General features: G+C 66.5%; 33 protein-coding genes. 22 read left to right on the forward strand and 11 right to left on the reverse strand.

Features of this window, described 5'->3' with window-relative positions; genetic code table 11:
• Nucleotides 1–79 precede the first annotated feature (79 nt).
• Genes ggt through CHU93_RS04190 form a run of 3 tightly spaced genes read left to right on the forward strand, consistent with a single transcriptional unit; the run spans nucleotide 80 to nucleotide 4,619 of the window.
• Entirely contained in the window at nucleotides 80–1,813 is a 1,734-nt protein-coding gene (gene ggt / locus CHU93_RS04180) for a gamma-glutamyltransferase (protein WP_094472900.1), read from the forward strand.
• Nucleotides 1,814–1,870: 57 nt separating this feature from the next.
• Nucleotides 1,871–3,724 (forward strand): AMP-dependent synthetase/ligase, encoded by a 1,854-nt coding sequence (locus tag CHU93_RS04185; protein ID WP_094472926.1) that lies wholly within the window; start codon nucleotides 1,871–1,873, stop codon nucleotides 3,722–3,724.
• A 46-nt stretch (nucleotides 3,725–3,770) separates the two neighbouring features.
• Complete coding sequence (locus CHU93_RS04190) at nucleotides 3,771–4,619, forward strand: septation protein IspZ (protein ID WP_165768596.1); 849 nt, start codon at nucleotides 3,771–3,773, stop codon at nucleotides 4,617–4,619.
• Here CHU93_RS04190 and CHU93_RS04195 read toward each other — a convergent pair.
• Both CHU93_RS04195 and CHU93_RS04200 read right to left on the reverse strand, forming a co-directional pair.
• Entirely contained in the window at nucleotides 4,616–6,571 is a 1,956-nt protein-coding gene (locus CHU93_RS04195) for a transglycosylase domain-containing protein (RefSeq protein WP_094472902.1), read from the reverse strand. The genes CHU93_RS04190 and CHU93_RS04195 overlap by 4 nt on opposite strands.
• Nucleotides 6,571–8,163, reverse strand: coding sequence for a peptide chain release factor 3 (locus CHU93_RS04200; protein WP_086115555.1), 1,593 nt, complete (start codon nucleotides 8,161–8,163; stop codon nucleotides 6,571–6,573). The genes CHU93_RS04195 and CHU93_RS04200 overlap by 1 nt, the downstream gene beginning before the upstream one ends.
• A gap of 277 nt (nucleotides 8,164–8,440) precedes the next feature.
• On the opposite strand from CHU93_RS04200, the gene CHU93_RS04205 reads away from it, so the two are divergent.
• Nucleotides 8,441–9,493, forward strand: a complete 1,053-nt coding sequence (locus CHU93_RS04205; protein WP_243375214.1) for a D-alanyl-D-alanine carboxypeptidase family protein — start codon at nucleotides 8,441–8,443, stop codon at nucleotides 9,491–9,493.
• Between the two features lie 3 nt (nucleotides 9,494–9,496).
• Nucleotides 9,497–9,880: a RidA family protein gene (locus CHU93_RS04210; RefSeq protein WP_094472903.1), complete on the forward strand. Its 384-nt coding sequence runs from the start codon at nucleotides 9,497–9,499 to the stop codon at nucleotides 9,878–9,880.
• Between the two features lie 152 nt (nucleotides 9,881–10,032).
• Here CHU93_RS04210 and CHU93_RS04215 read toward each other — a convergent pair whose 3' ends face one another.
• A complete protein-coding gene (locus tag CHU93_RS04215; protein WP_094472904.1) occupies nucleotides 10,033–10,788 on the reverse strand; it encodes an SH3 domain-containing protein in 756 nt (251 codons plus the stop codon).
• Complete coding sequence (locus tag CHU93_RS04220; protein WP_094472905.1) at nucleotides 10,789–11,520, reverse strand: class I SAM-dependent methyltransferase; 732 nt, start codon at nucleotides 11,518–11,520, stop codon at nucleotides 10,789–10,791.
• An 82-nt stretch (nucleotides 11,521–11,602) separates the two neighbouring features.
• Between CHU93_RS04220 and CHU93_RS04225 the strand changes: the two genes are divergently transcribed.
• From CHU93_RS04225 to CHU93_RS04255, 7 genes are read left to right on the forward strand one after another with little or no spacing between them, the layout of a single operon-like run.
• Nucleotides 11,603–12,022, forward strand: coding sequence for an ABA4-like family protein (locus CHU93_RS04225; RefSeq protein WP_094472906.1), 420 nt, complete (start codon nucleotides 11,603–11,605; stop codon nucleotides 12,020–12,022).
• Nucleotides 12,019–12,216, forward strand: a complete 198-nt coding sequence (locus tag CHU93_RS04230) for a DUF1289 domain-containing protein (protein ID WP_094472907.1) — start codon at nucleotides 12,019–12,021, stop codon at nucleotides 12,214–12,216. The genes CHU93_RS04225 and CHU93_RS04230 overlap by 4 nt, the downstream gene beginning before the upstream one ends.
• Nucleotides 12,213–13,232: an LLM class flavin-dependent oxidoreductase gene (locus CHU93_RS04235; RefSeq protein ID WP_207759212.1), complete on the forward strand. Its 1,020-nt coding sequence runs from the start codon at nucleotides 12,213–12,215 to the stop codon at nucleotides 13,230–13,232. Before CHU93_RS04230 ends, CHU93_RS04235 begins: the two co-directional genes overlap by 4 nt.
• Before the next feature lie 48 nt (nucleotides 13,233–13,280).
• Entirely contained in the window at nucleotides 13,281–13,727 is a 447-nt protein-coding gene (locus tag CHU93_RS04240; RefSeq protein WP_094472909.1) for a hypothetical protein, read from the forward strand.
• Nucleotides 13,724–14,224 carry a glycosyltransferase gene (locus CHU93_RS04245; protein WP_094472910.1) on the forward strand — a complete coding sequence of 167 codons (501 nt, stop codon included), beginning with the start codon at nucleotides 13,724–13,726 and terminating at the stop codon, nucleotides 14,222–14,224. Before CHU93_RS04240 ends, CHU93_RS04245 begins: the two co-directional genes overlap by 4 nt.
• A gap of 3 nt (nucleotides 14,225–14,227) precedes the next feature.
• Nucleotides 14,228–15,052, forward strand: coding sequence for an acyl-CoA thioesterase (locus CHU93_RS04250; protein ID WP_243375216.1), 825 nt, complete (start codon nucleotides 14,228–14,230; stop codon nucleotides 15,050–15,052).
• Between the two features lie 31 nt (nucleotides 15,053–15,083).
• Nucleotides 15,084–17,015, forward strand: coding sequence for an alkyl/aryl-sulfatase (locus CHU93_RS04255; RefSeq protein WP_094472911.1), 1,932 nt, complete (start codon nucleotides 15,084–15,086; stop codon nucleotides 17,013–17,015).
• Nucleotides 17,016–17,169: 154 nt separating this feature from the next.
• Here CHU93_RS04255 and CHU93_RS04260 read toward each other — a convergent pair whose 3' ends face one another.
• The 4 genes from CHU93_RS04260 to CHU93_RS04275 are packed head-to-tail and all read right to left on the reverse strand — an operon-like array spanning nucleotide 17,170 to nucleotide 26,540.
• Entirely contained in the window at nucleotides 17,170–21,342 is a 4,173-nt protein-coding gene (locus tag CHU93_RS04260; RefSeq protein WP_207759213.1) for an LVIVD repeat-containing protein, read from the reverse strand.
• Between the two features lie 2 nt (nucleotides 21,343–21,344).
• Nucleotides 21,345–23,213 carry a hypothetical protein gene (locus tag CHU93_RS04265; RefSeq protein WP_094472912.1) on the reverse strand — a complete coding sequence of 623 codons (1,869 nt, stop codon included), beginning with the start codon at nucleotides 23,211–23,213 and terminating at the stop codon, nucleotides 21,345–21,347.
• Complete coding sequence (locus CHU93_RS04270) at nucleotides 23,194–25,149, reverse strand: heme-binding protein (RefSeq protein WP_094472913.1); 1,956 nt, start codon at nucleotides 25,147–25,149, stop codon at nucleotides 23,194–23,196. The genes CHU93_RS04265 and CHU93_RS04270 overlap by 20 nt, the downstream gene beginning before the upstream one ends.
• Nucleotides 25,146–26,540: a multiheme c-type cytochrome gene (locus tag CHU93_RS04275; RefSeq protein WP_243375217.1), complete on the reverse strand. Its 1,395-nt coding sequence runs from the start codon at nucleotides 26,538–26,540 to the stop codon at nucleotides 25,146–25,148. The genes CHU93_RS04270 and CHU93_RS04275 overlap by 4 nt, the downstream gene beginning before the upstream one ends.
• Before the next feature lie 211 nt (nucleotides 26,541–26,751).
• On the opposite strand from CHU93_RS04275, the gene CHU93_RS04280 reads away from it, so the two are divergent.
• The 8 genes from CHU93_RS04280 (at nucleotide 26,752) to gyrB (ending at nucleotide 36,875) form a co-directional block, all read left to right on the forward strand.
• Nucleotides 26,752–27,522 carry a helix-turn-helix transcriptional regulator gene (locus CHU93_RS04280; protein WP_086115543.1) on the forward strand — a complete coding sequence of 257 codons (771 nt, stop codon included), beginning with the start codon at nucleotides 26,752–26,754 and terminating at the stop codon, nucleotides 27,520–27,522.
• Between the two features lie 45 nt (nucleotides 27,523–27,567).
• Entirely contained in the window at nucleotides 27,568–28,149 is a 582-nt protein-coding gene (locus tag CHU93_RS04285; protein ID WP_094472914.1) for an outer membrane lipoprotein carrier protein LolA, read from the forward strand.
• A 137-nt stretch (nucleotides 28,150–28,286) separates the two neighbouring features.
• Nucleotides 28,287–28,952, forward strand: coding sequence for an NYN domain-containing protein (locus CHU93_RS04290; RefSeq protein ID WP_094472915.1), 666 nt, complete (start codon nucleotides 28,287–28,289; stop codon nucleotides 28,950–28,952).
• A 238-nt stretch (nucleotides 28,953–29,190) separates the two neighbouring features.
• A complete protein-coding gene (locus CHU93_RS04295) occupies nucleotides 29,191–30,294 on the forward strand; it encodes an NADH:flavin oxidoreductase (protein WP_094472916.1) in 1,104 nt (367 codons plus the stop codon).
• 27 nt (nucleotides 30,295–30,321) lie between these two features.
• Complete coding sequence (locus CHU93_RS04300; protein ID WP_094472917.1) at nucleotides 30,322–31,011, forward strand: NUDIX hydrolase; 690 nt, start codon at nucleotides 30,322–30,324, stop codon at nucleotides 31,009–31,011.
• Entirely contained in the window at nucleotides 31,008–32,093 is a 1,086-nt protein-coding gene (gene recF / locus CHU93_RS04305; RefSeq protein WP_094472918.1) for a DNA replication/repair protein RecF, read from the forward strand. The genes CHU93_RS04300 and recF overlap by 4 nt, the downstream gene beginning before the upstream one ends.
• A 132-nt stretch (nucleotides 32,094–32,225) precedes the next feature.
• Complete coding sequence (locus CHU93_RS04310) at nucleotides 32,226–34,394, forward strand: sensor domain-containing protein (protein ID WP_165768597.1); 2,169 nt, start codon at nucleotides 32,226–32,228, stop codon at nucleotides 34,392–34,394.
• Nucleotides 34,395–34,475: 81 nt separating this feature from the next.
• Nucleotides 34,476–36,875, forward strand: a complete 2,400-nt coding sequence (gyrB, locus tag CHU93_RS04315) for a DNA topoisomerase (ATP-hydrolyzing) subunit B (RefSeq protein WP_094472920.1) — start codon at nucleotides 34,476–34,478, stop codon at nucleotides 36,873–36,875.
• A gap of 3 nt (nucleotides 36,876–36,878) precedes the next feature.
• Here the strand turns inward: gyrB and acs are convergent, their stop codons facing one another.
• Nucleotides 36,879–38,837: an acetate--CoA ligase gene (gene acs, locus CHU93_RS04320; protein ID WP_094472921.1), complete on the reverse strand. Its 1,959-nt coding sequence runs from the start codon at nucleotides 38,835–38,837 to the stop codon at nucleotides 36,879–36,881.
• Nucleotides 38,838–38,907: 70 nt separating this feature from the next.
• On the opposite strand from acs, the gene CHU93_RS04325 reads away from it, so the two are divergent.
• Both CHU93_RS04325 and CHU93_RS04330 read left to right on the forward strand, forming a co-directional pair.
• Nucleotides 38,908–39,342: a nucleoside deaminase gene (locus CHU93_RS04325; protein WP_094472922.1), complete on the forward strand. Its 435-nt coding sequence runs from the start codon at nucleotides 38,908–38,910 to the stop codon at nucleotides 39,340–39,342.
• Nucleotides 39,335–39,781: a vgr related protein gene (locus tag CHU93_RS04330; protein ID WP_094472923.1), complete on the forward strand. Its 447-nt coding sequence runs from the start codon at nucleotides 39,335–39,337 to the stop codon at nucleotides 39,779–39,781. Before CHU93_RS04325 ends, CHU93_RS04330 begins: the two co-directional genes overlap by 8 nt.
• On the opposite strand, the gene CHU93_RS04335 is transcribed toward CHU93_RS04330, so the two are convergent.
• Both CHU93_RS04335 and CHU93_RS04340 read right to left on the reverse strand, forming a co-directional pair.
• Entirely contained in the window at nucleotides 39,772–40,347 is a 576-nt protein-coding gene (locus tag CHU93_RS04335; protein WP_094472924.1) for a cytochrome b, read from the reverse strand. The genes CHU93_RS04330 and CHU93_RS04335 overlap by 10 nt on opposite strands.
• A complete protein-coding gene (locus CHU93_RS04340) occupies nucleotides 40,347–41,027 on the reverse strand; it encodes a TonB-dependent receptor domain-containing protein (protein WP_094472925.1) in 681 nt (226 codons plus the stop codon). Before CHU93_RS04340 ends, CHU93_RS04335 begins: the two co-directional genes overlap by 1 nt.
• Nucleotides 41,028–41,049 lie beyond the last annotated feature (22 nt).

The following is a 41,049-nucleotide window of genomic DNA, read 5'->3' on the forward strand; positions in this document are numbered from 1 at the left end:
ACGCCCTGACAGGAAGGCTCATGAATAAGGCGGGCTAGGCACTTTTCTTGGCCTCAAATCGGCCTAAGGTGCATGCCCCATGAAGACCATCCTCACCCTTGCCGCATCGCTTCTCGCCACGGCGGCCGTGGCCCAACCCATCCCGAAGGACGCTGACAGCGGACCGGTGCAGGCATCGGCCAGCGCCGGGGCCGGGCCGTTCAAGGCGGTGGTGTCCGCCGCCCATCCGCTGGCCAGCGAGGCGGGGCTGAGCATCCTTCGCCAAGGCGGCACCGCGGCTGATGCCGCCATTGCCACCATGCTGGCGCTGACGGTGGTGGAGCCGCAAAGCTCCGGCATCGGTGGTGGCGGCTTCATTGTCTATCAGCCGGCCAGGGGCAAATTGGGCACCATCGATGGCCGCGAGAAGGCGCCCGGCGTTGCCAGCCCCGGCCAGTTCCTGGTTGCCGATGGCAAGCCGATGCCGTTCATGAAGGCCGCCACCGGCGGGCGCAGCGTGGGCGTGCCCGGCAATATCGCGCTGGCCGCCGAAGCACACCGGAAATGGGGCAAGCTGCCCTGGGCCAAGCTGTTCGAACCGGCAATCAGGCTGGCCGAAGGCTTCCCGATCTCGCCGACCATGGCGCGCTTCATCGCCTTCGGGCAGGACAGTCTGAAGCAGGCCGGCCCGGAAGGCCGAGCGCTATATTTCGATCAGAATGGCGCGCCGCTGCCGGCTGGCATGGTCTTCCGCAACGAAAAGCTTGCCGCCACGCTGCGCAGCATTGCCGCCGGCGGCCCGGATGCCTTCTACAAGGGCGAGATTGCCGCCGGCATCGTCAAGACCGTTTCCACTGCCGATGCCAACCCGACCGCCATGACCATGGCCGATCTTGCCGCCTACAAGGCGGAGGTGCGCGAGCCGGTGTGCGGCACCTATCGCACCTACAAGATCTGCGGCATGGGCCCGCCGTCGTCGGGCGGGGTCGGTGTGCTTGCCATGCTGAAGCAGCTGGAACGCTTCGACATGAAGGGGCTGGGCAAGGACAATGTCGTGTCCTGGCACCTGTTCGGTGAAAGCCAGCGCCTCGCCTATGCCGACCGTGAAAAATGGATTGGCGATCCCGGCTTTGTCGCCGTGCCCACCAAGGGTCTGGCCGATCCGGCCTATATCGCTGCCCGCTCTGCCCTGATCAGTGCCGATGCGCGGCTGGCCAAGGCCGAAGCCGGCATGCCGGCCGGCGCCCCGGTGGCGCGGGTGAACGCCGCCGACAATGAAGTGGCCGGCACCACCAATTTCGCCGTGGCCGATGGCCAGGGCAACATCACCACCTGGACGAGCACGGTGGAAAAGACCTTCGGGTCCGGTCTGGTGTCAAACGGCTTCGTGCTCAACAACGAGCTGACCGATTTCAACTTCGCGCCGCAGGATCAGGGCAAGCTGACCGCCAATGCCGTGGCGCCCGGCAAGCGTCCGCGCTCCGCCATGTCGCCCACCATCGTCTATGATGCCAAGGGCACGCCGATCCTGGCGATTGGCGCGGCCGGCGGGCCGACCATCATTGCCCAGGTCGCCAAGGCGATCATGGGCGTGCTGGATTGGGGCCTGCCGGTGGAGGAAGCCATCGCCCTGCCGCAGCTGATCGCCATCGGCGACCGGTTTGCGGTGGAAAAGGGCACGTTCCTCGAACAGATGATCCCGGCTTTCACCGCCATGGGTCACAAACCGGTGGCAACGGCGCTGCCGCTGAAATTGAACGGGGTGCAACGGGTGGCAGGTGGCTGGCGCGGCGGGGCAGACGCGCGCGGCGAAGGCCGGCCAGCCGGATATTGATGGGAACGCGACAGGGGTGATCAACACCCCGTCACCAATGGTTCTGGGGAGAGGATGATGCTGCCGAAACTGCCGCCGATGCGGCCAGCCGAACTGGCTGCCCATATTGACCGGTCGCCCAACCTGGTCAGCCTGTTTCTGGACCGGGCGGAGGAACAGCCTGCCGCCCCGATGCTCACCGCCAAGGTGGGCGGGCAGTGGCGCACGATCAGCTGGGGCGAGGCGCGCGACATCGTGGCGGCACTGTCGGCTTCGCTGATCGGCATCGGCATCAACAAGGGCGACCGGGTCGTGCTGGTCTCCGAAAACCGGCCGGAATGGTGCTTGGGCGATCTGGCCATCATGGCCGCCGGTGGCATCACCGTGCCGGCCTACACCACCAACACCGAAGCCGATCACACCCATATCCTCACCAACAGCGGCGCCCGCGCCGTGATCGTCTCTGGCCCGAAACTGGCCAAGGCGGTGCTGCCGGCGGCGCTCGCCACCGAACATTGCCGCATCGTGGTAGGCATGGAGCCGATTGCCGATGTGCAGGGCCTCGTCATCCACGACTGGAGCCGGCTGATCGGCAGCCGCGCCCCGATGATGGACGAGGACCGCGCCGCCGTGCGCGCCCGCGCCACGATGAAGCGCGAGGATCTGGCCTGCCTCATCTACACCAGCGGCACCGGCGGTGCGCCGCGCGGCGTGCGCCAGCACCATGGCGCCATCCTGCGCAACATTGCCGGCGCCATCACCGTGATTGAACAGGATTTTCCCGATCCCCCGCCGGAGGCGAAGGGAGAGATTTTCCTGTCCTTCCTGCCGCTCTCTCACGCCTATGAGCACACCGCCGGCCAATATATGCCGATCGGGATGGGCGGGCAGATCTGGTATGCCGAAGGCCTGGAAAAGCTCGCCGCCAACATCGAGGAGGCGCGGCCGACCCTGATGGTGGTGGTGCCGCGCCTGTTCGAGGTGCTGCGCATGCGCATCGCCAAGCAGATCGAGAAGCAGGGCGGGCTGGCCATCACCCTGCTCAATCAGGCGCTGGGCATCGCCCGCAAGGAGGCCAAGGGCGAGAAGCTCAGCCTCGCCGAAAAGCTGGTCGATCAGGCGCTGGAACGCACCATCCGCAAATCCATCCGCGCCAAGTTCGGCGGCCGGCTGCGCGCCATGGTCGCCGGCGGCGCGCCGCTGAACCCGGAAGTCGGCATTTTCTTCACCGCCATCGGCATCCCGATCCTGCAGGGCTATGGCCAGACCGAGGCCGGCCCGGTGATCAGCTGCAACCGCCCGCGGGCGCGGCTGAAAATGCACACGGTTGGCCCGCCGCTCGACGGTGTCGAGGTCAAGATCGCGCCCGACGGCGAGATTCTTGTGCGCGGCGAGCTGGTGATGGACGGGTACTGGATGAACGATGCCGAGAGCCACAAGGCCCTGAGAGACGGCTGGCTCTACACGGGTGACATCGGCCATCTCGACAAGGATGGCCACCTCGTCATCACCGACCGCAAGAAGGATATCCTCGTCAACGACAAGGGCGACAATGTCGCGCCGCAGCGGGTGGAAGGCATGCTCACCCTGCAGGACGAGATTGCCCAGGCCATGGTCTATGGCGACCGCCGGCCCTATCTGGTTGGCGTTGTCGTGCCCGAAGCCGAATGGGCGCTGAGCTTCGCCCGCGACAAGGGCCTGCCGGCCGACATGGACAAGCTCAAGCAGGAGCCCGAGTTCGTCCGCGCCATGCAGGCGGCGGTTGACCGGGTGAACCAGAGGCTGAGCGTGATCGAGAAGGTGCGCCGGGTGATCATCGCCGACGCGCCGTTCAGCACCGACAACCAGCAATTGACCCCCAGCCTGAAGATCCGCCGCCATGTGCTGAAGCAAGTCTATGGCGAGCGGCTGGACAAGCTCTACAAAGATTGATGCGATACTGGCGCTATCGGCACCAGCCCGCCATTCCGGCCATGACGTGCGGCTGCAGATCGATGCCCATTTCACCGGCTGGGAAAGCCGGTTGCTGATCGATGGGGTGGCTGTGGCCCGGCAATGGACCGGGCTGGATGCCGCTGATCCCTTTGCCAACCATGGCCTGGCCGCCACCCTCTCCGATGGCCGTGAGCTGGTGGTGGAATGCGGCTTCAATTCCATGCTGGGCACGGGCGCTGCGGCCTATGTCGATGGCCGCCTGCTGTGGGAAAGCCACCCTGGCCGCCCGATTGCGTTGCCGGCCCGCATGCAGGCGCTGGCCAATCCGGAACGCCGCGCGCAAAGCCAGGCCCAGATGGCGCATCTGAAGCGCAACTGGCCGGCGATGGCCTGCGATATCGGCGTCGGTCTGCTCTTCTATGGCGTCGCCAGGCTCAGCGATCTGCCCACGGCCGCCATCACCTCCGCCGTTGCCGGCATCGCATTGGCCGTGGTGCAGCGCTTCGTGAAGGTTGATCTGCTCGGTGGCCTTGCCCGCTTTGGCATCATCATGGGCCTGGTGTCGGCCGGGCTTGCCATCGCCTTTCAGGACGATCGGGCGGTGATGCTGCGCTCCACCATCATGGGCACGCTCACCGCGCTGCTGTTCCTCGGCGATGCCGCGCTCGGCGGCCGCTGGCTGGGCAAGGGGCTGGCCAATTACATGCCGATGGCGATGAACCGGCGCCGGCTGGCCCTCGGCCTCGGCCTCGTCGGCCTGGCCTCGGCCGCCGCCGAACAGGGCGTGATCTGGTGGGGCGGCAAGGATGCCTGGCTCAACTGGACGACCTTCATCGAAATGCCGGTCAGCCTCGTGCTCATCATGCTGATGATGCGCTGGGCCCGCGCTTAGCGCGGTTCCGGCGGCACCGGCGGCTCGGTCACGCTTTCATCGGGAATATCGATCACCGGCGGCGGGTTGTTGGGCTCGCCATTGAGATCGATCGTCATCCCTTCCATGTCGGTGGCCAGCGCCTCCATGTCGACCTCGACCGGGGCGATTTCCTGCACCGCCTGCATCTTGCCTTCCATCTGCAGCGCCTGGGCCATGAAGCCCTTCCACAACCGCGCCGGCAGGCCGCCGCCAACGATGCTGGCTGCCATCGGGCTGTTGTCATCATTGCCCACCCACACGCCCACCACCAGATCGCCGGCAAAGCCGATGAACAGCGCATCGCGGTGGTTCTGGGTGGTGCCGGTCTTGCCCCAGGCCGGGATCGGCAGCCGCGCCGCGTTACCGGTGCCGTTGCGCACCACCGATTGCAGCAACTGCATCATGTCGGCCCTGACCGGCCAGCTGGCCTTCGTCGCTTCCGGCGGCGTCACTTCGGGCGGCGGATCATCGCGCCACAGGCCGGTGGCCTTCACCGGATATTTGCCACTGGCGACGGCGGCAAAGGCCCGCGTCATGTCGATCAGCGGGATCGGCGTGGTGCCCAGGGCCATCGCCGGATAGATGCTCACCCCGCCCTCGATGCCCAGCTTCTTCACCTGCTTGGCCACCGCCGAAATGCCCACTTCCTGCGCCAGCTTCACGGCGGCGATGTTGGAACTGGCGGCAAAGGCGGTGGCCAGGCTGATGGTGCCGCGGAACCTGAGATCATCATTCTTGGGCGCATAGCATTCGCCCGGCTGCTGCCCCGGCTCGCACAGCTCGATGGGTTCATCGACGATGGTGTCGCTGGGCTTCTTGCCGGCCTCCAGCGCCGCCAGATAGACGAACAGCTTGAACGAGGAGCCCGGCTGGCGCTGTGCCTGGGTGGCGCGGTTGAAACTGCTGGCCTTGTAATCGGTGCCGCCCACCATGGCCACCACCCGGCCATCCAGCCGCATCGCCACCAGCGCCGCCTGGTTGACGTTCAGCCCGCGCGCCCGCGCCAGACCATCCAGGATCATCTGTTCGGCCAGCTTCTGCAGGCGTGGGTCGAGCGTCGTCTTCACGACAATCTCGCCATAATCCGCCTCGGTCGCCTCGCGCGCCTGCGGCAGCACCCAATCGGCAAAATAGCTGCCGGTCGGCAGATTCTTGCGCCCCGGGCGATATTCGGCCGGCCGGGCGGCGGCGGCCTGCGCCTTGGTGATGGCGCCGGTGTCGACCATGGCGGCGATCACTTGCGCGGCACGTTCGCGGGCGTCTTCCAAGTGGCGCGACGGCGCCAGGCGGGACGGCGCCTGCACCAGCCCGGCCAGCATGGCGGCCTCGCCCAGGTCCAGCTCTTCCGGCGCCTTGTCGAAATAGGTGCGCGCGGCGGCACGGATGCCATAGGCGCCATCGCCGAAATAGACCGACGAGAGATAATTCTGCAGGATCTCGTCCTTCGACAGCCGCGCCTCCAGATAGAGGGCGATGATCACCTCCTGCAGCTTGCGCTTGATCGAGCGTTCGGAGGACAGGAAGCTCGTCTTGGCCAATTGCTGGGTCAGCGTCGAACCGCCCTGGCGCACGCCGCCGGCCTGCGCATTGGTCACCAGCGCGCGCAGGATGCCGATCGGATCAACGCCCCAATGTTCGCGGAAGCGGCGATCCTCGATGGCAATGAAGGCGGCCGGCACATGGGCTGGCAGCTGCGCGATCGTCACCGGCTCTTCCTTGTAATCGCCGCGCCGGGCGATGGCCTTGCCGTTCATGTCGGTGATGATCAGGCTGGGCTGCTTGGCCGGCTCGAGCGCGCGGTCAAGCGGCGCGGTCGCCACCAGCCAGGCCAGCAGCGCCACGAACAGCCCCACCACCGCCGCCACCGCCCACCAGCGATACGGGCGCACCACGGCCCACACACTGCCAATCCGGGCGGCGACGCCGGCCATCAGGCCCGCTCCCGCGTGGCGGAAAACTTGATGTCGGGGAAACGGCCGGTGATGAAGTTCAATTCCCAGCTGTCACGCGCCATGAACACCGGGGCTCCGTCGCGGTCTTCGGCCATGGCGCTGCGATGCTCGTCCATGAACGCCTTCATGGCCGCTGGCTCGCCAGAAATCCAGCGCGCCGTTTCATAGGGGCTGGGCTCGAAACTGGCGGCGACGCGATATTCCGCCTCCAGCCGGCTGATCAGCACCTCCAGCTGCAGCTGGCCAACCACGCCGACAATCCACTGGCTGCCCAGCGCCGGCTTGAACAATTGCGTCACGCCCTCTTCGGCCATGTCGGTCAGCGCGGTTTTCAGCTGCTTGGATTTGGTCGGATCGTCCAGCTTCACGCGCCGCAGGATTTCCGGCGCGAAATTGGGGATGCCGGTGAAGGTCAGATCATCCTTTTCCACCAGCGTGTCGCCCACGCGCAGCACGCCGTGGTTGGGAATGCCGATGATGTCGCCCGGAAACGCCTCGTCGGCGATCTCGCGATCCTGCGCGAAGAAGAAGATCGGCGAGTTGATGGCAATCTGCTTGCCGGTGGACATCTGCTTCAGCTTCATGCCGCGCCGGAAGCGCCCGCTCGCCAGGCGCAGAAAGGCGATGCGGTCGCGGTGCTGCGGGTTCATGTTGGCCTGCACCTTGAACACAAAGCCCGAAACCTGCGCCGCGTTGGGGTCCACCGCGGCCGGCAACGCCGGTTGCGCGCGCGGGGAGGGCGCCATCGCCGCCAGCGCATCGATCAGGTCGACAACGCCAAAATCCTTCAGCGCCGAACCAAAGATCACCGGCGTCAGCGACCCGGCGCGATATTGCGCCACGTCGAGTTCGGCATAGCCGCCCTCGGCCAGCTCCGCCTGTTCGCGCAGGCGTTCCGCCATCGGCCCGGCCAGCGCATCGATGCGCGGATCATCGAGCCCGTCCACCGCCTCGACATCGCCGGCGAGCCGGCTGTCGCTGCCATCGGGCTTGTGGAAACGCCGGCGCTTCAGATCATAAAGCCCGGTGAACTCGCCCCCCAGGCCGGCCGGCCAGTTCAGCGGCGCCACATCCAGCGCCAGCGTGTCGGCCACCTCGTCCAGCAGTTCGAACGGGTCCTTGCCCTCGCGGTCCACCTTGTTGATGAAGGTGATGATCGGCACATCGCGCAGCCGGCAGACTTCAAACAATTTCTTGGTCTGCGCCTCGATGCCCTTGGCGGCATCGATCACCATCACCGCGCTGTCGACGGCGGTCAGCGTGCGATATGTGTCTTCGGAAAAATCCTCGTGGCCCGGCGTGTCGAGCAGGTTGAAGGTGATGCCGTCGCGCTCGAAGGTCATCACGCTCGATGTCACCGAAATGCCGCGCGCCTGCTCGATCTTCATCCAGTCCGACCGGGCGCGCCGGTTGGCGCCACGGGCGCGCACCTCGCCGGCGGCATGGATGGCACCGCCAAACAGCAGCAATTTCTCGGTCAGCGTGGTCTTGCCGGCGTCCGGGTGGGAAATGATGGCGAAGGTGCGCCGGTTTTCCACCGGATTGGCCGAACGGGCAGGGGTGACGGTCATCGATCTCGGCAGTCAGCAAAGGGTCGGCGGCGCTTGGCAGGTTCCGGGCAAAAGCGCAATGACCCGCCATGATCCGCCCCCGCTCGATCCTCCCCCTCTGGGGGAGATGCCCACAGGGCGGAGGGGGCACCGGGCAAGTTCACATCGCACCCACACAACGCCCCGTCGCACCGGCGGCTGCGGCAGGCTGCTGCACCGTCATTCACCCCTTTCCAGCGACGTGCCAATATGGTTAAACTGTCACAAACGCTGGCAATGGGGGGAAAAGCGTTTGTTGATGAAGGCTCTGGCGCGGTTTCTTGTGGTGGTGATGGCACTGACGGCGCCATCGGCCTTTGCCGCCAGCCTTTATTCGGCCCCGCGCTATGCCGCGATCCTGATCGATAACGACACCGGCGAGGTGCTCTATGCCCGCCGCGCTGATGAAATCCGCTATCCCGCCTCCATCACCAAGGTGATGACCCTCTATGTCGCGTTCGAGGAATTGGCCGCCGGCCGCCTGTCGCTGGACGACGACATCCGTATTTCCCGCCGGGCCTTCAATCAGGCCCCCTCCAAGCTCGGCCTGCGCGTTGGCGCCACGATCAGCGTGCGCGATGCCTTCGGCGTGATCGCCACCAAGAGCGCCAACGACATTTCCGTCGCGCTGGCCGAACATATCAGCGGCAGCGAAGCCGCCTTCGCCGAACGCATGACCCAAACCGCCCGCCGGCTGGGCATGATGAACACCAGTTTCCACAACGCGTCGGGCCTGCCGCACCCGGATCACACCACCACCGCGCGTGACATCGCCATCCTGTCCCGCGCCATGCTGCGCGATTTCCCGGCGCACTATCCGGTGTTTTCGCAAACCCATTATCGCTATCGCGGTATGGCAGTCGCCAATCACAACCATCTGCTCAGCACCATGCCGGGCGTCGATGGCATCAAGACCGGCTTCACCAACGCCGCCGGCTTCACTCTTGCCGCCTCGGCCGTGCGCGACAACCGCCGCCTCGTCGCCGTGGTGCTCGGCGGCCCCAGCCGCATGGGCCGCGACGGCAATGTCCAGGATCTGCTCAACATCGGCTTCGATGTGCTGGGCGCCCGCCAGCGCGGCGAATATCTCACCGTCGCCGCCCGCTTCGCCGAACCCGATGATCTGCCCGATGCCGTGATGGAAACCCTGGGCGGCGAGGATGTCGCCCTCGACGGCACCGCCGATCGCCCCGCCCGCGCCGTGCAAACCGTGGATGTGAACAGCGCCATCAGCGCGCTCGGCGATCAGGGCCTTTCCGCCCCCACCCTCGCCGGGGTCGGCGGCGGCGGCCGCTCCACCCCCCGCCGCTAACCCGTGACCATCACCCGCATCAAGAGCGGCGCGCCGTGGGAAGCCCTCGTCGGCTATTGCCGCGCCGTCGTCGCCCCGCCCTTTGTCTTCGTCTCCGGCACCGTCGGCCGCAACCCGGACACCGGCGAAATGCCCGCCGACGTGGAAGGCCAATGCGCCAACGCGTTGACCATCATCGGCCGCGCCCTCGAAGCCGCCGGCACTGATTTCGCCCGTGTCGTGCGCGTGACCTATTATCTGCCCAACCGCGCCGATTTCGAACCCTGCTGGCCTCAACTGCGCGCCGCCTTCGGCGAACACCCGCCAGCCAGCACAGTGATCTTCGCCGACCTGCTCGATCCGGCGATGAAGATCGAAATCGAAGTGACGGCGGCGTTGAAGAGCTGAAAATTGCCTCCGGCGGGCAGGGGCGCGGCCCCTGCACCCGTTCGATTGCAATCCTGCAGGTTCATCATGGGGACGCCCATGAGGTCACTTGCGCTCACCCACCGCCTCGTCGAGTCGGACGAGATACCGGGCGGCAGCCCTTCTTCCTGCCCTCAACCCGGCCGGTCGCCGTCCACACCGTCGCAGGTGGTTTCCTGGATGTTGCAGATGCCGGTGGACCAGGCGCGCAGGGTGATGGGGGTGCGGGCGACGACGGCTTGCGGGCGATAGGCCAGCGGGTTGGCACCATAAGAGGGCTTGGCCTCGAACAACCAGTCCACCAGCACCCAGTTGCCGGCGCAGCCGACGATCGCCCGCTGCTGCACGCTGTCGAGGTGATTGTCGGGCCGGGCGTCCACCAGCCAGGGCGCATCGTGGGAGGGCGCGGCAAAGCCGAGCCGGGCCTGCACAACCACGCCCACGCCCTTGCCGGAAATCCAGCCCTCCCCGGCATAGGATGGCGGCACCTTGTCGCCGACAAGCGCAGTATCAAAGCCGGCATTGCGGATCTTCAGCCAGCCATTGCGGCTTTCGATGATTTCGAAGGTCGCCGGGAAGTCGAGCCTGCCCTGGGCCGGGATGATGCCGAGCACGCTGCCAGCAGGCGATGGCGCATCCCGCACATTGCGCCCGGCCGGATCAGGATCGTCCAGCCGGCCGGTGATATCGGTACAGGCGGTGCCATCCCGCGCCGCGGCGGCGAAGGGCGGCGCGTTGGACAGGCGGATCGGCGGTCTTGGTGCAGCGGGCTGCGGTGGCGGCGCGTCCGGAACGGCCGGTTCGGCCACCGCCATGGTCTCCTCGGCCTGTGGTGTCGGCGCCGGCCCGAATGCCGCCAATGCCAGCGCCAGCAGCGGTACCCAGCGCATTCAGGGCTTCACGAACCGATAGTAGAACCGGTTCGTCTTCCCCCTGAGCGACGGGTCGAACACCAGCTTGGTCGGATCATCGCCCGTCATTTCCAGAATCGGCACGCTGCCGGCAAAGCGGAAGCCGGCGCGGGCCATGTCGGCCTTGACCACGTCCGCATCGATGCGGTGGGTCTTGTCGGCCTGGGCGCGGCTGTCCATGCCGGGGACGCCATAATGATCGATGATGATCACGACACCGCCGGGTTTCAGCGCGGCGAACAGGCGGGCGTTGTAGGCATCGACATCGGTGCGGGGATATTTGAACTTTTCGCTCTGCCAATAAAGATCGTGGTAGGTCAGGTGATAGAAGGCGGCGTCCAGCTTGTCGGGCATGGCGGCTTCGCCCGGCGCGCCGACGATCAGTTCGACATTGGCGTTGCGCTTCTTCAGCGCGTCCCATGCGGCGGCGGTCTTGGGATCGTCCATATAGCTGACGGGTTCGACGGCGAAGACCTTGCCCTTCGGCCCCACCCAGCGCGCGAGGAGCTCGCTGTAATAGCCCTGGCCGGCCATCACATCCATCACCCGGGCGCCGGAGCCGATCAGGCTTTGGGCGAGCACAGCGGCAGGCTTGCGGCCTTCGTCCAGCTTCACCATCGCCTCGGGCCGACCGGGCGCAGACACCACATCAGGGGCCGCCGCCACCAGCAGCGTGGCAAGCCCGGCCAGCATCACGGCACGCATCGTCATCGCATTTCCTCCCCTGTTTTGCCGCATGCTGCCACAGCCCCCCGCGCTTGACCATCACCCCCGCCGTCGCCACTATTGGGCCATGATGCCCGACAGCCTGTTCAGCCTGGCCAGTGCCGCCGTGTTGCCCGGTTGGCTGGCGCTGGCCTGTGCGCCGCTGGCCCGGGCCCGGATGGTGCTGGTGGCGCGGGTGATCGCGGTGCTGCTCGCCGGCCTCTATGTCACCCTGTTGGTCACCGGCCTGGCGGGTGACGGCCCGCCCAAGGGGGCCAGTTTCAACAGCCTGGAGGGCGTGCGGCTGCTGCTGTCGTCCCCGCAGGCGCTGCTGGCCGGCTGGGTGCATTATCTGGTGTTCGATCTGTGGGTCGGCAGCTGGGAAGCCGAAGACAACAGCCTGCCGCACTGGCTGCTGCTGCCGTGCCTGGCCCTCACCTTTCTGGCCGGACCCACCGGCCTGTTGCTCTATCATCTGTTGAAGGCCGGGCGGATGCGCCGATCATGAGCCAAGCCAGCGACGTGCCCAGCCCGTGCATCAACGTGTGCCGGATCGACCAGCAGACCGGCTGGTGCGAAGGCTGTTTCCGCACCGTGCGGGAAATCACCCAGTGGCCGATCGCCAGCGATGCGGAGCGCCGCCGCATCCTGGCGGCCCTGCCCGGCCGGCGCGCGCCGAAGAAATGGTGGAAACCCTGGTGATCCCGCTTTCCGTTCTGGACCAGACACCGATTCCCGAGGGCTGCAGCCCGGCGCAGGCGCTGGCCAATTCGATCGATCTGGCCCGCCATGCCGAGGCTTTGGGCTATCAGCGCTTCTGGCTGGCCGAACATCATGCCAGCGCCGCCCTGGCCGGCAGCGCCCCGGAAATCCTGATCGGCGCGGTGGCCAATGCCACGTCGCGCATCCGCGTCGGGTCGGGCGGGGTGATGCTGCCGCATTATTCACCGCTGAAGGTGGCCGAACAGTTCAGCCTGCTCGCCGGCCTCCATCCCGGCCGCATCGATCTGGGGCTGGGCCGTGCGCCGGGCAGTGATCAGCGCACGGCGGTCGCCCTGCAGCAGGACCGCCGCCAATATGCGCCCAACCAGTTCCCGCAAGCCTTGGCGGAGCTGATCGGCTATCTGGAAAACAGCCTGCCCAGCGATCATCCCTTTGCCGCCTATGCCGCTACCCTGCCGGGCCTGCCGCATGCGCCGGAACCCTGGGTGCTGGGCTCCTCGCCCGACAGCGTGGCCTTTGCCGCCGATCTGGGCCTGCCCTATTGCCTGGCGGATTTCATCGCGCCGCGGCTCGGCGATCTGGCCGCCGCCTATCGTGACCAGTTCCAGCCCAGAAAGACTTTGGGCCACCTTGGGGACCGGCCGCACCTGATGGTGGCGGTGTGGACAGTGTGCGCTGAAAGCGATGCGGAGGCGCGGGCGCTGGCTGCGCCGGCCCGCATGATGTTCGCGCATCTGCTGATGGGCAAATCCATTGCCGTGCCGCCGCCCCAGGTGGCGCAGGCCTGGCTGGCCGACCGGCCCGATGTGGCGCGGGCCTTTGCCAGCCGGCGCGTGGTGGCCGGCAGCCCGGCCACGGTCCGCGCCGGGCTGAACCAGGTGATCGCCGAGTATCAGCCGGACGAGCTGATGCTGGTCAACATCCTGCACGGCCATGAGGACCGCAAGCGCAGTTACACGCTCGCCATGGAGGCCATGGCGACGGTGGACGCTTGACGGGCGGATTTCTTCCCCTAAGGCCATGGCCAGCAACGGGGAATCAACATGGGCAAGCGCGTGCTGGCCATCGCTTCGGGTGGCGGCCATTTCATCCAGCTGATGCGGTTGCAGCCCGCCTGGGCCGGCCATCAGGTGAGCGTGGCGACGGTGGATCCCAGCACCCGCACATTGGCCGGCGACGTGCCCTTCTACACCTTCCGTGATGTCTCCCGCGCCGATTGGTGGCGCATCCCGGCCGCCGCCCTGGATATCGCCCGCATCCTGCTGGCGGTGCGCCCGCAGGTGATCATCACCACCGGCGCCCTGCCCGGCCTGATCGCCGCCGCGCTGGCCCGGCCGTTTGGCACCAAAAGCCTGTGGGTGGACAGCATCGCCAACAGCGAGGTCCTCTCCGGCTCCGGCGCGCAGGCTGGGCTTGTGTGCAACCAGGTGGTGACGCAATGGCCGCATCTGGCCAGCGACCGGGTGGACAATTGGGGCAGCGTGCTGTGAGCGGGGTGTTCGTTTCGGTCGGATCGATGATGCCGTTTGACCGGCTGACCCGCGCCATGGACGAATGGGCAGCGGCCAACCCGCACATCCCGGTCGAAATCCAGATCGGCCGTGGTGATTATGAACCGCGCCATGCCCGCTGGGTGCGCAAGCTGCCGCTGTCGGACTATCAGGCCCGGGTCCAGGCATGCGCGCTGTTTGTTGCCCATTGCGGCATGGGATCGATCATCAGCGCCATCGAGGCCGGCAAGCCGATCCTGATGCTGCCGCGCCTCGCCACGCAGGGGGAGCACAACACCGATCATCAGCTCGCCACGGCCAGGCATGTCGGCACCCGCCCCGGCCTGCATGTCGCGGCCGATTCCGATGATCTGAAAGCCCGCGCCAGCGCGCTGCTGGCCGATGCCGCCCATGATGCGGCAGGGGCGCCGGCGCCGATCTCGCGCTTTGCCGATCCGGCCTTCACGGCCCGCATCCGCGCCTTCATCGAAAGCTGATCCGTGCACCCGTTCATCCCCGTCGAACCCACCGATCGGCCCGGCCATTACCGCATGGTGGTGCCGAAGAATCTCTGTGTCGGCCCGCCCGACCGGCTGTTCATGTTTGGCGGCGTGGGCCTGGCCAGTGCGCTGGCTGCGGTGGAGGCGCACACCGGCCGGCCAACCGTGTGGGCGGCGGCGCAATATCTGTCCTACGCCCGGCCGGGGACGTTGCTCGATCTGGAAGTGATCGTGCCGGTGACCGGCAAATACAACAGCCAGGCGCGGGTGATCACGCGCGCCAGGAATCCTGATGGTTCCGATCAGGAAATCATCACCGTCAACGCCGCGCTGGGCAGCCGGCCCGACAGCCCGCACCACCAATGGGCCGAGATGCCCGACGTGCCGCCGCCCGAAGCCTGCCCCGAAATGACCATCCGCTGGCAACGCGACCCCGACGACATGAACAGCCAGTGGGATCGCCGGGTGGCGAGTGGCAGTTTCGGCCGAGATCGTGGGCTCGCGCCACCGTCGCCCGATGGCATCGGCCGGCTGTGGGTGCGGCCGAACAACTCCGATCTGCCGATCGACCGGCTGGTGCTGGCGGTGATGGCGGATTTCCTGCCATCGGGCGTTGGCAATGCCATGGGCGCCAATGCCGGCGGCAACAGCCTGGACAACACCATCCGCTACATGAATTTCGTGCCCACCGATTGGGTGCTGGCCGATATCCGCATCCATGCCGTGCACGCCGGCTTTGCCCATGGCCGCGTGCATCTCTTTGCCCGCGATGGCACCCTGCTCGCCACCGCCAGCCAGAGCCTGATTGTGCGAATTCACAGTTGAGGCCGGTCGGCGTGCGGCCTAGCGTTGCGACATGACACCGCACCTCATCGCCCTTCTGCTCGCCTCTGCCGCCAGCGCCGCGCCGCCACCGCCCACGGCCAGCCCGCAAACCCAGGCCGACAACGCCGCGCTGGCCGCCACGCTGAACTGGGCCGACACCCAGGATTTCGATTTCGCCGGCCGCGGCTTTCTGGGCAGCATTGCCGACGGCAAGATCCGCGATGCCAAGGGCGCGGTGCTGCGCGATCTGAATGACGAGGCGCAGTTCAGCGGCCCGGCCCCGGCGACGGTGAACCCCAGCCTGTGGCGCAACGCCAGCCTGCTGGCCAGGCACGGCCTGTTCGAGGTGGCCGACGGCATCTGGCAGGTGCGCGGCTTTGATCTGGCCAACATGACGATCATCCGTGGGACAACAGGCTGGATCATCATCGATCCGCTGACCGGGGCGGAGGCGGCGACGGCGGCGATCAGCCTGGTCAATGAAAAGCTCGGCAAGCGGCCGGTGGTCGCCGTGATCTATACCCACAGCCATGTCGATCATTTCGGCGGCGTGCTGGGCGTGGTGAACCCCGCTGATGTGGCGGCCGGCAAGGTGGCGATAATCGCGCCAGAGGGCTTCCTCGAACATGCCGTGTCGGAAAATGTCATCGCCGGGCCGGCCATGCTGCGCCGCGCCAGTTACATGTTTGGCGCGCTGCTGCCGCGCGGGGCCACCGGCCATGTCTCTTCCGGTCTGGGCCCGATGGGCACGCCCGGCACCTACGGCCTGATCCCACCGACCGACAGCATCAAGACGACCGGCGAGACGCGGACCATCGACGGGGTGGAGATCGTGTTTCAGGTGACGCCGAACACCGAAGCCCCGGCGGAGATGAACTTCTACCTGCCGGCGTGGAACGCGCTGTGCCTGGCGGAAAACGCCAACGGCGCCATGCACAATCTGCTCACCCCGCGCGGCGCGCTGGTGCGCGATGCCAAGGGCTGGGCCGATTATCTGATCGAGGCGCGGCGGCGCTGGGGCGGCAGCGCCAATGTGCTGTTCACCAGCCATTTCTGGCCGCGCTGGGGCAAGGACCAGATCAGCGATTATCTGCTGCGCCACGCGCAGGCCTATGCCTTCGTGCACAACGAAAGCGTGCGGCTGATGAACCAGGGGCTCAATGCGGTCGAAATCGGCGAGGCGATCAAACTGCCGGAGCCGCTGGGCAAGGCGTGGTTCAACCGGCCCAATTACGGCAGCCTGAAATTCAACGCCCGCGCCGTCTATCAACGCTATCTCGGCGCCTTTGATGGCGATCCGGCCAATCTTGATCCGCTGCCGCGCGCCGATCTGTCGGCCCGGTTGGTGGCGCAGATGGGCGGGGCGAAAAAGGTGCTGGCCGCCGGCAAGGCCGCCGCCGCCAAGGGCGATGACCGCTGGGCGGCGACCCTGCTTTCCACCCTGGTGCGCGCCGCGCCCGACACGCCGGGGGCCAAGGCAGCGCTGGCCGGCGTCTATCGCCAACTCGCCTTCCGTGCCGAGGCCTCACCCTGGCGCGATTTCTATCTGACCGGCGCGCAGGAACTGGAACAGGGCATCAAGCCCAGCACCCAGGCGGCCGCCGCCGGCATCGCCGCCAATCTGTCGGTGACCAACCTGCTCGACTCCATGGCGGTGCGGCTGGTGCCCGAACGCGCCATCACCCCGATGACCATCGCGTTCGAAATCCCGGATGCCAGGGAACGCCACCTCGTCACCATCGGCAATGGCGTCATGCTGCACGAAAAGGGCGTGGACGATGCTGCGCAGGCCACCCTGGTGGTGCCGCGCCGGGCCCTGATTGGCCTGATCGGCGGCGCGGTGAAAGCGCCGGAGCTGATGGCGGCAGGGCAATTGCAGATCAAAGGCGATCTGGCCGTGCTGCAGCGGTTCATGACGCTGTTCCAGCCGCCGAGGCCGGATTTTCCGCTGGTGGCGCCATAGAAGGGCGAACTCCCTCCCCCTTGCGGGGAGGGCGACTCGCGCGAAGCGCGGCGGGGTGGGGGTAACCCGACTGCGGCCGCCCAAGACCCCCACCCCGGGCCGCGCCGTTGGCGCGTCTCTCGCCCTCCCCACAAGGGGGAGGGAAATTGGCACCCTATTTCCGCAGCGGCGACCAGGCCCCCATGTCCACCCGGTCGGTCACGCGATAGGGCTGGCCATTCTCGCCGATGAAGAAGCGCTCCGTCTCCTTGCGGTTGAACGGCCGTGACCCCAGGCGACCCAATATGGCGATCTGGCCGCCGGTTTCGTCCACTGCCCGGTCACGGTCCAGCCCCTTGGCCACCGACAGCGCCGGTTTGGCGGTGCGGGCAAAGGCGATCATCTCCGGCATCGGCTTGGGCGAGAAGCCATAGAAATTGGGCTGGCTGTCCGGGCTGGTCAGCTGCAGCACCTTCACGCCGTTGCGGCCGTCCGCGACATAGGCGAACAAGGTGGCGTTGGTGCTGGCCACCACCACATCCTCGGCATCGGTCAGCGTGCCGCCTGCCGTGAAGCGCTGATACAGCCTGGGCGCCAGCGGCTTCTTCACGTCCACGATCAGCAGGCCATTCGATTTTGCGGCGACATAGGCATAGGTGCGGGCCAGATAGAATTTGCGCGCATCGGCAATGGGCAACGTGGCGTCCGGATGATGCACCGGCCGCTTCAGATCGGCGATATCGAGCACTTCGAGGCCATTGGCCGTCGTCACCCACAGATAGCGGAACTGCACCGCGCTCGCCCGCGCATCATTGAGCGGCAGGCTTGTCGCCAGCTTCGGCGCCCTGGGATTGTCCAGATCCACCACCACGAGGCCGCGCGGCGTCGTCACATAGGCGATGTGGCCGGCCAGCGTGATGTGGCGGGCGCCGTTCAACACGCCATCGGGGTTCCACGCCGTGCGGCCACCCTCCAGCACCGTCCGCTTCAGGAAATTGTTGCGCGGCTCGCCATCGGTCAGCGTGTCGACATTGACCAGCACCAGGCCCTCGATGCTGTCGGTCACCACCGCATAGCGGTAGATCTCGTGCATCTTCTGCTCCTGATTATAGCCGGCCAGCGGGTCGGCCAGCGGCTTGCCAGCGGTGCGGTCGTTCTGTTCCCCCACGATCTTGTCGTTGCGCGGCACGCTGATCGGCTGGTTGGTGGCGATCGCCATGCAGGTGGCATTCGCCGTCTTCACCTGGGCATCATGGCCCAGGCCTGAGAAGGGTGATTTGACGATGCGTTCGGAAACACCCTTGTTCGACAGATTGGCAATGTCATAGGCGACAAAGCCGCCCCGGCCTTCGGCGACATAAAGATATTCGCCGCGGTTCTGGATGCAGCGCACTTCGCCCGACGTGCCTTGCGTGATGTTGCGGATCTCCTCGGTCGGGTTGGTCTCGCCCGACAGGCGCTTGTCGAACACCCGCCCGCGCGTCCAGTTGATCAGCTCGCGCTTGTTCTTCTCGACATGCAATTTCCAGAAATCCGGATAGGCATAGCGGTGGAGATAGGAGCCGAACACCGCCTGCGGCTCGCCAAACTCCGTCACCCGCACCGCTTCGACAGCGCGGTCGAGGCCAAAAAAGGCGTGCATGCCCACGAAGTTGACGAAGTTGGTGCCCTGCAGGGTCAGCTGCGCCAGGATGGCATTGTTGTCGTCGTCCTCGCTCACGTGGCAATCGGTGCAGGTCTTGGTTTCCTGGGTGCGCACCGTGTGCGGGAAATGCGGTGCAAAGGCCTGGGAGGAGAAGCCCGACGCTGCGATCGGCGGCTGCTGCACATAGATGCGCTCGCGGTTGATGTTGGTGGAGGTCAGGATCAGCGCCGAGCTGGAACGGATCGGCGCGATGATGCCGCCCTTGCTGGTCTGGTGGCGGCCCAATTGGAACATCTCGTCGCGTGCCACCTGCGGGTTGTAGGTGGCAAAGTTGCGGGTCTCCTGCTCCTCATACTTGTGCGTCGTCGATTTCCAGTTGGCCTCGATCGGCAGGTGGCAGCCGCCGCAGCTGGTGGTCCAGCTGGTGTGGCAGGCAAAGCAGGCCACATTGTCGTCATTGTGGGCTCGGGTTGCAACGCCGGGGCCGAACGACATTTTTCCGCCAGTGCTGGCCAGCGTGCCCATCAGCTTGGCCCGCGCCGCCTTGGCGTTGAAATCGGGATGCTCGCGATTGACACTGTCCTTCACCAGCTTGACGCGCCAGACCAACGCCGGATCGCTGGCCGAACGCTGCCACAACACCCGGCGGCCATCTTGCAGCCCCCATTCAAAGCGCAGCCGGCCATCCGGGTTGCGGATGTTCGACAGATCGGTGCCCGGCGGCGGTGCGGCCAGGTTGGAGGTGCGCAACGTCGGATAGGCGTCGGCGGTGCCGTGGCAATCCTTGCAGCCGATCTCGACGCTGTTGGCCACTTCGCCATGGATGAAGCCATTGCCATGGGCATCCTGGGCGAAATGGCAATCGGCGCACTGCATGCCCACTTCGGTGTGGATGTCCATCAGATGCACCGCCTTGCCGGGCTGGCCGGGGCCGGGCACGGCGGCGGGCTTGGTAAACTGCGGCCCACCTGCCTTGCGGAACTTCTCCGGATCATCATTGGCGACGATATGGGCCGTGTCGGTGCCCCAGCTCGCCATGTTGCCGCCCGCATCGAGCAGATTGCCCTCGCGGTCGCGCTTGTAGACGGCGCGGAAGTTCCAGCCATGGCCGTGATAATCGGCGAACTGGGTGTCCTTCATCTTGTCATTGCGGTCGTTCACCGTGCGCAGGAAATCCAGATCGCTCCAGGCACCATGGGCGGCGGCACCTTCCGGGTTGCGTTCGTTGGTCTCGCGCACTTCAGCGGCGGTCGGATAACGCTGGCGTTTGAACAGCCGGTCATACTCGGCGTCGGACATGCCCGCCGGCTTGGGATAGGGATTGTCCTTGCCCGGCCACATGCGCGGGGCGTCGCTTTCATAATCCCACATCGTGTAGCCATAATAGGTGTTCACGAACATGTTGGGCTGGTGCATGTGGCAATTCATGCACAGGCTGGACGGCATGGCGCGGGTGAAGCTGTGCTTGATCGGGTGGCCCGGCTCGGTCTTGTTGATGGTCGGATCGGCACTCTGGCTCTGCCCATCGCGCCCGGCCGCGGCATAGACCGACGAATGCCGCACCTCCCGATCATTGGCATAGACGATGTGGCAGGAACCACAGCCCGAAGTGCGATAATCGCCGGGCTGGTCGTTGGTGCCCATGAACCAGGTGAAGGGGTCGTTCAGCCGCGTCTTGTGGATGTTGATCACCGGCACCGCAATGCGCAGGCCGGTGCCGGGGCCACGGTTGGACTGGCGGATATCAGGCCGCCCGGGCTCTTCCAGCCGCTGGATGCTGCCCAGGCTGTTCGGCAGGCCGATTTCCGGGAAGGTCGGGTTGATGTTGCGGCCGCCGCGTTCGAACACGCGGAAGATGTCGGCCGGCGGGATCACCTGCCAGGCCGGCAGCGGGGCCAGGAAGGGCAGCGCGCCGCGCGCCTTTTCCGCATCCGAAAGCGCGCCAATGCCCTTGGCGCCCGGGCTGAACATCAGGCCGGGCAGGCTGTTGTCGTGATGGCCGCCGCCCGCGGCATGATGATCATCGCCATGCTTCAGGCCCAGCTCGCCATGGCCCGACGCGTCGCCGTTCCACGCCCCCAGCATGCCGGCCGCCTGGCCCGGCCGGTAATAGGCCTCGCCCAGGACGTAGTTCTTGTAGGGCAGGATGCCATTGTTATAGGCCGCGCCGCCGAACAGCATGGCGCCGGTGGCCATCAGGCTGCGCTCGGCCCGCTCGATGATCTCCATGTGGCAGGCGCCGCAGGCATCGCGGGCGGCGCGATAGTCAGACGGGTTGACGAAGCGGACGAACTCCGGGCTCTCGCGGTTGAGCAGCGTGTAGCTGCGCTTGGGGTTGGCCGACGACGGGAAGTGCCAGCTTTCCGGGAACATCGGCAGCACATGGGCTTCGTCGCGCAGCTTCCTGTAATTGGGATCGCCCATCGCCAGCGCCGGCGGCGCAATGATCTTCGCATCGCCGCCGTGGCAATCGGTGCAGCCAAGGACGACCGATTTCGGCGCGTGCATCGTCGCCTCATCGCTCGCCGTGTGGCAGCTGATGCAGCCGGCCGATTTGGCATCCGCTTGCGCCTGCGTCTGCCATTTCGGTGCGGCTGGGGCGCGGACATGGGCATAGTCGCGCGCCACCGGCTTTTCGCCTTCCGACGCGATCGCCATCCCCATCAGGGGCAGGATCAGCAATAGGGCGAGCCGTTTCAGCATGATCAATAAGCCAGCACAGCGTTGAACAGCACCGAATAATAATGGCCGGTGCGGGGTGAATTGGTGAACAGGTCGCGGAAGCCGGCGCCGGGCTTCAGCACCGCGCCCGACAGGCGGAACACCAGATTCTGGTTGAAGTGCGGGCGGTAGGTCGCCGCCGTCGACAGATCCCACCCGATATCCTTGGGGATCGTCCCTTCCACGCGCAGCGCCTGCAGCGTGGCGGTGGTGGCAAACCACAGATGATTGGCGCTGCCGCTGATCCTGAGTTCGGGCAATATGTCGAAATCGGCGCCCACGCCCAGCAACATGGTGCCGGGGTTGGTGAAATTGGCCTGGCCCTGTTCCTTGGACGACCTGAGATCGTTCAATATGCCGTTGCGGCTGTTCACCGAAATGGCGCGGCCGCCGCCGGCAAAGGGAATGGTCTGGCGCACCCAGTAACTCGTGTCGGCACCGGCAAACTGCGGATTCTCGAAAATCGCCGCATAGCCACTGTCGACATCGTCATACGGGTTGGAATCGCCCGAGGCATAGAGTGCCGAAGCCCGGAAGCGCGCCCAGCCGCGGTCATAGCTCGGCTCCACCGCCACGAACCAGCTGTTGATCTTCGCCCGCCGGTCCGTGAAGATGTTGTTGCGGTTGGTTCCCGTCGCATGCGTGGCCGACAGCGACAGGTTGAGCCGGCCGATATGGCCATCGGCGTTGTAGCTGAGATACACCACATCATAGCTGCGGCCCCGCAGGGTGCCGAGCAGCGCCGGCCGCACCGGGAAGCCATTGGTGTCCACCTGCACATCATTTCGCTCGCGGTTGATGTTCCAGATGGCGCTCACCTGGCTGGTCATCCCCGGCAGCGGCAGATCCTGGCGATAGAGATTGGCCACGAACAGCGCATCGCGGCGGGGTGCGCGCAGCACGGCGTTCAGCCCCGAGTTGCTGTCCTTCTCCAGCCGCCAGAAGGCCGCCAGATTATATTGGAATCGGTTGTTGTCGCGGTTCCCGAACAGCCGCACGCCCAGCTGGTTGTCCTGGAACAGGAAGCCGCGAAAATCGCTGGAAAAGGGCTGGATGCCGACCCGGATCGAATCGAAATCATAGCGGTCCGACGTGTTCCGAAGGTGATAATCCAGGAACAATTCCTGCACGCCCACGAACGCATCGGTGCGCAAGGATCGCTTCGACGGCAGCACCGACAGCACCCGCTGTTCCGGCACGTCGACATGGTTCACGTTGAAGGCAATCGCCGCCCGCAGTTCATATTCGGGCGGCTTGAAGGCCGTGCTGCCCTTGGTCAACGCCGCGCCCAGGATGAAGGTCTGCGCGAACACCTCGCTATACTGGCGGCCGAACACGTCATTGTTGCCCGGCCGCTCCGTCGTCTGCACGCCCACCGGGATGGGGAAGCTGCGCGGTTCGGCCAGCGTATCGGAAATCGCGGTCAACTGCAGGAACAGGTCGTGCGTGCCGCAGATCGGCCGATCGCCCTTCAACGTGTTCTGGTTATAAGGGTCTTTCCAGTTGGATTTGACCAGGCCCAGCGTTTCGATCAGCCGCCAGCGATCGGGCACCGGCAGATGATCGGCAGGAAAATCGCCCTGCTTCGGCCAGGCCACCGCGCCCTGGTTGGCCTGCACCACCGGGTCCCACGTCTGCGGCCCGCCCATCCCCGGCACCCGCCGGCCGGGCAGATTGCCGGCTTGCGGATCGGCTGGCGGCGCGGCCTCGTCGCCCGGCAGCCGGTCCTTGGGCGGTTCCACCTTGGCATAGCAATCAAACCATTTGCCGAACGGCTTGGCCACGGCCGGCCCCGCGCTGCCCAGCAGCGCCAGCAGCACGAGGCTGCGCCACTCAGCGCGCCTGGCAGACATTGTTCTCGCTCGTGTCGAGGAAGGGCGCAAACGGGCAGCCAACAAAGCGCAGCCGCACCCGGTTGCCGGTGGCCAACGGCACCTCCACTTGGTCGGACCGCACGCTGGCCGGCGGCAGGCCGATGCCGCCCACACGCAGCCCGGCATTGCTGGTGCCGAGGAAGCTGATCATGTCGTCCTGATCGATGCCGTCGCCCGACACGCCGATCGCGCCCACCAGCGTGGCGCCGCGATAGATGGGCACGGCACCGGGAAAGATCTGGATGCCATTGGCCAACCGGTTCTGACCGCTGGCCGTGTTGGGCAGGAAGCTGCACTGCCGGGGGTCGCCGCCACCCAGCACCTGCACCAGATTCTGCACGATCAGCGCCGATTGCAGGCCGGTGGAAAAGGGCGACCAACCCCTGATGTCACGGCTCAGGGCACCCGGCGGCCGCCCGGCCTCGCCATCGGGGAAATAGGGGCGGGCGATGTTGCCGATGGCACGGTTTGACACGGCCACCTGCCCGGTGAGGAAGCCGGTGTTGCCAAAGAAGGCGTTGGTCTTGGCAACGAAATCACGCACATTGGCATCCGGCGCACCAGCTGCCGTCACCACCGCGCCCAGTTCGGCAGCCGCGCGCGGGTTGGAGAAAAAGGCCGCCGTGCGCGCCTTTTGCAACGAGACATCGATGCCGAACACCGGCGCATCCGGGGATCGCACCAGCCCCAGCACGGTGCCGCGCGTGTCCACCACCGAAATCGACACCTGCGCCCGGCTGTCGAGCGGCTGGCGGATCTGGGCGCGGGCGCGCGCCATGATGGCAAAGGCCTCTTCCAGGATGGCGCGGGCCTCGGCAGCGGTCAGCGGCTGCGCCACATCGCCGGCATCGCTGCCGGCCCGCACCGGGTAGCGGTTGGCACCGGCCCCGTCGCTCAGCACATAGGCATCGGGATGGTTGAACTCCGCCGCTGTCGCCGGCCGCACGCCGCTGGCCTCGCTGCCATAGGGGGTGCCGGCCACGATGCTGGCGGCGTTGAAGCCAGCCACCGCCACCAGGCTGCCGGTCAGGCTGGCAAAGCCGGGCGCGCTGGCCGGATTGGCGCGCAGGCCCGCCGCCACCGCATCGCTGTAGCGCAGCAATGTGCCATCCACCGAAATCCGCTCCGCCCGGATGGTCGCCGGCGCCTCGAACCCGGTGGTGGCGGCGAGCGCGATATGCTCCTCGTCGTCGACATCGGTGTCGGTCACTTCGCTGTCAAAACCATAATCGCCATCGGCCATGATGCCGACACCGCCCACGGCAACGCCGTTCTTGTAGAGCGGGAAACCGCCGGGATCGGCGGCAAGGCCCAGCGGGGAGCGTTTGGGGCCGATGAACGGGCTGCCCACGCCAAAGCGCGCCACCAGATCGGAACAGGGCAATTGGCTGAACTGCACGCCATAAAGTGGGCCCGATTCCAGCCCCACCGTGCGGGCCGAGGGCGGGAAATGCGGCTGCACGATCATCGATGCGGTGCGGGTGGAAAAGGCATTGCCGCCTGATGACAGATAGGCGCCAGTGATGGCCTTGGCGATCGCGGCCAGCTCGGCCGGCACCGTGACCCCTTGCGCATCGATGTTGGCGCCATTGGCGTTGGCGCGGGTGGTGGCGGTGGCGCGCGCACCAGCCATGCGATAGACGGCCAGCACATTCCCCACCCGATCCACCACGGCAATCACCGCCGGCAGATTGCGCGCCGTTGCTTCGGCGGCGGCGCGGGCAATGATCGCCTGCACATCGGCGGTGGTCAGCGCTTCGGCGGGCGGGCGGGTAAACACGCTGGCCGGGCTGACCCCGGGTGACGGCGTCGGGCTGACCGCCACCGGGGTGGAAGGCGCGCCGCCACCGCCGCAACCGGCCAGCAGCAGTGCAGCCGCTGCAACGCCCGCCGTGATGCGCACAGCCGGCGTCATTTCAGCGCCCGTGCCCTGGCGGCAATCTGGCCCAGCGCGGCGCGGAATGCCGGCGCATCCCAGCGATTGGCATCGCGGGCCAGGGCATAGGCGCGGTCAAGATCGGGCCGCAACGCCAGCGCCGCCGCCCGGTCCACCTGGCCGGCGGCCACCAGCGCATTCAGCAGCGTGTCCGCCGCCATCACGGCCTGCGCACCGCCCTGATAATCGGTGTAGGCCGGCGCATTGCCCACCAGCACCGCCTCGATCAGCGCAAAGCTCTGCGCCCGGTCAAAGCTTGCGCCGGCAAAGCGCCGGGCCAGAGTGCCCGCCGTGGCCTTCAACGCCGCCGCCGCCTTCAACGCGCCCGCCCGGTCACCGCCCAGCGCGGCGTGGAAGGCGCGGCTCTGGCCCTCGAGGCTGCGCGCCAGATCGGGCGCCGCCACACGGGCAGCGGCCATCAGCATGATCATCTGCTCGTCATTCCACACCGGGTGGCCGGGTGGGATCGGCCGCCAGCCGTTGCTGCGCGCCACCAGCTGGGCGGCCGGATCATCGCTGAACGTGCGATGGCAACTGCGGCAATCATAGAAATAATAATCCGGCCCGGTCAGCCCGGCCGATGCGGCGGGCAACAGGCTCAGCGCCCGTTCCACCGCCATGGCCTGGCCCACCGCCCAGGTCTTCACGCCGCCGGAAATCCCTTTTTGTGCCCGATAATCAGCGTCTTCATCATGGTGCGATTGCAGGCTGGTGAACAGGTCCAGCTCGAACGCCACGCGCGGGTGGCCGGCGGCCATGATGCGGTGAAACACGAACTGGCCCGGCTTGTCCGATCCGAAATGGCAATCCAGGCAAACGCCGGCGCGCACGGCGGGATTGTGCATCGCCCACATGCCGCGCGCCATGTTGTCGGCGGTGCTGGCCTTCACACTGGCATGGCTGGCCAGCCAGTTCACCGATCCGCCATGGCAGGCTTCGCAACCAACACCATCCGATTGCTGGAACTTCGGCCCGCGCACCGGGGCGGGATCACCATGGCAATTGATGCATTCGGGGCTGGCGGCGACATTGGCAATGCCCAGCCGCCGGCCGATGGCCTGGGCGCGCGGCTCCATCAGCACCTTCCAGGCGCGGCTGTGCGCGCCGGTCAGGCTGGCCGGATCGCTCCACGTCATCACCTCGTTCTGGCGCACGCGCGGGCCGGTCGCCTCCTGCCGGCCATGGCAGGTCGAACCGGCGCAGGTGGCAACGCCCTGGTGCAGGGCGCGGTCATGCCCGGCAGCCAGCACCGCCGATTCGGCCGCCAGAATCGCCCAAACCAACGCGGCGATTCGGGTCAACCAGCCCCAGGCCCCCACCTGTTGCGAGCGGCCGCGGCGCGGTGCGTGCATTGGAACGTTCACGTCCATTTTCCCCCCGGTGCGGCATAGGGTAGCAAAGGCAAGGCGGGATGCAAGACATTGAACGGCCAATATCGAACCGGCCGATGCGATGCCGAAAGACCATTGCCGCCGGGTCAAGGCTGTGATTACTTCCCGCCCGAATTCGATAGAGGAACAGGGCAATCACATGGCCCGTCAGAGGCTAGGCCCTTCCTGCAACGCGCTGGGGAGTGACGTCATGGATCTGCGTGCCAATCTTGCTGCTGTTTCGGTCCGGTCGATGGCCGATGTGCGCCGCGCCGCCGAGGCGCTGCGCGATATCGCGCTGGGCTGCGGTGGGCTGCATGTCATCGCGGTGGACAATATCGCCTCCAAGCATCCGATGGAGGATGCCGACGGCAACATCCTGGCCGCCGATGTCTTCGGCTGGACTGGCGAAAGCGAACATTGGTGGAAGGACACCAAGCTGGCGCTGTCCTCGCCGCTGCCGCGCGCCTGCCGCTACGAATCGGAAGTCTTCTGGGCCAATGCCACCGGCTTCTACACCCGCCAGCCCAACCCCTATCTCGACGAGATGAACCTCGAGAATTTCGAGAAGCGCGCGCTGACCAAGGCCGCGATCGTGGTGCCGGTGCACCTGCCCTTTGGCCAGATCGGCGCGGTCTGCTTTGTCAGTCGCGATCCGGGCCGCTCCGATCTGTCGGCCGAATATGATGCCTGGGGCGATCCGCTCGCCCTGATGTCCCACCGTTTCCTGGCCGGTTATGTGAAGGCGCACCGCACCCGCCGCTGGCTGCCGGGCGATTGCCAGCTCACCAAGCGCGAGGTGGAATGCCTGCGCTGGGCCAGCATCGGCAAGACCGACAAGGAAATCAGCCTGATCCTGTCGCGCAGCCACGCCACCGTGCGCTTCCACATCCAGAATGCCGGCGAAAAGCTGAACGCCGTCAACCGCAGCCAGACCATCTTCAAGGCCGCCCAGCTCGGTTATCTTGGCGCGGCCGCCTGATCCGTTCATGGCGCATGAAGCCGCGGCCGTGTAAGGCGCGCGGCCATGCGCATGCTTCTTCCCCTTGCCCTGCTGCTGGCCGCCCCGGCCAGTGCCACCACGCTCGCTGATGTCGCCACATCGCTGAAAGGCACCACCAGCCTTGCGGCCGATTTCGTGCAGCAGGGCGCCGATGGCCGCATACTGCCTGGCAAATTGTGGCTGGCGCGCCCCGGCAAGGTGCGGTTCCAATATGATCGCGCGCCGATGCTGCTGGTCGCCGATGGCCGCACGCTGGCCTTTGTTGATTATGAGGTGAAGCAGGTCAGCCGCTGGCCGGTCCGCAAGACGCCGCTGCAGATCCTGCTGGCCGCCGAACCCGATCTGGCGCCGCTCGCCCGCATCACGCTCGATTCGCCCGGCCTGGTCGAAGTGCTCGCCCGCGATCCCAAGCGGCCGGAGTTTGGCACCCTGCACATCCGCTTCACCCGCTCCGCCGCGGCGCCCGGCGGCCTGGCGCTGGCTGGCTGGACTGCGCTGGATGCGCAAGGCGGCCGCAGCGAGGTGCGATTGGCCAATGTCCGCTATGGCGCCAGCATGGCCGGCGTGAACTGGGGCTTTGCCGATCCGCGCAAGGCGGCGCGCTGAAATCTGACAGCCGGTCCTGCTTGCAAATTAGGATAACTAGTCCTAAAAACCGGACATACCCACCGCGCAGCGTGCTGCCGGTTCGAAGGCCGCCAACGTCAGTTGGCGGCCTTCGCTTTTCCTGTGATAATGAAACAATGCGCACTTTTGTTTATGTTGATGGGTTCAATCTCTATTACCGGTTGCTTCAATCGGATCCTTCGCTGAAATGGCTGAACATCCTTGCCATGGCGCAAGCTGCACTGCCAAAAACAGCCGAGATCGTTCGAATGCGATATTTTTCCGCTCGAGTGTCCGGGCGACGAGACCGACAAGCGCCCGGCAGGCAACAAGCCTATCTCAATGCCTTGGCCACGCTGCCCGGTTTCGAAGCCCACATGGGCAACTTCCTCACATCATCAAAATTTGCGGAACTTGCTCAGCCGCCTGAATTCCGACCAAGAATCTCTTGGCCAGCCAATGAGCCAGCACCTGACGTCGTCAAGATCATCAAGACCGAGGAGAAGGGCTCTGACGTCAACCTTGCCAGCCATCTTTTGATGGACAGTTTTCGAAACAGCTTTGAAGCCGCAGCAGTGATTTCGAACGACGCCGATCTGATCGAGCCGATCAGGCTAGCAACCCGCGAACTGGGCAAGACGGTTGGTTTGCTCACGCCGGTGCCCAGTCCAAATCCAAGGCTGAGGGAGGTCGCCAGTTTTGTCCGTCATATCGAGCGTCGTCATCTTTCACATGCGCAATTTCCAGACGTGATTGAACTGCCAAATGGTCAAAGGGCGCAACGCCCTGCCGAATGGCGCTGAAATCTGAACAGAAACAAACACCCCGTTCATGGGCGGGCAAGGTCGAATCAGCCATAACCCACGTGTAGCCGCTGTTCGGCGATCCGGGTTTTGCCCCCTGTTGACCGGATTGCACGCGTAACCACCAGTGGCTGCATGCGTGAAGAGCGCAGACACGACCCCCGGCACCCGCCCCCGGTGCCGGGGGTCAACTTTTGAGAGGCGTGCATTTCCGGCCCGATCCGCTAGGGAAGCGGCCATGAGCACGCAAACCCTCTTCCGCGCCTTCACCCTCAACGGCCTGGCGCTGCCCAACCGCATCGCCATGGCCCCGATGACGCGCAGCTTCTCGCCGGCGGGCCAGCCCGGCGAAAATGTCGCCGAATATTATCGCAAACGCGCGGCCGGCGGGGTTGGCCTGATCATCACCGAAGGCACGGCGGTGGAGCGGATCGGCGCGGCCAATGATCCGGATGTGCCGCATTTCTTCGGCTCGGCCCTTGATGGCTGGGGCCAGGTGGTCAAGGCGGTGCACGGCGAAGGCGGCAAGATCGCGCCGCAACTGTGGCATGTCGGCGCCCTGCCCAACCGCCGCAACCCCAAGGCCGAAGAAGCCGAAAGCCCGTCGGGCCTCTACATGCCGGACAAGACCAATGGCCGGGTGATGTCCGATGAAGATGTGGCCGATGCCATCGCCGCCTTCGCCCGCGCCGCCGGCGACGCCAAGCGGCTGGGCTTTGATGCCGTCGAACTGCACGGCGCCCATGGCTATCTGATCGATCAATTCTTCTGGGGCGAAACCAACCGCCGCGACGAGCGCTGGGGCGGGGCCACCCTGCCCGAACGCGCCCGCTTTGCCGCCGAGCTGCTGAAGGCCGTGCGCGCCGCCGTTGGCCCGGATTATCCAGTGATCATCCGCCTGTCGCAATGGAAGCAGCAGGATTTCGGCTTCCGCCTCGCCCCCAGCCCGGATGCGCTGCTGGCCTGGCTCGCCCCGCTGGCCGAAGCCGGCGCCGATGCCTTCCACTGCTCGCAGCGCCGCTTCTGGGAACCGGAATTCCCCGAGATTGACGGGCCGGACGGCCTCAACTTCGCCGGCTGGGCGAAAAAGCTCACCGGCACACCCACCATCACCGTGGGCAGCATCGGCCTGTCGGGCGAATTTGTTGCCGGCATGCGCGGCGAAGCATCAAAGCCGGCCAGCATCGACAATCTGCTCGCCCGGCTGGAGCGGGACGAATTTGATCTGGTGGCGGTGGGCCGCGCCCTGATCGTCGATCCGGATTGGCCGCACAAGGTGCGCGACGGCCGCTTTGGCGACATGACCGATTACACCGCCCAAGCGCTGATGACCTTGGTGTGACGGCCGCAGTTGCGCTAGGAAATTTCCATGCGCGTCGATGAAGACAATGTGCCGATCCTGCCGGGCCGTTCGCTGCGGCCCAAGGATGCCGCCACCCTGCTGCTGATCCGCCGCGATGGCGGACCCCCACGCGTCCTGATGGGCCGGCGCGCGCGCGGCCATGTCTTCATGGCGCAGAAATGGGTGTTCCCCGGCGGGCGCATCCATCCCAGCGATTTCCGTGTGCCCGTTGCCAGCGAACTGGCCGATCATGTCGCCACGCCCTTGTGCCGCACCGCGCCGCCGCCGCGCGCCCGCGCCCTGGCGGCGGCGGCCGTGCGCGAGCTGTTCGAGGAAACCGGCCTGGTGCTCGGCCAGCCCGGCAAGGGTGTCACCCGCTCACCGGAATGGCGGGACTTTCTCGGGCTCGGCTATCTGCCGCACTTGGCACCGCTGCAGTTCGTGGGCCGCGCCATCACGCCGCGGGTGCGGCCGCGCCGCTTTGATGCGCGCTTCTTCATGGCCGATGCGGGCGCGCTGGTCAGCCTTGATCCCACCAGCGGCTCGGGCGAGCTCGACGAGATCGCCTGGTTCCGCTGGGACGAGGCGGAAAGGCTGGACCTGCCCAGCATCACCCGCGCCATCCTCGCCGATGTGGCGGCGCGGCTCAGCGACCCGACGCGGCCCATCCCCTACCATCGTTTCGACGCCGGCAAGCACCGCCTGCTTGATCTGTGACGGCGATCACCCGCCTTGCCCTCACCGATGTTCGCAACCACGCCGCAGCCAGTCTGGAGGCCGCGCCCGCCCTGGTGGTGATCACCGGGGAGAATGGCGCCGGCAAGACCAACATATTGGAAGCCATCTCGCTGCTGGTGCCCGGCCGTGGCCTGCGCGGGGCGGCCCTGTCGGCCGTGGCACGCCACGGTGGCCCCGGCGGCTGGAGCGTGGCGGCCAGCCTGACCAGCCCGGATGGCCCGGTGCAGCTGGGCACCGGCACGGTGGCCGATGCGCCCGAACGCCGGCTGGTGCGGATCAACGGGGCGGCGGCCACCGCGGCGGCGCTGGGCGAATGGCTGGCCCTGGTCTGGCTCACTCCGGCGATGGACCGGCTGTTCAGCGACAGCGCCTCGGCCCGGCGGCGCTTTTTCGACCGGCTGGTGCTGGCGCTGCACCCCGGACACGGCCAGCGGGTCAGCCGTTATGAGGCAGCGATGCGCGAGCGCAGCCGCCTGCTCGCCGCCGATGCGCCGGCCGATCCCGTCTGGCTGGCCGCGCTGGAGGCGGACATGGCCAGCCACGGCACCGCCATCGCCGCCGCCCGCGCCGATGTGCTGGCCGCATTGGCCGATGCGCTGGCGGCCGCCCCCGATGGCCCGTTTGCGCGCCCGTTGATCGCGCTTGCCGGCAATAATGCCGATGAACTGGCTGGCCGGCTGGCACGGGGCCGGGCGCGCGATGCCGCTGCAGGGCGCGCCATCGAAGGGCCGCACCGCGCCGATCTGATCGTCACCCACCAGGCCAAGGCGATGCCGGCCGCCGCCTGTTCCACCGGCGAGCAGAAGGCGCTGCTGATCGCCATCGTGCTGGCCCATGCCGGGCTGGTGGCGGATCGCCAGGGCCGGCCGCCGATCCTGCTGCTCGATGAAATTGCCGCGCATCTGGATGCCGGCCGCCGAGCGGCGCTGTTCAGCCAATTGGCCGGCATGGGCGTGCAGGCGTGGATGACCGGCACCGATCCGGCACTGTTTGATGCTGTTGCCGGCTGCTGGCTGCACGTCGACCACGGGGTCGTGCTGCCATCCGCCCCGCCGGGCTGATCGCCGAAAGGCAAAACTGGAAAGCTTTTGGCAGCCTTGGTCAAAATTTTACGATTTGGGCGCATAGCCTGAAATAAAGCAAAGTCGCGAATCGCCGTTGCCCTTCGACATGATCCTGGGAGAATGAACCCGATGTCGGACGTGAGTTGGTTGCTGGACGAGCAACTGGCGCCGCGCAGCCCCCTGGCGGGCCGGCCGCTGGATGCCCGTGCGTTGGCGGCAGCCGAACCGATCCTGGAAGTGGCCGGCATCGGGGCCTGGCAATACACGCCCGGCGGCACCCTGTGGTGGAGCAACCAGACGCGGCGGATCCACGGCGTGTCGGCCGGTTTTGTCCCCACACTCGATCTCGCGGTGAATTTCTATGTGCCGGAACATCGGCAGATCGTGGCCGATGCGGTCGAGCGGGCCAGCCAGGATGGCAAGCCCTGGGATCTGGAACTGGCCATCCGCCGCGGCGATGGCGAACGCCGCCAAGTGCGGGCGCGTGGCCGCGCGGTGCGGCGGAAGCGCAGCGAGGCGCTCTATCTGCTCGGCACGTTTGAAGACATCACCGATCGCCATGTTGCTGCCACCCGCGCCGCGCGCGAGCTGGAATTGCGCAGCCGCACCGAAACACTGTTGCGCGATGTGATCAGCGGGATTCCGGCGGCGCTGTCAGTCTATGATGCCGATGAACGGCTGATCCTGGTGAACGAGGTTTATCGCGATATCCTCCCGGGCAACCGCCAGTTCATGGTTCCGGGCGAAACCCTGGCCAACATCATCACCCGCAAGGTGATGGCCAATCATTATGTGCCGGAAATCAGCGCCGATGATCCGCCCGAAGCCCGCGCCGCCTGGGTGGCCGATTATCTGCGCCAGCATCGCGCCGCCGGCTACAAGCGGGTGTTCCACCCGGCGGACGACAAGTTCATGCAGGCCAGCACCGCCATTTCGGAAAGCGGCAACATCGTTTCGATCCGCACCGATGTCAGCGAGCTGAAGCGGGCGGAGCGCGAACTGCGCCGCCGGGCGGAGGAAGACACGCTGACCGGGCTGGCCAACCGCGAGGTGCTGCTGTACCGGCTGGAACAGGCGGCACAGGGCGAACGGCCGGGCTTCCTGATCCTGCTCGATGTCGATTTCTTCAAGGCGGTGAACGACAGCCTGGGCCATGCGGCCGGCGATCTGCTGCTGCGCATCGTCGGCCGGCGGCTGCGCATGCTGGTGGGCAAGATCGGCGGACCCGGCAGCATCGCCGCCCGGCTGGCTGGCGATGAATTCGCCCTGATCATCAACCGCGCCGTTGATCCCGATCATCTCGCCGAACTGGCCACCGGGCTGATGACCCGCATGCGCCGCCCGATGCAGCTCGGCGCCAGCCGCTATGCCCCGTCCGTCTCCGTTGGCATCGCGCCCTTTCCGGATCAGCCCTGCGATCCCAAATTGCTGCTCGCCAATGCCGATGCGGCGCTGCTCGATGCCAAACGCCAGGGCCGCGGCCGCCATGTGATTTTCAGCGCCGCGCTGGCCGAGCGCGTGGTGCGGCGGACGCAGTTGGCGGAAGCCTTGCGCCGGGCGCTGGCCGCCAGCGAGCTGCAGGCCGCGCTGCAGCCGCAACAACGGCTGCGCGATGGCAAGGTGCTGGGCTTTGAGGCACTGGCGCGCTGGCAGCATGGCAGCCAATGGGTGCCGCCATCCGAATTCATCAGCCTGGCCGAGGATGTGGGCCTGGCGCAAAGCCTGGGCCATGCCGTGATGGAAGCGGCGATGGCCGGATTTGCCGCCATGCTCGCCGCTGGGCTGGAGCCGGGCCATCTTGCCATCAATGTCTCCACCGCGCAGCTGTTGGCCGATGATTTCGTTGATCAGGTGGCCGCGGCGCTCGCCCGCCACGCCATCCCGCCCCGCCGGCTGGAAATCGAGGTCACCGAAACCGTCCTGCTCGACCGCTCCACCGCCCGCATTGGCCAGACGCTGGAGGCATTGCGCGCCATGGGCTGCACGCTGGCCATGGATGATTTCGGCACCGGCTATGCCTCGCTCTCTCACCTCACCAGCTTTCCGGTGGATCGCATCAAGATTGATCGCAGCTTCACCCACGCCATCGACAGCGAGGATGGATCGGGCCTGATTGCCCGCTCGCTGATCCAGCTGGGCGGCGCGCTGGGGCTGGAGGTGATTGCCGAAGGGGTGGAAACCGACAGCCAGCGCAACTTCCTGTTCACCCACGGCTGCTCGGCCATCCAGGGCTATTGGTTTGCCCGGCCGATGCTGCCCGATGCCGCCATGGCCTGGCTGCGCGCCCAGGCAGGCTGAGCCGGCAAAATCAACCCTCGCGCGCGCGGGCGGGAGTCTCTATAGCCGCTGGAGGACCATCCCAAGCCGCAGGCCCCCGCTTTGACCGAGAACAATCCCAACCCCGCCCAGATCAATGATTATGGCGCCGACAGCATCAAGGTGCTGCGCGGGCTTGATGCCGTGCGCAAGCGCCCCGGCATGTATATCGGCGACACGGATGACGGGTCGGGCCTGCACCACATGGTGTTCGAAGTCAGCGACAACGCCATCGACGAGGCGCTGGCCGGCTATTGCGACCGCATCGACATCGCGCTGAACGCCGATGGTTCGGTGAGCGTCACCGACAATGGCCGTGGCATTCCCACCGGCATCCATGCCGAGGAAGGCGTGTCGGCCGCCGAAGTGATCATGACCCAGCTGCACGCCGGCGGCAAATTCAACAACAGCCACGACAATGCCTACAAGGTGTCGGGCGGTCTGCACGGCGTCGGCGTCTCGGTGGTCAACGCCCTGTCGGAATGGCTGGAGCTGACCATCTGGCGCGACGGCGAAGAGCATTGGATGCGCTTCCACCACGGCGAGGCGCAGGCACCGCTGAAGGTGGTGGGCCCATCGAACGGCAAGCGCGGCACCCGTGTCACCTTCTTCCCGTCGGCCGAAACCTTCAAGTTCATCGATTTCGATTATGCCCGGCTGGAACACCGCTTCCGCGAGCTGGCCTTCCTCAATTCCGGCGTGCGCCTGGTGCTCACCGATGCCCGCCATGCCGAAGGCAAATCGGTCGATCTCTATTATGAAGGCGGCATCGCGGCCTTCGTGAAGTTCCTCGACAAGTCCAAGCAGGCACTGATCCCCAACCCCATCGCCATCACCGGCCAGGCCAATGACATCGGCATCGATGTCGCGCTGGAATGGAACGACAGCTATTACGAGCAGGTTCTCTGCTTCACCAACAACATCCCGCAGCGCGATGGCGGCACCCACCTCGCCGCCTTCCGCGCCGCGCTCACCCGCACGCTCAATGCCTACGCCGAACAGTCCGGCCTGCTGAAGAAGGAAAAGGTCAGCCTGACCGGCGATGACATGCGCGAAGGCCTGACCGCCATCGTCTCGGTGAAGCTGCCCGATCCGAAATTCTCGAGCCAGACCAAGGACAAGCTGGTCTCCTCCGAAGTGCGCCAGCCGCTGGAAAGCCTGATGGCTGACCGGCTGGATGTGTGGCTGCAGGAAAATCCGGCCCACGCCCGCACCATCGTCGCCAAGATCATCGACGCCGCCGCTGCCCGCGAAGCCGCGAGGAAGGCGCGCGACCTCACCCGCCGCAAGGGCGCGCTCGACATCGCCTCCCTGCCGGGCAAGCTGGCCGATTGTCAGGAACGTGACCCGGTCAAATCCGAACTCTTCCTGGTCGAGGGGGACAGCGCCGGCGGCAGCGCCAAGCAGGGCCGCAACCGCCAGTATCAGGCGATCCTGCCCCTGCGCGGCAAGATCCTGAACGTCGAACGCGCCCGGCTGGACCGCATGCTGGGTTCCCGCGAAATCGGCACGCTGATCCAGGCGCTGGGCACCGGCATCGCCCAGGATTTCACCATCGACAAGCTGCGCTACCACAAGATCGTCATCATGACCGACGCCGATGTCGACGGCGCCCATATCCGTACCCTGCTGCTCACCTTCTTCTTCCGCCACATGCCGCAGCTGATCGAGCAGGGCCATCTCTTCATCGCCCAGCCGCCGCTCTACAAGGTCAGCCGCGGCCGGTCAGAGGTGTATCTGAAGGACAATGCCGCGCTGGAGGATTATCTGGTCGAAGCCGGCACCGGCGCGCTCGTGCTCAACACCGCCGCCGGCCCGCGTTCGGGCGCTGATCTCGCCGCGCTGGTCGATCACGCCCGCCGTGCCCATGCCCTGATGGATTATGTGCCGCGCCGCTATCCGGCCGCGATTGTGGAGGCGCTGGCCCTGAACGGCGCGCTGGCCGGGGCCTCGACTGAGGCCGCCGCACGCACCGCTGCCTGGCTCAACGCTGCTGAAACCGATGGCGGCCAATGGACCGCCAGCCTGGCGGCCGACGGCGGTTACCAGGTCGAACGCGCCTGGCGCGGCGTCACCGATTATCATGTCATCGATGGCGCCTTCCTGGTCGCCCCCGAAGCCCCGCGCCTGCATGCGCTGATGGCGCCGGAAGCCGCCACCTATGCCGCCCCCGCCATGCTCGGCACCATGCGCGTCACCCGCCCGTCCGACCTCTTGTCGGGCGTGCTTGATGCCGGCCGCAAGGGCCTGTCGATCCAGCGCTACAAGGGCCTCGGCGAAATGAACGCCGAGCAGCTGTGGGAAACCACGCTGGACCCGGCCGCCCGCACCCTGCTGCGGGTGGACATTGGCGAGGCGGCGGATGCCGACGACATCTTCGCCAAGCTGATGGGCGACGTGGTCGAGGAGCGTCGCGCCTTCATCCAGGAAAATGCCCTGAACGTCGCCAACCTGGACGTGTGAGGCTCAGCGGTTCAACCGCCCCTCGATCAGCGCGTCTACCACCGTCGGGTCTGCCAGCGTGCTGGTGTCACCCAGCGCGCCAAACTCATTCTCGGCGATCTTGCGCAGGATGCGGCGCATGATCTTGCCGCTGCGGGTCTTGGGCAGGGCCGGGGTCAGGTGGATATGGTCGGGCACGGCGATGCCGCCGATTTCGGCGCGGACCGTCGCCTTCAACGCGGCAGCCAGCGCATCACTCGCCTCCACCCCGGCGTTCAGTGTGACATAGGCATAAATGCCCTGGCCCTTGATGTCGTGCGGGAAGCCGACCACGGCGGCCTCGGCCACATCCGGGTGCGCGACCAGCGCCGATTCCACCTCGGCCGTGCCCATGCGGTGGCCCGACACGTTGATGACATCATCGACGCGCCCGGTGATCCACCAATAACCATCGGCATCCCGCCGCGCGCCGTCGCCGGTGAAATAGCGGCCGCGATAGGCGGTGAAATAGGTCTGGGTGAAGCGCTCATGATCGCCGAACACCGTGCGCGCCTGCCCCGGCCAACTGCGCAGCAGCACGAGATTGCCGCTGATCTCGGTGCCCGGCGTCCAGGCGATCAGGCTGCCATCGGCCTCAACCAGCGCCGGCTCGATGCCAAAGAATGGCCAGCTGGCGCTGCCGGCCTTCAGCGGCGTGGCACCGGGCAGGGGGGTGATAAGCGCGCCGCCGGTCTCGGTCTGCCACCAGGTGTCAACGATGGGCAGCTGCCCCTTGCCCACCACGCGGTGATACCAGTTCCAGGCTTCGGGATTGATCGGTTCGCCCACCGTGCCGAGCAGGCGCAGACTGGACAGATCATGCCGGTTCACCGGTTCATCGCCATCGCGCATGATGGCCCTCAATGCGGTCGGCGCGGTGTAGAAGATGTTGACCTTGTGCTTGTCGATCACCTGCCAGAAGCGGTCATTGGCCGGCCAGCTCGGCACGCCTTCGAACATCAGCACCGTCGCCCCGGCCGACAGCGGGCCATAGACGATATAGCTGTGCCCGGTGACCCAGCCGACATCGGCGGTGCACCAGAAAATCTCGCCAGCCCGGTAATCGAACACGGTTTCAAAGGTCAGATTGGCCCACAGCAGATAGCCGGCGGTCGAATGCAGCACGCCCTTGGGCTTGCCGGTCGACCCGCTGGTGTAGAGGATGAACAGCGGATCTTCGGCGTTCATCGGCTCGGGCGTGCAGGTGGCCGGCACCTCGGCGCGGATCTCGTGCCACCAATGGTCGCGATCCTCCACCATGCTGATCGCGCCGCCGGTGTGGCGGATGACCAGCATGGCCTCCACATTCACGCCGGCTGCTTCTGCCTTGTCGCAAGCTTCGTCGGCAATGGCCTTCAGCGGGATCGGCTTGCCGCCGCGCCGGCCTTCATCGGCGGTGATGATGAAGCGGCTTTGCGCATCCTCGATGCGGCCGGCGAGACTCTCGGCCGAAAAGCCGCCGAACACCACCGAATGCACCGCGCCGATGCGGGCACAGGCCAGCATGGCCATCGCCGCTTCCGGGATCATCGGCATGTAGATGGTCACCCGGTCGCCCTTGTCGACGCCCAGGGCCACCAGCGCATTGGCCATGCGCGTCACCTCATCGCGCAGCTCGGCATAGCTCAACCGGCGGGTCTTGGCCTTGGGATCATCGGCCTCCCAGATGATCGCGGTGCGGGTGTGATCGGCTTCGGCCCAGCGGTCCAGGCAGTTCCAGCTGGCGTTGATCACGCCATCTTCAAACCATTTGATGTCCACCGGATCCCACGACCAGTTGCCCATCACGGTCGGCGCCCGATACCAGTCCAGCCGGCCGATCTGGTCCCGCCAGAAGCCATCGGGGTCGGCAAGGCTGCGGGCATGGGCTGCCTGATATTGCTCGGCCGTGGTGCGGGTGATGGCCAGCGCGGCCTGGGTGACGGGGTGGATGGTCTCGCTCATGCCGCACAGACTAGGCCGTGCGCGCCGGCTGGGCTAGAGTTTTGCCATGGTCTTCCCCCCCTCCAAAGCAATGGCCCAGGCGCTGGACGAAGCCCGCGCCGCCGCCGCGCGCGGGGAGGTGCCGGTGGGCGCGGTGATCAGCGATCCTGCCGGTGCCATCATCGCCAGCGCCGGCAACCGCACGCGCGAGCTGCACGATCCCACCGCCCATGCCGAGCTGCTGGCCATCCGCGCCGCCTGCGCCGCGCTCGGCAGCGAGCGGCTGACCGGCTGCACCCTCACCGTCACGCTGGAGCCATGCGCCATGTGCGCGGCGGCCATCGCGGCGGCGCGGGTTGAGCGGCTGGTCTATGGCGCTTCCGATCCCAAATCGGGGGGGGTCGAACAAGGCGCCCGCGTGTTCAGCCACGCCCAGTCCCACCACCGGCCCGAGGTGATCGCCGGGGTGGCCGAAGCCCAATGTGCTGCCCTGCTGAAAGATTTCTTCGCGGCCAGACGTGTCTGAAAACCGCCCACTGACGCCCGGCGAAATCGCGCTGGTCGCCAGCGTTTTCGGTCCCGCGCTCGATCCTGCCCCGGTGCGCATCCGCCGTGCCAAATATTGGGCGTTGCACCCTTGGTGGGTGACGATGGCGCCCAACGGCCAGATCTGGTGCCACCCCAATGGCCCCAACTGGTCACCCGATTATGCCGCCGAACCGCCGGGCTTCCAGGCACATTTCGTCCATGAAATGGTGCATGTCTGGCAGTTTCAGGTGGGCGGCCATCTGGCGCTGCGGCGGCCGCCGTTCGCCCGCTATGGCTATGCGCTCGTGCCCGGCAAGCCCTTTTCTCGTTATGGGATCGAACAACAGGCGATGATCGTCGAACACGCCTTCCGCGCCCGCCTGAGCGGTCAGCCCGATCCGGCGCTGGAGGCGCTGCTGCCGTTCGGTCAATCCTGACGGGTGCCGGGCCGGCCCTTCCACATGCCCATCAGCACATTGTCGCGCCGCCGGTCGTGGTGCCAGAAGGCGGCGATGATGTGCACGCTCACCAGCGCCAGCAGCGCCCAGGCCAGACCGAAATGCGCCCAATAGGTGGGCGCCACCAGCGGCTTTGATTTGGGGATGATGCCGGGCACGGTGAACAGGCCGAACACCTTGGTGCCGCTGCCGAACGCCGATGACGCCAGCCAGCCGGTGATCGGCACTGCCAGCATGAGGGCATAGAGCGCGATATGGGCGCGATGCGACCAGATTTGCTCGAACATGGTCAGCGGTGCCGTCTGCGGCACGACATTGCTGCGCCGCCAGGCCAGACGCGCCAGCACCAGCACCAGCGCCAGCAGCCCGAACGCCTTGTGCCAGTGGATATAGGTGATGAAGACCAGCGGCGATGATTTGAACCACGGCATGCTGTCGTTCACGTGCAGCACGAACAGCGAGGTGCCGATGATCAGCAGCGCCATCAGCCAGTGCAGCGCGCGGGCCACCCCGCCCCACTGCACCGGTGTGTTGCGCAGCGGCATCAGAACTGCGTGCCCAGGATGATGCCGAACTGGCGCCGCCGCGGTGCCGAAACGGCGAAATCGCGGAAGAATGTGGTCTGGTTCAGCCCGGTCAGCGGGTTCACCCGGGTCAGCAGGCGATTGAAGTCAAGCAGGCGGGTCACCACCAGCGGCGTCTGATCGTCCAGAAGATTGCTGGCAAACAGGGTCAGATTCCAGTGCTTGCCCTCGATGCCGATGTTGACGTTGAGATTGTAGCTGTCGCCAGCCCAGTTGAGATTGTCGACCTGGGAATAGCGGCGGCTTTCATAGGCAAGATCCGCCCGGGCAAAGGCCGAAATGTCCTTGGCCACCGGCCGGGTCACCTGCCCGGTCAGGATGAACTGGTGCTGCGGGGTTTGCGGCAGCCGGTTGCCGCGCAGGTCGCCACCCGAAAGACCATCGACATCCAGCGGGTTGATGGCGCCACCGCGCAACCGGGCCGGCCGGCCATCGGTGTCGAAAATCTCTTCGGTGGTATCGTCATAGAATTGCTTGAAGCGGGCATCGACGAACGTATAGGCCGCGCGCAGGAACAGCCAGCTTGTGGCGTTGGCGCTCACGTCAAATTCAAAGCCCTTGATCTGCGAGCGCCCGGCATTCTGGATGAACACCACCGAATTGGGCGTGTTGTTGGTGCGGGTATAGCCCGCCTTATTCATGAGCCTTCCTGTCAGGGCGTTG

The organism is Sandarakinorhabdus cyanobacteriorum, from assembly GCF_002251755.1.
GTDB lineage: Bacteria > Pseudomonadota > Alphaproteobacteria > Sphingomonadales > Sphingomonadaceae > Sandarakinorhabdus > Sandarakinorhabdus cyanobacteriorum.

Excerpts from the sequence above, each read along its gene's own strand:
- CHU93_RS04340 (WP_094472925.1), bottom strand. The coding sequence starts at position 41,027 with ATGAATAAGGCGGGCTATACCCGCACCAACAACACGCCCAATTCGGTG.
- CHU93_RS04280 (WP_086115543.1), top strand. The coding sequence starts at position 26,752 with ATGGATCTGCGTGCCAATCTTGCTGCTGTTTCGGTCCGGTCGATGGCC.
- CHU93_RS04285 (WP_094472914.1), top strand. The coding sequence starts at position 27,568 with ATGCGCATGCTTCTTCCCCTTGCCCTGCTGCTGGCCGCCCCGGCCAGT.
- CHU93_RS04295 (WP_094472916.1), top strand. The coding sequence starts at position 29,191 with ATGAGCACGCAAACCCTCTTCCGCGCCTTCACCCTCAACGGCCTGGCG.
- acs (WP_094472921.1), bottom strand. The coding sequence starts at position 38,837 with ATGAGCGAGACCATCCACCCCGTCACCCAGGCCGCGCTGGCCATCACC.
- CHU93_RS04215 (WP_094472904.1), bottom strand. The coding sequence starts at position 10,788 with ATGCGCTGGGTACCGCTGCTGGCGCTGGCATTGGCGGCATTCGGGCCG.
- ggt (WP_094472900.1), top strand. The coding sequence starts at position 80 with ATGAAGACCATCCTCACCCTTGCCGCATCGCTTCTCGCCACGGCGGCC.
- CHU93_RS04265 (WP_094472912.1), bottom strand. The coding sequence starts at position 23,213 with ATGTCTGCCAGGCGCGCTGAGTGGCGCAGCCTCGTGCTGCTGGCGCTG.
- CHU93_RS04270 (WP_094472913.1), bottom strand. The coding sequence starts at position 25,149 with ATGACGCCGGCTGTGCGCATCACGGCGGGCGTTGCAGCGGCTGCACTG.
- CHU93_RS04225 (WP_094472906.1), top strand. The coding sequence starts at position 11,603 with ATGATGCCCGACAGCCTGTTCAGCCTGGCCAGTGCCGCCGTGTTGCCC.
- CHU93_RS04290 (WP_094472915.1), top strand. The coding sequence starts at position 28,287 with ATGCGCACTTTTGTTTATGTTGATGGGTTCAATCTCTATTACCGGTTG.
- CHU93_RS04195 (WP_094472902.1), bottom strand. The coding sequence starts at position 6,571 with ATGGCCGGCGTCGCCGCCCGGATTGGCAGTGTGTGGGCCGTGGTGCGC.
- CHU93_RS04335 (WP_094472924.1), bottom strand. The coding sequence starts at position 40,347 with ATGCCGCTGCGCAACACACCGGTGCAGTGGGGCGGGGTGGCCCGCGCG.
- CHU93_RS04310 (WP_165768597.1), top strand. The coding sequence starts at position 32,226 with ATGTCGGACGTGAGTTGGTTGCTGGACGAGCAACTGGCGCCGCGCAGC.
- CHU93_RS04230 (WP_094472907.1), top strand. The coding sequence starts at position 12,019 with ATGAGCCAAGCCAGCGACGTGCCCAGCCCGTGCATCAACGTGTGCCGG.
- CHU93_RS04220 (WP_094472905.1), bottom strand. The coding sequence starts at position 11,520 with ATGACGATGCGTGCCGTGATGCTGGCCGGGCTTGCCACGCTGCTGGTG.
- CHU93_RS04300 (WP_094472917.1), top strand. The coding sequence starts at position 30,322 with ATGCGCGTCGATGAAGACAATGTGCCGATCCTGCCGGGCCGTTCGCTG.
- CHU93_RS04255 (WP_094472911.1), top strand. The coding sequence starts at position 15,084 with ATGACACCGCACCTCATCGCCCTTCTGCTCGCCTCTGCCGCCAGCGCC.
- CHU93_RS04260 (WP_207759213.1), bottom strand. The coding sequence starts at position 21,342 with ATGCTGAAACGGCTCGCCCTATTGCTGATCCTGCCCCTGATGGGGATG.
- CHU93_RS04185 (WP_094472926.1), top strand. The coding sequence starts at position 1,871 with ATGCTGCCGAAACTGCCGCCGATGCGGCCAGCCGAACTGGCTGCCCAT.
- CHU93_RS04200 (WP_086115555.1), bottom strand. The coding sequence starts at position 8,163 with ATGACCGTCACCCCTGCCCGTTCGGCCAATCCGGTGGAAAACCGGCGC.
- CHU93_RS04205 (WP_243375214.1), top strand. The coding sequence starts at position 8,441 with ATGAAGGCTCTGGCGCGGTTTCTTGTGGTGGTGATGGCACTGACGGCG.
- CHU93_RS04325 (WP_094472922.1), top strand. The coding sequence starts at position 38,908 with ATGGCCCAGGCGCTGGACGAAGCCCGCGCCGCCGCCGCGCGCGGGGAG.
- CHU93_RS04275 (WP_243375217.1), bottom strand. The coding sequence starts at position 26,540 with ATGGACGTGAACGTTCCAATGCACGCACCGCGCCGCGGCCGCTCGCAA.
- CHU93_RS04240 (WP_094472909.1), top strand. The coding sequence starts at position 13,281 with ATGGGCAAGCGCGTGCTGGCCATCGCTTCGGGTGGCGGCCATTTCATC.